General features: G+C 70.5%; 49 protein-coding genes (1 of these 49 running past the window's edge). 6 read left to right on the top strand and 43 right to left on the bottom strand.

The genetic code is table 11. From position 1 onward, the window contains the following. Positions 1-1,979, top strand: partial view of an MMPL family transporter gene (locus ABT004_RS14010; protein WP_351335585.1) — the 3' portion only. The gene continues 217 nt to the left of window position 1, outside the view; the window shows 1,979 of its 2,196 coding nt (coding positions 218-2,196); the start codon falls outside the window, past its left edge; the stop codon is at positions 1,977-1,979. A 56-nt stretch (positions 1,980-2,035) separates the two neighbouring features. Here the strand turns inward: ABT004_RS14010 and ABT004_RS14005 are convergent, their stop codons facing one another. Together ABT004_RS14005 and fmt are read right to left on the bottom strand one after the other, a co-directional pair. Beyond that, entirely contained in the window at positions 2,036-3,466 is a 1,431-nt protein-coding gene (locus tag ABT004_RS14005) for an RsmB/NOP family class I SAM-dependent RNA methyltransferase (RefSeq protein WP_351335582.1), read from the bottom strand. Positions 3,467-3,638: 172 nt separating this feature from the next. After that, on the bottom strand, positions 3,639-4,568 hold the full coding sequence (gene fmt, locus ABT004_RS14000; RefSeq protein WP_351335580.1) for a methionyl-tRNA formyltransferase: 930 nt from the start codon (positions 4,566-4,568) through the stop codon (positions 3,639-3,641). 496 nt (positions 4,569-5,064) lie between these two features. On the opposite strand from fmt, the gene ABT004_RS13995 reads away from it, so the two are divergent. Beyond that, positions 5,065-5,640, top strand: a complete 576-nt coding sequence (locus ABT004_RS13995) for a hypothetical protein (RefSeq protein ID WP_351335579.1) — start codon at positions 5,065-5,067, stop codon at positions 5,638-5,640. 265 nt (positions 5,641-5,905) lie between these two features. Here the strand turns inward: ABT004_RS13995 and ABT004_RS13990 are convergent, their stop codons facing one another. The 14 genes from ABT004_RS13990 to pyrR all read right to left on the bottom strand — a co-directional run bounded on the left by ABT004_RS13990 (position 5,906) and on the right by pyrR (position 22,567). Next, a complete protein-coding gene (locus ABT004_RS13990; RefSeq protein ID WP_351335576.1) occupies positions 5,906-8,047 on the bottom strand; it encodes a primosomal protein N' in 2,142 nt (713 codons plus the stop codon). A gap of 121 nt (positions 8,048-8,168) precedes the next feature. Then, complete coding sequence (metK, locus tag ABT004_RS13985; RefSeq protein WP_351335574.1) at positions 8,169-9,377, bottom strand: methionine adenosyltransferase; 1,209 nt, start codon at positions 9,375-9,377, stop codon at positions 8,169-8,171. Positions 9,378-9,667: 290 nt separating this feature from the next. Continuing rightward, a complete protein-coding gene (gene coaBC / locus ABT004_RS13980; RefSeq protein ID WP_351335571.1) occupies positions 9,668-10,888 on the bottom strand; it encodes a bifunctional phosphopantothenoylcysteine decarboxylase/phosphopantothenate--cysteine ligase CoaBC in 1,221 nt (406 codons plus the stop codon). A 118-nt stretch (positions 10,889-11,006) separates the two neighbouring features. Beyond that, positions 11,007-11,279, bottom strand: coding sequence for a DNA-directed RNA polymerase subunit omega (gene rpoZ / locus ABT004_RS13975; RefSeq protein WP_326014223.1), 273 nt, complete (start codon positions 11,277-11,279; stop codon positions 11,007-11,009). A 26-nt stretch (positions 11,280-11,305) separates the two neighbouring features. Continuing rightward, the gene (gene gmk, locus ABT004_RS13970) at positions 11,306-11,863 is read right to left on the bottom strand and encodes a guanylate kinase (protein ID WP_351335567.1); all 558 of its coding nucleotides are present in this window, start codon (positions 11,861-11,863) and stop codon (positions 11,306-11,308) included. A 72-nt stretch (positions 11,864-11,935) separates the two neighbouring features. Further along, positions 11,936-12,259, bottom strand: a complete 324-nt coding sequence (locus ABT004_RS13965; RefSeq protein WP_026246651.1) for an integration host factor — start codon at positions 12,257-12,259, stop codon at positions 11,936-11,938. A gap of 280 nt (positions 12,260-12,539) precedes the next feature. After that, positions 12,540-13,394 (bottom strand): orotidine-5'-phosphate decarboxylase, encoded by an 855-nt coding sequence (gene pyrF / locus ABT004_RS13960; RefSeq protein ID WP_351335565.1) that lies wholly within the window; start codon positions 13,392-13,394, stop codon positions 12,540-12,542. Next, complete coding sequence (locus ABT004_RS13955; protein WP_351335563.1) at positions 13,391-14,497, bottom strand: quinone-dependent dihydroorotate dehydrogenase; 1,107 nt, start codon at positions 14,495-14,497, stop codon at positions 13,391-13,393. Before ABT004_RS13955 ends, pyrF begins: the two co-directional genes overlap by 4 nt. 88 nt (positions 14,498-14,585) lie before the next feature. After that, positions 14,586-17,894 carry a carbamoyl-phosphate synthase large subunit gene (gene carB / locus ABT004_RS13950; protein ID WP_351335560.1) on the bottom strand — a complete coding sequence of 1,103 codons (3,309 nt, stop codon included), beginning with the start codon at positions 17,892-17,894 and terminating at the stop codon, positions 14,586-14,588. After that, the gene (carA, locus tag ABT004_RS13945) at positions 17,887-19,044 is read right to left on the bottom strand and encodes a glutamine-hydrolyzing carbamoyl-phosphate synthase small subunit (protein ID WP_351335558.1); all 1,158 of its coding nucleotides are present in this window, start codon (positions 19,042-19,044) and stop codon (positions 17,887-17,889) included. The genes carB and carA overlap by 8 nt, the downstream gene beginning before the upstream one ends. Further along, the gene (locus ABT004_RS13940; protein WP_351335555.1) at positions 19,041-19,622 is read right to left on the bottom strand and encodes a PH-like domain-containing protein; all 582 of its coding nucleotides are present in this window, start codon (positions 19,620-19,622) and stop codon (positions 19,041-19,043) included. Before ABT004_RS13940 ends, carA begins: the two co-directional genes overlap by 4 nt. After that, positions 19,619-20,908: a dihydroorotase gene (locus tag ABT004_RS13935; RefSeq protein WP_351335553.1), complete on the bottom strand. Its 1,290-nt coding sequence runs from the start codon at positions 20,906-20,908 to the stop codon at positions 19,619-19,621. The genes ABT004_RS13940 and ABT004_RS13935 overlap by 4 nt, the downstream gene beginning before the upstream one ends. Positions 20,909-20,910: 2 nt before the next feature. Continuing rightward, complete coding sequence (locus ABT004_RS13930; RefSeq protein ID WP_351335550.1) at positions 20,911-21,891, bottom strand: aspartate carbamoyltransferase catalytic subunit; 981 nt, start codon at positions 21,889-21,891, stop codon at positions 20,911-20,913. A gap of 103 nt (positions 21,892-21,994) precedes the next feature. Beyond that, the gene (pyrR, locus tag ABT004_RS13925; RefSeq protein ID WP_351335547.1) at positions 21,995-22,567 is read right to left on the bottom strand and encodes a bifunctional pyr operon transcriptional regulator/uracil phosphoribosyltransferase PyrR; all 573 of its coding nucleotides are present in this window, start codon (positions 22,565-22,567) and stop codon (positions 21,995-21,997) included. A 243-nt stretch (positions 22,568-22,810) separates the two neighbouring features. Between pyrR and bldD the strand changes: the two genes are divergently transcribed. Beyond that, positions 22,811-23,311 carry a transcriptional regulator BldD gene (bldD, locus tag ABT004_RS13920; RefSeq protein ID WP_266721805.1) on the top strand — a complete coding sequence of 167 codons (501 nt, stop codon included), beginning with the start codon at positions 22,811-22,813 and terminating at the stop codon, positions 23,309-23,311. A 302-nt stretch (positions 23,312-23,613) separates the two neighbouring features. Here bldD and ABT004_RS13915 read toward each other — a convergent pair whose 3' ends face one another. The 14 genes from ABT004_RS13915 to ABT004_RS13850 all read right to left on the bottom strand — a co-directional run bounded on the left by ABT004_RS13915 (position 23,614) and on the right by ABT004_RS13850 (position 37,846). After that, complete coding sequence (locus ABT004_RS13915; protein ID WP_351335543.1) at positions 23,614-25,056, bottom strand: pyridoxal phosphate-dependent decarboxylase family protein; 1,443 nt, start codon at positions 25,054-25,056, stop codon at positions 23,614-23,616. Positions 25,057-25,179: 123 nt separating this feature from the next. Beyond that, positions 25,180-25,614 (bottom strand): transcription antitermination factor NusB, encoded by a 435-nt coding sequence (gene nusB, locus ABT004_RS13910; protein WP_351335540.1) that lies wholly within the window; start codon positions 25,612-25,614, stop codon positions 25,180-25,182. A gap of 2 nt (positions 25,615-25,616) precedes the next feature. Next, positions 25,617-26,183 (bottom strand): elongation factor P, encoded by a 567-nt coding sequence (gene efp / locus ABT004_RS13905; protein ID WP_351335537.1) that lies wholly within the window; start codon positions 26,181-26,183, stop codon positions 25,617-25,619. Between the two features lie 61 nt (positions 26,184-26,244). Next, complete coding sequence (locus ABT004_RS13900; protein ID WP_351335535.1) at positions 26,245-27,366, bottom strand: M24 family metallopeptidase; 1,122 nt, start codon at positions 27,364-27,366, stop codon at positions 26,245-26,247. An 80-nt stretch (positions 27,367-27,446) separates the two neighbouring features. Beyond that, positions 27,447-28,241, bottom strand: a complete 795-nt coding sequence (locus ABT004_RS13895; protein ID WP_351335532.1) for an AAA family ATPase — start codon at positions 28,239-28,241, stop codon at positions 27,447-27,449. Positions 28,242-28,375: 134 nt separating this feature from the next. After that, positions 28,376-29,467 (bottom strand): 3-dehydroquinate synthase, encoded by a 1,092-nt coding sequence (gene aroB, locus ABT004_RS13890; protein ID WP_351335529.1) that lies wholly within the window; start codon positions 29,465-29,467, stop codon positions 28,376-28,378. Continuing rightward, on the bottom strand, positions 29,464-29,982 hold the full coding sequence (locus tag ABT004_RS13885) for a shikimate kinase (RefSeq protein WP_351335526.1): 519 nt from the start codon (positions 29,980-29,982) through the stop codon (positions 29,464-29,466). The genes aroB and ABT004_RS13885 overlap by 4 nt, the downstream gene beginning before the upstream one ends. Further along, entirely contained in the window at positions 29,979-31,163 is a 1,185-nt protein-coding gene (aroC, locus tag ABT004_RS13880) for a chorismate synthase (RefSeq protein WP_351335523.1), read from the bottom strand. The genes ABT004_RS13885 and aroC overlap by 4 nt, the downstream gene beginning before the upstream one ends. A 119-nt stretch (positions 31,164-31,282) precedes the next feature. After that, entirely contained in the window at positions 31,283-32,116 is an 834-nt protein-coding gene (locus tag ABT004_RS13875; protein WP_351335520.1) for a shikimate dehydrogenase, read from the bottom strand. Next, the gene (gene mltG, locus ABT004_RS13870) at positions 32,097-33,755 is read right to left on the bottom strand and encodes an endolytic transglycosylase MltG (RefSeq protein WP_351335517.1); all 1,659 of its coding nucleotides are present in this window, start codon (positions 33,753-33,755) and stop codon (positions 32,097-32,099) included. Before mltG ends, ABT004_RS13875 begins: the two co-directional genes overlap by 20 nt. 128 nt (positions 33,756-33,883) lie before the next feature. Next, positions 33,884-34,348, bottom strand: coding sequence for a Holliday junction resolvase RuvX (gene ruvX, locus ABT004_RS13865; RefSeq protein ID WP_351335514.1), 465 nt, complete (start codon positions 34,346-34,348; stop codon positions 33,884-33,886). Further along, on the bottom strand, positions 34,348-37,020 hold the full coding sequence (alaS, locus tag ABT004_RS13860; protein WP_351335512.1) for an alanine--tRNA ligase: 2,673 nt from the start codon (positions 37,018-37,020) through the stop codon (positions 34,348-34,350). The genes ruvX and alaS overlap by 1 nt, the downstream gene beginning before the upstream one ends. After that, positions 37,020-37,391, bottom strand: a complete 372-nt coding sequence (locus tag ABT004_RS13855; protein ID WP_351335509.1) for a DUF6167 family protein — start codon at positions 37,389-37,391, stop codon at positions 37,020-37,022. Before ABT004_RS13855 ends, alaS begins: the two co-directional genes overlap by 1 nt. A gap of 8 nt (positions 37,392-37,399) precedes the next feature. Further along, positions 37,400-37,846 (bottom strand): DUF948 domain-containing protein, encoded by a 447-nt coding sequence (locus ABT004_RS13850; protein WP_351335507.1) that lies wholly within the window; start codon positions 37,844-37,846, stop codon positions 37,400-37,402. 183 nt (positions 37,847-38,029) lie between these two features. Here ABT004_RS13850 and ABT004_RS13845 point away from each other — a divergent pair, with 183 nt between their 5' ends. Beyond that, entirely contained in the window at positions 38,030-40,300 is a 2,271-nt protein-coding gene (locus tag ABT004_RS13845; RefSeq protein WP_351335505.1) for an ATP-binding protein, read from the top strand. Positions 40,301-40,339: 39 nt separating this feature from the next. On the opposite strand, the gene rpsD is transcribed toward ABT004_RS13845, so the two are convergent. From rpsD to ABT004_RS13820, 5 genes are all read right to left on the bottom strand, one after another. Beyond that, entirely contained in the window at positions 40,340-40,954 is a 615-nt protein-coding gene (rpsD, locus tag ABT004_RS13840) for a 30S ribosomal protein S4 (protein WP_351335503.1), read from the bottom strand. A 362-nt stretch (positions 40,955-41,316) separates the two neighbouring features. Next, on the bottom strand, positions 41,317-42,684 hold the full coding sequence (locus ABT004_RS13835; protein ID WP_351335500.1) for a replication-associated recombination protein A: 1,368 nt from the start codon (positions 42,682-42,684) through the stop codon (positions 41,317-41,319). Between the two features lie 60 nt (positions 42,685-42,744). After that, positions 42,745-43,386, bottom strand: coding sequence for a vitamin K epoxide reductase family protein (locus tag ABT004_RS13830; protein WP_351335497.1), 642 nt, complete (start codon positions 43,384-43,386; stop codon positions 42,745-42,747). 174 nt (positions 43,387-43,560) lie between these two features. Beyond that, positions 43,561-44,823 carry a histidine--tRNA ligase gene (gene hisS / locus ABT004_RS13825; RefSeq protein ID WP_351335495.1) on the bottom strand — a complete coding sequence of 421 codons (1,263 nt, stop codon included), beginning with the start codon at positions 44,821-44,823 and terminating at the stop codon, positions 43,561-43,563. Positions 44,824-44,835: 12 nt separating this feature from the next. Continuing rightward, entirely contained in the window at positions 44,836-45,546 is a 711-nt protein-coding gene (locus ABT004_RS13820) for an MBL fold metallo-hydrolase (protein ID WP_351335492.1), read from the bottom strand. Between the two features lie 151 nt (positions 45,547-45,697). Here ABT004_RS13820 and ABT004_RS13815 point away from each other — a divergent pair, with 151 nt between their 5' ends. Further along, a complete protein-coding gene (locus ABT004_RS13815; RefSeq protein ID WP_351335489.1) occupies positions 45,698-46,477 on the top strand; it encodes a peptidylprolyl isomerase in 780 nt (259 codons plus the stop codon). A gap of 202 nt (positions 46,478-46,679) precedes the next feature. After that, positions 46,680-47,912 carry a DUF349 domain-containing protein gene (locus tag ABT004_RS13810; RefSeq protein ID WP_351335486.1) on the top strand — a complete coding sequence of 411 codons (1,233 nt, stop codon included), beginning with the start codon at positions 46,680-46,682 and terminating at the stop codon, positions 47,910-47,912. 155 nt (positions 47,913-48,067) lie between these two features. Here the strand turns inward: ABT004_RS13810 and ABT004_RS13805 are convergent, their stop codons facing one another. From ABT004_RS13805 to ruvC, 8 genes are all read right to left on the bottom strand, one after another. Further along, positions 48,068-50,590: a RelA/SpoT family protein gene (locus ABT004_RS13805; protein ID WP_351335484.1), complete on the bottom strand. Its 2,523-nt coding sequence runs from the start codon at positions 50,588-50,590 to the stop codon at positions 48,068-48,070. A gap of 170 nt (positions 50,591-50,760) precedes the next feature. Further along, positions 50,761-51,300 carry an adenine phosphoribosyltransferase gene (locus ABT004_RS13800; protein ID WP_351335481.1) on the bottom strand — a complete coding sequence of 180 codons (540 nt, stop codon included), beginning with the start codon at positions 51,298-51,300 and terminating at the stop codon, positions 50,761-50,763. 150 nt (positions 51,301-51,450) lie between these two features. Beyond that, complete coding sequence (gene secF, locus ABT004_RS13795; RefSeq protein WP_351335479.1) at positions 51,451-52,581, bottom strand: protein translocase subunit SecF; 1,131 nt, start codon at positions 52,579-52,581, stop codon at positions 51,451-51,453. 1 nt (position 52,582) lies between these two features. After that, the gene (secD, locus tag ABT004_RS13790; RefSeq protein WP_351335476.1) at positions 52,583-54,337 is read right to left on the bottom strand and encodes a protein translocase subunit SecD; all 1,755 of its coding nucleotides are present in this window, start codon (positions 54,335-54,337) and stop codon (positions 52,583-52,585) included. 140 nt (positions 54,338-54,477) lie between these two features. Further along, positions 54,478-54,987, bottom strand: coding sequence for a preprotein translocase subunit YajC (gene yajC / locus ABT004_RS13785; protein WP_351335473.1), 510 nt, complete (start codon positions 54,985-54,987; stop codon positions 54,478-54,480). 163 nt (positions 54,988-55,150) lie between these two features. Continuing rightward, entirely contained in the window at positions 55,151-56,245 is a 1,095-nt protein-coding gene (gene ruvB, locus ABT004_RS13780; RefSeq protein ID WP_351335471.1) for a Holliday junction branch migration DNA helicase RuvB, read from the bottom strand. A 47-nt stretch (positions 56,246-56,292) separates the two neighbouring features. Beyond that, complete coding sequence (gene ruvA / locus ABT004_RS13775; RefSeq protein ID WP_351335469.1) at positions 56,293-56,904, bottom strand: Holliday junction branch migration protein RuvA; 612 nt, start codon at positions 56,902-56,904, stop codon at positions 56,293-56,295. After that, positions 56,901-57,455, bottom strand: coding sequence for a crossover junction endodeoxyribonuclease RuvC (gene ruvC / locus ABT004_RS13770; protein WP_351335466.1), 555 nt, complete (start codon positions 57,453-57,455; stop codon positions 56,901-56,903). The genes ruvA and ruvC overlap by 4 nt, the downstream gene beginning before the upstream one ends. Between the last annotated feature and the right edge of the window lie 216 nt (positions 57,456-57,671).

Raw genomic sequence — 57,671 nt, 5'->3', positions numbered from 1 at the left:
CCCAAGTCCTCGACCTGTCCAAGGACTTCAGGCCGGAGACCATCCCCGCCGTGGTCGTCTACGCGCGCGAGGGCGGGCTCACCGTCGCGGACCGGGCCCGGATCGCCAGGGACGTCGCCCAGATCAAGCAGCTGAGCGCCCACGGGGTGCGCGGCACGGAGACCCGCGGCCCGGTCCTCGACAAGCGGCCGGGCCCCTCGGCGGCCCAGATCTACGTACCGATCACGATGGACGCGAAGGGCTGGGAGCGGATCGCACCCGCAGTGGACTCCATCCGCGACCGGAGCGGCACGTCCGCGGACGGCCTGCAGATCCACATCACCGGCCCCGGCGGCACCTCCGCGGACTTCTCCAAGGCCTTCGAAGGCATCGACTCGACCCTCCTCTTCTCCGCGCTCGGCATCGTGATCGTGATCCTGCTGTTCACGTATCGCAGCCCGTCCCTGCTGCTCGTACCGGTATTGAGCGTGGTGGCAGCCCTGTTCACGGCGCAGGCGCTGATCTATCTCCTCGCCCAGCACGCGGGCCTGACCGTGAACGGGCAGAGCGCGGGCATCCTCACGGTGCTCGTGTTCGGCGCCGGGACGGACTACGCCCTGCTCCTGGTCGCCCGCTACCGCGAGGAGCTGCGTCGACACGAGGACCGGCACGAGTCGATGGCCCTCGCCCTGCACAGGGCGGGCCCCGCGGTGCTCGCGTCGGGCGCGACGGTCGTCCTGAGCATGCTGGTCCTGCTGACGGCCGACATGAACTCGACGCGGGGCCTCGGCCCCGTCGCGGCGATCGGCGTCGCCGTCGCCCTGCTCGCGATGCTGACGCTGTTCCCCGCCCTCCTGGTGATCTTCGGCCGCTGGCTGTTCTGGCCGGTGATCCCGCACGTGGGCTCTCCGGAACCCACCGAGCGGGGCGTGTGGGCGCGCACCGGGCGACGGATCGCGCGCCGTCCGCGCCTGGTCTGGATCGCGACGGCGGCGGCGCTCGCGCTGCTCTCCCTCGGCCTCATCCAGCTGAAGGCGGCGGGCATCAGCAACGCCGACTCGTTCACCGACAAACCCGACTCGATCGTGGGTCAGGAGATCTCGGCGGAGTACTTCCCGGCGGGCACCGGCGACCCGCTGGTCATCGTCGCGAACCAGGCGCAGGGCGAGCAGGTGCGGCGTGCGGTCGCCACGACGAAGGGCGTCGTACGCGGCAGCATCGGCGTGCCCCCGAACACAAAACCCGCGGCGGCCGGCCGGATCCTCTTCGAGGCGACGACGACCGCACCCTCCGACAGTCAAGCCGCCAAGGACACGGTGGACCGGATGCGGGCCGCGGTGCACGACGTGCCCGGCGCGGAGGCGAAGGTGGGCGGCGGCGCGGCGGCGCTGCTCGACATGGACCGGGCCACCACGCACGACAACAAGCTGGTGATCCCGCTGGTCCTGGTGGTCGTCCTGCTGATCCTCGGCCTGCTCCTACGGGCCCTGGTGGCACCGCTGTTGCTGATCGGGACGGTCGTGCTGTCCTTCGCGGCGGCGCTCGGCATCAGCGCGCTGGCCTTCCGCCACCTCTTCGACTACGCGGGCGAGTCGACGGACTTCCCGCTGTTCGTCTTCGTGTTCCTGGTGGCACTCGGCATCGACTACAACATCTTCCTCACGACCCGCATCCGTGAGGAGGCCGCGCGCCAGGGCACACGCCAGGGCGTCGTCACGGGCCTGGCCGCGACCGGCGCGGTGATCACGTCGGCGGGCCTGGTCCTCGCGGGCACCTTCGCGGCCCTCGGCACCCTCCCCATGGTCGCCTTCGCCGAAATCGGCTTCGCGGTGGCGGTGGGCATCCTCCTGGACACGTTCGTGGTGCGTTCGGTCCTGGTGACATCCTTGTTCCTGGACGCAGGCTCCCGGGTCTGGTGGCCGAACACGGTTGATCCCCCATCAAGCCTCGCCGGCAAATCACGCCCGGCCGGGCACGAATCAAGCCCCGCCGGCGATTGAGGCGCGGGGTCCGGGGCAGAGCCCCGATCTTTCACCCCGCCCCACCGCAACATCACCTACGCCGTACGCCTAATCAACGCCAAATACATCGCATCGGTCCCATGCAGATGCGGCCACAACTGCACATCCGGCCCCTCCCCCAACGCCGGCACCCCCTCGAACAACGGCCGCGCATCGACGAGTTCCGCCCCGCCGACCTGCTTCAGCACGTCATCCACGACCGCCCGCGTCTCCGCGAGATGCGGCGAGCACGTCGCGTACCCCACGACGCCCCCCACCCGCACGGAGTCGAGCGCCTTGCGCAGCAGGTCCCGTTGCAGCGGGCCGAAGCCCTGGAGGTCCTCGGGGCGCCGCCGCCACCGCGCCTCCGGACGCCGCCGCAGCGCGCCAAGTCCCGTGCAGGGCACGTCCATCAGGATCCGGTCGAACGTCCCGGGACCCCACGGCGGGCGCGTCCCGTCCGCGGCGATCACCTGATAGGGCCCCGGGTTCCCCGCGAGCGCCTTCGCGACGAGCCCGGCCCGGTGCGGCTGCTTCTCCGACGCGAGCAGCGTCGCCCCGCGCTCGGCGGCGAGCCCGGCGAGCATGGCCGCCTTGCCGCCGGGGCCCGCGCACCCGTCGAGCCACTTCTCGTCGCGTCCCTCGACCGGAGCGTTCGCGAGCGCGATGGCAACCAGCTGGCTTCCCTCGTCCTGCACACCGGCCCGCCCCGACCGGACGACGTCGAAGGACCCCGGCTCACCTCCCTCGGCGAGCCGCACGGCGTACGGCGACCAGCGCCCCGGCAGCCCCGACTCCTCGCCCACCTCGGCGAGTACGGCCTCGGCCGTGGTCCGCCCGGGCCGCGCCACGAGCGTCACCTCGGGCCGCTCGTTGTCGGCCTCCAGCAGATCCTCGATCCCGGCACGCCCGCCGCCCAGCGAGTCCCACAGGGCGGACACGACCCATCGCGGATGCGAATGCACCACGGACAGGTGGTCCTCGGGATCCTCGTCGTACGGCGGCGCGACCTTCTCCACCCACGCGTCGAGCTCGTGCTGCGAGACCTTCCGCAGCACGGCGTTGACGAACTTGGCCCGCCCGTCACCGAGCACGACGCGCGCCAGCTCGACCGACGCGGACACGGCGGCGTGCGTCGGGATCCGCGTACCGAGCAGCTGATGCACGCCGAGGTTGAGCACGTCGAGAACCGGCGGATCGACCTCCCGCAGCGGCCGGTCGATGCACGCCGCCACGATCGCGTCGTACGTCCCCTGCCTGCGCAGCGTCCCGTACACGAGCTCGGTCGCGAGCGCGGCGTCCCGCCCGTCGAAGTCGCCCTTCTCGCGGGCCTTGCGCAGCAGCGGCGGCAGCACGAGGTTCGCGTACGCGTCCCGCTCGTCCACCGCGCGCAACGCCTCGAAGGCGAGGATGCGCACGGGGTCCTTCTTGGGACGACGGTGGGGCTTGCCGGGCTTACGAGGGGGCCGGCCGGGCTGGTCGCTCAAAGGTGCTCCGCTGCTGGGATCGTACGGGCGCTCCGCACGGGGCGTACGCCGGAATCGGCGCCACGCACAGGCAGTACGCCGGGATGAACCCTCCCAGGGTACGTCCCGGCCCCGACAACGGCCCTCGCGGGCCAATCACCCCCGGCGACGCGAACCGGTGCCGGCAGGCCCGTCAGCCCAGGGTCTCCCCCTCGGCGATCCGGGTGCCCCGCGCCCAGTCCGCCGCGGCCATCGGCTTCTTGCCCTGCGCCTGCACCCAGAGCAGCTCGACGGCGCCCGAACCGGTGCCCACGTAGAGGTTCTTCTTGCCTGCGGAGATCTCACCCGGCGCGAGGTCGGTCCGGTCGGGCGCGAGGACGGCCGTGCGCACCTTGAGCCGCTCGCCGCGGAACTCGGTCCAGGCACCCGGCGCGGGCGTGCAGCCACGGACGACCCGGTCGACCCGCAGGGCCGGCGCGCGCCAGTCGATACGGGCGTCGTCCACGGTGATCTTCGGCGCGAGAGTGATGCCGTCGGCGGGCTGCGGCACGGCCTCGATCGTGCCGTCCTCGATCCCGTCCATCGTCGCGGCGAGCAGCCCGGAGCCCGCGAACGCGAGCCGGGTCAGCAGGTCGCCGCTGGTGTCGGTGGCACGGACCGCCTCGGTCACCGTCCCGTAGACGGGTCCGGAGTCGAGCCCCTCCTCGATGAGGAACGTGGACACGCCGGTGATCTCGTCACCCGCCATCACCGCGTGCTGCACGGGCGCGGCGCCGCGCCACGCGGGCAGCAGCGAGAAGTGCAGATTGACCCAGCCGTGGGAGGGCACATCGAGCGCGACCTTGGGGAGCAGCGCCCCGTACGCGACGACCGGGCAGCAGTCGGGGGCGATCTCCCGCAGCCTCGCCAGGAACTCCTCGTCGCGCGGCTTGGCCGGCTTGAGCACCTCGATGCCGGCCTCCTCGGCCCGCTGGGCGACCGGGCTCGCGACCAGGCGACGGCCGCGCCCCGCCGGTGCGTCGGGCCGGGTGACGACCGCGGCGACCTCGTGCCGGTCGGAGGCGATCAGGGCGTCCAGGGCGGGAACGGCGACCTCGGGGGTGCCTGCGAAGACGAGCTTCATCGGTGGCTGGGGCCCTTCTGACGGATCGGGCTGGATGCGGACGACCGCAACAACCGGTGCTGGCGAGCGGGCTCTGGTGCGTGCAGCTGCAAGGCGGAGGAGGGCGACAACGCGGAGCGTTGGCAACCGACGACAACGCCGAGGGGGTCCCCCTGCTCCTTAAGAGCTTGGGGGAGTGCATGCCAGAGCCCGCGACTCTAGCAAGGTCCGTCAGAAGGGCCCCAGCAGCCTCTCGCGGCAGGGTCACGGGCAGCGCACCAGTCTATGGGCGCCGTGCGGTGGGCGCGTACGGGGCGCACGCCGTGACGTGCGCCCCTCGCATATGCGGATGCGCCCGAACAGCGTGACCCCTCACCGGATGGCGCGTTGGTCAAGAAAGAGTTGACCAGTCATGGGCCGCAATCAGTCATCCGTCATCGTTCACCCGCCTTCGTCGGTGTCGCTTGACGTGAGCGTGGCCCGATCCTTTTTCATCGCCGGTTCGAGAGGCTTGTTCATGGCCGACCACGCAACCCACGACGCCCAGGCACGGGCCAGCCTGCATCTTCTTGTGCGGGACATCGAGCGGGTCCGCCGTCAGGTGGATGCGCTGCGCACCCTCACCGCACAGCTGGGCAACGTCTACCGCCCGCGCCGCTCAGGCCCCTCCGCGGGGTTCGTCGTATACGGGAGGGCGCCCGCCCCCACCGTCCGTCTCGCCCAGGAACTGCGCGACAGCGTCGAGACGTTGGTCACCGCAGCCGTGGACTTCGACCGTTCGCTGGGGTTCTCGTGGGACGCGGTGGGCTCCGCGCTCGGCGTCACGAAGCAGGCGGTGCACCGCAGGTACGGGGCGCGCAGGGCGGTCACCCAGGCGGCGGCCGAGGCCGAGCGCGGGGCGGAGGTGCCGGTGTCGCCGACGTCCGCCGTGCCGTCCCCGGCGCAGTCCGTGCGACCTCCCGTGCCCATGGGAGCGGGCCCGCTGTCATCGGTCCCCGCCGCCCGCGCCCTGCCCACCCAGCCGACCGTGGGCACCACGGGCCTGCGCGACGACCCACGCCCCAACGCCTTCCCGGGCCCCCGACACGGCTGACCCCCGCGCCGCCCCACCTTGGGCACCCTGCCGCTTTGAGCACCCTGCCGCTTTGGGCACCCTGCAGCCTCGGGCACCCTGCCGCCTTGCGCACCCTGCAGCCTCGGGCCACCCTGCCGCCTTGGGCAATCTGCCGCCTTGGGCGGCAGGGTGGGCAAGGCGGCACCCCGGTGCGGCGCCCCCTGCGGGTGGCCTCAACCACGGTGCCGCCCGACCCGGCCCCGCCCAGCCCCGCCCCCGCAGCCCGCCGCCGACGGCCCACCGCTCACCCGATGTCGAGCGGATCCACCCGCACCCGTACCGGCTCGCCCGCCCCCCGGGCCATCCGCGCCGCCTGCGCCTGCTTCAAGGCTCGCGCGAGCACCGCCCCACTCCCCGGCGGAACCCGCACAAGCACCCGCTCCCACTCCTCCCCGACCGGCGGCCCCCCGCCCCTCCGCCCCCCACCCGGTATCGCCGAAGGCACCGGCACGGGCCCCAACACCTCCGCGTCCCCCGGAAGTTCCACCGCCCCCATGAACCCGGCGACCGCCTCCGCCGTCCCCGAGACCGCCGCCATCCGCGACACCGGCGGAAACCCGAGCTCGGCCCGCTCATCCAGCTCCCGCACCGCATGCCCCACGGGATCCCACCGCACCAGCGCCTGCACGGGCCGCAACGTGGGCTCGGCGACCACGACCACCGCGCCGCCCACCTCCTGGGGCCGCACCAGCGCGGACGCCGCGATCCACCGCCGCAGCGCCTCCTCGCCCGCCCGCAGATCGGCCCGGCCCAACATCGCCCACCCGTCGAGCAGCAGCGCCGCCGCGTATCCGCCCTCGGCGACCGGCTCGGCCCCGGGCGTACTCACGACGAGCGCGGGCGTCCCCGGAACCGTGTCGAGCACCTGCTCCCGCCCCGACGTCCGCACCGGCACAGCGGAGAACGCCCGGCCCAACTCCTCGGCGGTGCGCCGCGCCCCGACGACCTGCGCCCGCAACCGGGTACCCCCGCACTCGGCACACTGCCAGCGCCCTTCCTCGCGCCCGCACCACCCGCACGCGAGCACGCCGGTCGCCTCCCGCGCCTCCAACGGCCCCGCGCACTGCCGGCACCGGGCGGGCTCACGACACCGCTGACAGGCGAGCCGCGGAACGTACCCCCGCCTCGGCACCTGCACCAGCACAGGCCCCTCGCGCAACGCGGTACGCGCCACCTCCCACGCGAGACTCGGCAACCGAGCGGCCCGCGCGGCCTCGTCCCGCGCCACGTCCCGGTCCCCCACGGTGCGTACGAGCGGAGCGACCCGCCGTACGACGTCCCGCGGCGCGCTCAGGGCGGCGGCCCACCCACTGCGCACCAGCTGGGCCGCCTCGACCGTGCAGCTCCAACTCCCCAGCAGGAAGGCGCACTTGTCGCGCGTGGCCCGCAGCTCCAGGACCTCCCGCACGTGCGGGAAAGGCGCGTGATCATCGCTGTGGTGCTGGTCCCCGTCCTCCCAGAGCACGACCAGGCCCACGTCCCGTACGGGAGCGAACATGGCGGCCCGCGTCCCCACGACAGCCCGCACCGCCCCCCGCCGCACAGCAAGCCACTCGGAGTACCGGCGCTGCTGCCCGGCGTCGGCCGTCAACAGCGCATGCTGCCCCTCCCCCAACTCCTCCCGCAGCGCGGCGTCGACACGCGCCGCGAGCCGCACCGTCGGCACGACGACCAGGGCCCCCCGCCCCGACGCGAGCGTCGCCCGCACGGCCCGAGCGATCTCGCCGGCCCACTCGGGCCCGGGCAGCGCGGTCCACACGGCTCGCGGCGCACCGCCCGCGGCCAGCGACGTCAGGAAGTCGGCCCCCCGCTCGTACCGCGCCCAGGACCCCGCCTCCGGAGCCCCCGGCGGCGCGGGCGGAGCGGCGAACTCCCGCGCCTCGGCCTTGGCATGCCGAGGCGGAATCGCCAGCTGCAGGACATCGGCAAGGCTCCCCGCATAGCGATCGGCGACGGCCCGGGTCAGCCCGAGCAACTCCGCATCGAGCACGGGTTCGGGCGACACGACCTGCGCGAGCGCGGCCAGCGGGCCCTGATACTCGGCCTCGTCCACCCGCTCGATGAGAAACCCGTCAATCAGCCCGCCCCCTTCACGCCGCCCGTCCCGCACGTTCCGGTTCCCCGCCCCGAACCGCACCCGCACCCGCACGCCCGGCTGCGCGACGGCGTCCAGCTCCTTCGGCACGGCGTACTCGAAGTACCGGTCGAGATGCAGCACCCCCTTGTCCACGAGCACTCGCGCCACCGGCGACTCCTCGGCCAGCGGCGCCCCCCGCCACGTCCGCGGCTTCGCCTTCGGCGCTTTGGCGGCCCGCACGCTCTCCCGGATCAACGCAAGCTGCTCCGGCTCCCCGCCCTCGTCGCCCCTGTCGTTCTCGCTGCTCACACGTGCATTCCTACCAGAGCGGACTGACAGTCAGCCTGTCCCGAAGCGGCCCGCGAACGCCGAAGGGCCCGGCCCTCCCGAAGGAGAACCGGGCCCCACGGGCCGTTCAATGACTCAAGGCCTACAGGCCCGCGGCCTTGCGCAGCGCGTCCACGCGGTCCGTCTTCTCCCACGTGAATTCGGGCAGCGCGCGCCCGAAGTGGCCGTACGCGGCCGTCTTGGAGTAGATCGGGCGGAGCAGGTCGAGGTCGCGGATGATCGCGGCCGGGCGGAGGTCGAAGACCTCGGAGATCGCGGCCTCGATCTTGTCCGTGTCGATCGTCGCCGTACCGAAGGTCTCCACGAAGAGACCGACCGGCTCGGCCTTGCCGATCGCGTACGCGACCTGGACCTCGCAGCGCGCGGCGAGACCCGAGGCTACGACGTTCTTGGCGACCCAGCGCATCGCGTACGCGGCCGAGCGGTCGACCTTGGACGGGTCCTTGCCGGAGAAGGCGCCGCCGCCGTGGCGGGCGTAACCGCCGTACGTGTCGATGATGATCTTGCGGCCGGTCAGACCGGCGTCGCCCATCGGGCCGCCGATCTCGAAGCGGCCGGTCGGGTTGACCAGCAGGCGGTAGTTCTCGGTCTCCAGCTTGATGCCGTCGTCGAGCAGCGCCTTCAGCTCCGGCTCCACCACGAACTCGCGGATGTCGGGGGCGAGGAGGGAGTCCAGGTCGATGTCGCTCGCGTGCTGCGAGGAGACCACGACCGTGTCCAGACGGACCGCCTTGTCGCCGTCGTACTCGATGGTGACCTGGGTCTTGCCGTCGGGGCGCAGGTAAGGGATCGTCCCGTTCTTGCGCACCTCGGAGAGGCGCCGCGAGAGGCGGTGCGCGAGGTGGATCGGGAGCGGCATGAGCTCCGGCGTCTCGTCGCACGCGTAGCCGAACATCAGGCCCTGGTCGCCCGCGCCCTGCTTGTCGAGCTCGTCCTCATCGCCCTCGACACGCTTCTCGTACGCGGTGTCGACGCCCTGCGCGATGTCGGGCGACTGCGAACCGATGGAGACCGAGACGCCGCAGGACGCGCCGTCGAAGCCCTTCTTCGACGAGTCGTAGCCGATCTCGAGGATCTTGTCGCGCACGAGCTGCGCGATCGGCGCGTACGCCTTCGTGGTCACCTCGCCGGCCACGTGGACCTGGCCGGTGGTGATCAGCGTCTCGACGGCGACGCGGGACGAGGGGTCCTCGCGGAGCAGCGCGTCGAGAATGGTGTCGCTGATCTGGTCAGCGATCTTGTCGGGGTGACCCTCGGTGACGGACTCCGAGGTGAACAGGCGACGGGACACAACGCTCCCTGTGGTTGCAGCGGCTGCTGGCTGATCATTTGACGGATGGTGCGGGGGGCTGCACCCGACACCGTCCGGGAACAGTTTATCGGTCGTGCTCGGTCGCAGGGTCACGTGTCTCGCCCACTGGGAGCGCTGTGACCTGCGACACCGCATTGTGCGATACGACGATCGGTCTTCGGAAGGGTACCGCCCGCCCGAAATTGGCGTGTTTTCGGGGTTTCCCCGGGTCAGACGGGGTGGATGTGAATTTCACGCACCGATGGGTTCCGCGCGTGTTCGACAAGGATTCAGTCGGCCGTCGCGGGCGCGAGGCGCCGCGCCGCCTCGTCCCAGATGCGGTCGGCGAGCGCTTCCTTCGGGCCGTAGGGGACCGGCGTCTCGTGCCCGTCGGCGCCCAGGATCACGGCCTCGTTCTCCTCGGAGCCGAAGGTCTTGCGCTCCCCCACCTCGTTGACGACGAGCAGGTCACAGCCCTTGCGGGCGAGCTTGGCGCGGCCGTTCGCGAGGACGTCGTCGGTCTCCGCGGCGAAGCCGACGACGACCTGCCCCGGACGGGGCCGGTCGGCGGACAGCTCCGCGAGGATGTCCGGGTTGCGCACGAGGACGATCGGCGCCGGCTCCTCGCCGTCCTTCTTCTTGATCTTCCCGGTGGCGTACGCCTCGGGGCGGAAGTCGGCGACGGCGGCGGCCATGACGACCGCGTCGGCGTCGGCGACCGCCTTGAGGGCCGCCTCGCGCAGCTGAACGGCCGTCCCTACGTGGACGACGTCGACGCCCGCCGGATCGGGAAGGTCCGCGTTCGCGGAGAGCAGCGTGACGCGGGCGCCGCGGGCCGCCGCCGTGCGGGCGAGCGCGTATCCCTGCTTTCCGGAGGAGCGGTTACCGAGGAAACGGACCGGGTCGAGGGGCTCGCGGGTGCCGCCGGCGCTGACGACCACGTGGCGGCCGACGAGGTCCTGCGGGGCGTCGCCGCGCGCGAGCACCCGGCGTGCGTACTCGAAGATCTCCGCCGGGTCGGGGAAGCGGCCCTTGCCGGTGTCGACGCCCGTGAGGCGGCCGACCGCCGGCTCGATGACGAGGGCACCGCGGCGGCGCAGCGTGGCGATGTTCTCCTGGGTGGCCGGGTGCTCCCACATCTCGGTGTGCATGGCGGGGGCGAAGACGACGGGACATCGGGCGGTGAGGAGCGTGTTCGTGAGGAGGTCGTCGGCGAGCCCGTGGGCCGCCTTGGCGAGCATGTCGGCGGTGGCCGGCGCGACGATCACGAGGTCCGCGTGCTGGCCGATGCGCACGTGCGGCACCTCGTGGACCGCGTCCCAGACCTCCGTGGAGACCGGGTTGCCGGAGAGCGCCGACCAGGTCGCGGCGCCGACGAAGTGCAGCGCCGATTCGGTCGGCACGACGCGCACGTCGTGGCCGGACTCCGTCAGTCGACGCAGCAGCTCACACGCCTTGTAGGCGGCGATTCCGCCGCTGACCCCCAGAACGACCTTCGGCTTCGACGACACCGGTTCTCCCCTGACTCGAACACGTACGAACGACAGACGTACGACTCCATGACACACCACAGGCCCGGCAGTCGCGCTGCCGGGCCTGAAGTACCGAAATCTACGAGCTACACGGGTGTTACTGAGCCGGGCCCTCGATGGCCTCGGACGTCAGCAGACCCGCGTTGATCTCGCGAAGAGCGATCGAGAGCGGCTTCTCGTGGACGTGCGTGTCCACCAGCGGGCCGACGTACTCGAGCAGGCCCTCACCGAGCTGCGAGTAGTACGCGTTGATCTGACGCGCGCGCTTGGCGGCGTAGATGACCAGGCTGTACTTCGAGTCGGTGGCCTCGAGGAGCTCATCAATCGGAGGGTTGATGATGCCCTCGGGCGCGGTGATGGTAGAGGACACTCTCTGCCTTCCGATGGGGTTAAAGATCAAAGAACTTTCATCAAGGCTAGCAGCTCAGCGGCCACGCCCTCGACAGAGGTATTGACAAGAGTGGTGTCGAACTCCGATTCGGCGGCGAGCTCCACCTTGGCGGCCCCGAGACGGCGCTCGATGACCTCCGGCGCCTCCGTACCGCGCCCGGTGAGCCGGCGGACCAGCTCGTCCCAGCTCGGCGGGGCCAGGAAGACCAGCTGCGCCTCGGGCATCGACTCCCGGACCAGGCGGGCACCCTGGAGGTCGATCTCGAGCAGCACCGGCTCCCCCGCCTCCAGGCGGTCGAGCACGGCTCTGCGCGGGGTGCCGTAACGGTTCCCCGCGAACTCGGCCCACTCGAGGAGCTCACCGTTGGCGATCAGCTTGTCCATCTCCTCGTCGGTGACGAAGAAGTACTGGACACCGTGCTGCTCGCCGGGGCGCGGCTTACGGGTCGTGGCCGACACCGAGAGCCAGACCTCAGGGTGTTCCTTGCGCATATGGGCGACAACCGTGCTCTTGCCGACCCCCGAGGGGCCGGAGAGCACGGTCAGCCGCGGACGTTCACTCATGCAGCGATTATTCCAGTTGTTCCGGAGTGCCCGGACCAGCCCCGGGGGTCAGCCCGGGACGGCCGCGGCCACTCAGGCTCCGGTGCTGCCGAACTCGCGCTCCAAAGAGGCGATCTGGTTGGAACCGAGACCGCGCACCCGGCGGGATTCGGAGATCCCGAGCCGCTCCATGATCTGCTTGGCACGGACCTTTCCCACGCCCGGCAGGGACTCGAGAAGGGCGGAGACCTTCATCTTGCCGATGACGTCGTTCTCCTGGCCCTGCTTGATGACCTCGTGGAGGGAGGCGCCGGAGTGCTTGAGTCGATTCTTGACCTCGGCCCGCTCCCGGCGAGCCGCGGCGGCCTTTTCGAGCGCGGCTGCGCGCTGTTCAGGGGTAAGGGGCGGAAGAGCCACGCCTACGTCACCTCGGATGTCGAACTGTCGGATACGGACCGGTGAGGAACCTAGTCGCCCCACACCTGGGGAGCAACGAACAACCCGCTGGCGTGCAGCTTGGCCGTTGACTCTCGACGGAGACTAGCGGGCATGGCCGCCAGAGTCAGCGAGAACAGACGAAAAGTCCTGGTCAGCCTCTGTCGAGCCGTACATTTTGGACAAATCTCCCTGTAAACAGGACAGGATTCGGACGCAAAACCCAAGGTCGGCACGGAGTGCCACCTCTAAACCTCTCGCGTCAGGCCCCCGCGACGGCCTCGCGCACGTCGTCCGCGAACCGCACGGAGGCGTCCCGCAGGGCCGCGACCGAAGGTCCCGCCTTGAGCACTCCACGGCTCACACTCGGTACGACATTGCGCGCGGCGGAGCCGAACACCGACGGAAGATCGGCCGCCGTGGCACCCTGCGCCCCGATGCCGGGGGCGAGGAGCGGGCCGTTGATGTCGAGTTCGTAGGAGGACAGATCGCCCAGCGTCGCGCCGACCACGGCTCCGAAGGAGCCCATGGGGCGCTCCCCCGCGTTCTCCTGCGCGAGGTGCGCGAGCATCGTCGCGCCTACGTTGCGGCCGGCCGGGTCGTCGGTGCGCACCGCGTGCTGGACCTCGCCGCCCTCGGGGTTCGAGGTGAGCGCCAGCACGAAGAGGCCGGCTCCGGACTCGCGGGCCAGGTCCACGGCGGGCTTCAGGGACCCGTAGCCCAGGTACGGCGAGACGGTCAGGGCGTCCGAGAACAGCGGGGAGTCCTTGTGCAGGAAGGTCTCCGCGTACGCGGCCATGGTGGAGCCGATGTCGCCGCGCTTGGCGTCCATGACGACGAGGGTCCCGGCGGCGCGCAGGTCCGCCACGGCCCGCTCCAGGACCGCGACACCCCGCGAGCCGAACCGTTCGAAGAACGCCGACTGGGGCTTGACCACGGCCACCGTGTCGGCCAGCGCCTCTACGCACGCGTGCGTGAAGGTCTCCAGGCCCTTGATGTCGTCGTTCAGCCCCCAGGAGGACAGCAGGGCGGCGTGCGGGTCGATGCCGACGCAGAGCGGCCCGCGCTCATCCATGACGCGGCGCAGGCGCGCGCCGAAGGGTTCCAGCACAGTCATGCGGAAGCCTGCTTCCTCACATCGGCGCCGATCGCGTCGGCGAGCGTGTCGTACGGGGAGTCGTTCAGGCGGGCGGCGAGGCCCTTGTGGATCGCGCGGGCGTAGCAGGGGCCTTCGTAGATGAAGGCCGAGTAGCCCTGGATGAGCGTGGCACCGGCGAGGATGCGCTGCCAGGCGTCCTCGGCGTTCTCGATGCCGCCGACGCCCATGAGCGTGATCCGGTCGCCCACGCGCGCGTAGAGGCGCCTCAGGACCTCCAGGGAGCGCTCCTTGAGGGGCGCGCCGGACAGGCCGCCGGTCTCGCTCACGACGTCGCCCTTGGTGGCGAGGCCCTCGCGGGAGATCGTCGTGTTGGTGGCGATGATGCCGTCGAGGCCGAGTTCCACGGCCAGGTCGGCGACCGCGTCGACGTCCTCGTCGGCGAGGTCGGGCGCGATCTTGACGAGGAGCGGGACGCGACGGCTCTTCACCGTGCGGTCCGCGGCCTCGCGCACGGCGCTCAGGAGCGGCCGCAGCGCCTCGGTGGCCTGGAGGTTGCGCAGGCCCGGCGTGTTCGGCGAGGACACGTTCACGACGAGGTAGTCGGCGAACGCGGCGAGCCGCTCGGTGGACTTCACGTAGTCGCCGACGGCCTCGGCCTCCGGCACGACCTTGGTCTTGCCGATGTTCACGCCGACCGTGGTCCTGAAGACCGGGTTGCGGGAGGCCAGGCGGGCCGCCACGGCCAGCGAACCCTCGTTGTTGAAGCCCATGCGGTTGATGAGCGCGCGGTCCTGCACGAGGCGGAACAGGCGCTTCTTGGGGTTGCCGGGCTGGGCCTCGCCCGTCACGGTGCCGATCTCGACGTGGTCGAAGCCCAGCATCGACATGCCGTCGATCGCGACGGCGTTCTTGTCGAAGCCTGCGGCAAGGCCGAAGGGGCCGTGCATACGCAAGCCCAGGGCTTCCGTACGCAACTCCTTGTAGCGCGGCGCGAGATACGCGGCTACGAAGGTGCGCAGAACGGGCGTGCGGGCCGCGAGGCGGATCCAGCGGAAGGCCAGGTAGTGGGCCTTCTCCGGGTCCAGGTGCTTGAAGACGAGGTTGAAGAACAGCTTGTACATGCTGGAAGTCCTATAGGTCCTCATGAGGCGGCGGCCTCATGAAGAGGGGGACACCGTTGTGGTGTCCCCCTCTTGGGCTGCTGGATCCTTAGTCGCGGGCCGCCGTCAGGCGTTCCGCGTGTTCCTGCAGTGAGCGCACGCCCACGTCGCCGTGGCCGAGCGCCTCGATGCCCTGGACGGCCGCGGCGAGCGCCTGGACCGTGGTCAGGCACGGCACGGAGCGGGAGACCGCCGCCGTCCGGATGTCGTAGCCGTCGAGGCGGCCACCGGTGCCGTACGGGGTGTTGACGATCAGGTCGACGTCGCCGTCGTGGATCAGCTGGACGATCGTCTTCTCGCCGTTCGGGCCCTCGCCCTCGGACTGCTTGCGCACGACCGTGGCGTTGATGCCGTTGCGCTTGAGGACCTCGGCGGTGCCGGAGGTGGCGAGCAGCTCGAAGCCGTGGGCGACCAGCTCGCGCGCCGGGAAGATCATCGAGCGCTTGTCGCGGTTGGCGACGGAGATGAACGCCCGGCCCTTCGTCGGCAGCGGACCGTAGGCGCCCGCCTGCGACTTGGCGTACGCCGTGCCGAAGACGGAGTCGATGCCCATGACCTCGCCGGTGGAGCGCATCTCCGGGCCGAGGACCGTGTCGACGCCGCGGCCGTGGATGTCGCGGAAGCGCGACCACGGCATGACGGCCTCCTTGACGGAGATCGGCGCGTCCATCGGCAGCGTGCCGCCGTCGCCGGTCTTCGGGAGCAGGCCCTCGGCGCGCAGCTCGGCGACGGTGGCGCCCAGCGAGATGCGGGCGGCGGCCTTCGCGAGCGGCACCGCGGTCGCCTTCGAGGTGAAGGGGACCGTGCGCGAGGCGCGCGGGTTGGCCTCCAGGACGTAGAGGATGTCCCCGGCCAGGGCGAACTGGATGTTGATGAGTCCGCGCACGCCGACGCCCTTGGCGATGCCCTCCGTGGAGGCGCGCAGGCGCTTGATGTCGTAGCCGCCGAGCGTGATCGGGGGCAGCGCGCACGCCGAGTCGCCGGAGTGGATGCCGGCCTCCTCGATGTGCTCCATGACGCCGCCGAGGTAGAGCTCCTCGCCGTCGTAGAGCGCGTCGACGTCGATCTCGATGGCGTCGTCGAGGAAGCGGTCGACGAGGACCGGCCGCGAGGGGCTGATCTCCGTCGACTCCTCGATGTACGAGGAGAGGCGCTCCTCGTCGTAGACGATCTCCATGCCGCGGCCGCCGAGCACGTACGACGGGCGGACGAGGACCGGGTAGCCGATCTCGTCGGCGATCGTCTTCGCCTCCGCGAACGTCGTGGCGGTGCCGTGCTTCGGGGCGGGCAGTCCCGCCTCGGCGAGCACGCGGCCGAAGGCGCCGCGGTCCTCGGCGGCGTGGATCGCCTCCGGGGGCGTGCCGACGACGGGCACGCCGTTGTCCTTGAGCGCCTGCGCGAGGCCCAGCGGGGTCTGGCCGCCGAGCTGCACGATGACGCCCGCGATCGGGCCCGCGAGCGACTCCGCGTGGACGATCTCCAGGACGTCCTCGAGGGTCAGCGGCTCGAAGTAGAGGCGGTCGGACGTGTCGTAGTCCGTGGAGACCGTCTCCGGGTTGCAGTTGACCATCACGGTCTCGTAGCCCGCGTCGCTGAGCGCGAAGGAGGCGTGGACGCAGGAGTAGTCGAACTCGATGCCCTGGCCGATGCGGTTCGGGCCCGAGCCGAGGATGATCACGGCGGGCTTCTCGCGCGGCGCGACCTCGCTCTCCTCGTCGTACGAGGAGTAGAAGTACGGCGTCTTGGCGGCGAACTCGGCGGCGCAGGTGTCGACCGTCTTGTAGACCGGACGGACGCCGAGCGCGTGCCTGACCTCGCGGACGACGTCCTGGCGCAGACCGCGGATCTCGGCGATCTGCTGGTCGGAGAAGCCGTGCCGCTTGGCATCGGCGATCAGCTCACGGGTCAGCTCGGGGGCGGCCGCCAGCTCGTCGGCGACCTCCTTGATGAGGAAGAGCTGGTCCACGAACCACGGGTCGATCTTCGTGTAGTCGAAGACCTCCTGGGGCGTGGCGCCGGCGCGGATCGCCGCCATGACGGTGTTGATGCGCCCGTCGGTCGGGCGCACCGCCTCTTCGAGGAGAGCCGTCTTGTCGCCGGTCTCGCCGACGAACGTGAACTGCGAGCCCGCCTTCTCCAGGGAGCGCAGCGCCTTCTGGAACGCCTCGGTGAAGTTGCGGCCGATGGCCATGGCCTCGCCGACCGACTTCATGGTCGTGGTCAGCGTGGAGTCGGCGCTGGGGAACTTCTCGAAAGCGAAGCGCGGCGCCTTCACGACTACGTAGTCGAGCGTCGGCTCGAAGGAGGCCGGCGTCTTCTCGGTGATGTCGTTCGGGATCTCGTCCAGCGTGTAGCCGACGGCCAGCTTCGCGGCGATCTTCGCGATCGGGAAGCCGGTGGCCTTCGAAGCGAGGGCGGACGAACGCGAGACGCGCGGGTTCATCTCGATGACGATGACGCGGCCGTCTTCGGGGTTGATCGCGAACTGGATGTTGCAGCCGCCGGTGTCGACGCCGACCTCGCGGATGATCGCGATGCCGACGTCACGCAGTCGCTGGTACTCGCGGTCGGTCAGCGTCATCGACGGGGCGACGGTGATCGAGTCACCGGTGTGCACGCCCATCGGGTCGAAGTTCTCGATGGAGCAGACGACCACGACGTTGTCGTTCTTGTCGCGCATCAGCTCCAGCTCGTACTCCTTCCAGCCGAGGATGGACTCCTCCAGGAGCACCTCGGTGGTCGGCGAGAGCGTGAGGCCCTGCCCGGCGATGCGGCGCAGCTCCTCCTCGTCGTGCGCGAAGCCGGAGCCCGCGCCGCCCATGGTGAAGGAGGGGCGGACGACGACCGGGTAGCCGCCGAGCTCGTCGACACCCTTCAGGACGTCGTCCATGGAGTGGCAGATGTACGAGCGGGCGGACTCGCCGTACCCGATCTTCCGCTTGACCTCCTCCACGACGCCCTTGAAGAGGTCGCGGTCCTCGCCCTTGTTGATCGCCTCGACGTTGGCGCCGATCAGCTCGACGCCGTACTTCTCGAGGACACCCTGGTCGTGCATGGAGATCGCGGTGTTGAGCGCGGTCTGGCCACCGAGGGTGGGCAGGAGCGCGTCGGGGCGCTCCTTGGCGATGATCTTCTCGACGAACTCGGGGGTGATCGGCTCGACGTACGTGGCGTCGGCGATCTCCGGGTCGGTCATGATCGTCGCCGGGTTGGAGTTGACCAGGATGACCCGCAGGCCCTCCTGCTTCAGCACCCGGCAGGCCTGGGTGCCGGAGTAGTCGAACTCCGCGGCCTGGCCGATGACGATCGGGCCCGAGCCGATGACGAGTACGGACTTCAGGTCGTTGCGCTTAGGCACGGGCGGACTCCATCAGGGCTGTGCTCATCAAAGACACGAAGCGGTCGAAGAGGTACGCGGCGTCGTGCGGACCGGCCGCCGCTTCGGGGTGGTACTGGACGCTGAACGCGGGCTGGTCGAGGAGCTGGAGCCCCTCCACGACGTTGTCGTTGAGGCACACGTGGGAGACCTCGGCGCGGCCGAAGGGGGTCTCGCTCACCTTGTCCAGCGGCGCGTCCACGGCGAAGCCGTGGTTGTGCGCGGTGACCTCGACCTTGCCGGTGGTGCGGTCCTGCACCGGCTGGTTGATGCCGCGGTGGCCGTACTTCAGCTTGAACGTGCCGAAGCCGAGGGCGCGCCCGAGGATCTGGTTGCCGAAGCAGATGCCGAACAGCGGCGTCTTCCGCTCCAGGACGGCGGTCATCAGCGCGACCGGGCCGTCGGCGGTGGCCGGGTCACCCGGGCCGTTGGAGAAGAACACGCCGTCGGGGTTCACGGCGTACACGTCGTCGGCGCTCGCGGTCGCGGGCAGCACGTGCACCTCGATGCCGCGCTCGGCCATCCGGTGCGGGGTCATGCCCTTGATGCCGAGGTCGATCGCGGCGACGGTGAACTTCTTCTCACCGATCGCCGGGACGACGTACGCCTCCTTGGTGGCGACCTCCTCGTACAGGCTCAGGCCCTTCATGGCGGGCTGCGCCTGTACGCGGGAGACGAGCTCGGCGTCGGCCGGGAGCGTCTCGCCGGAGAAGATGCCGGAGCGCATGGAGCCGCTCTCGCGCAGGTGGCGGGTGAGGGCGCGGGTGTCGATGCCGGAGATGCCGACGATGCCCTGCGCGACCAGCTCGTCGTCCAGGCTGCGCTCGGCACGCCAGTTGGACGGCACGCGCGCGGGGTCGCGCACGACGTACCCGGAGACCCAGATGCGCTTCGACTCGTCGTCCTCGTCGTTCCAGCCCGTGTTGCCGATCTGCGGGGCGGTCGCGACCACGATCTGGTGGGCGTACGACGGGTCGGTGAGGGTCTCCTGGTAGCCGGTCATGCCGGTGGAGAACACGGCCTCGCCGAAGGTCTCCCCCACGGCCCCGTAGGCGCGGCCGCGGAACACCCGGCCGTCCTCCAGGACGAGAACGGCAGGAGCCTTCGCGGCTCCCCTGGTGGAGGTGGTCATCGTGCGGTGCCTTCCGTCGTGATCTTCGTGTCGATCATGTTGTTGATGGTGCTGACCCACTCCGCCTGCTCGGCGGCGTGGTCGGAGCGGAATCCGGAGTCGATCAGCTTGTCGCCGTGCGCCCAGGTGACGATCAGCATGCCGCCCTCCGTGAGGACCTTGCCCGCGATGCCCTTGTCGAGCCGGGCCTCGCGCAGCGCCTCCACCGGGACGAAGAAGTCGCTCGCTCCGGGGCGTACGGCGTTCAACCCCGCGTCGGTGAGCGTCAGCTCGACGCGGCTGCGGGTGCCGAGTCCGTGCGCCACGATCCGGTCGAGCCACTGTCCGGCGGTGGTCGAGCCGTGGTAGCGGCCGCTCAGCTCCAGTTTCACCGGGCCCTGCTCGGTCGGCGCGTCGGGCAGCGGCGGCAGGTCGCCCTGAAGGGTGCCGCGCCACTTCCAGCCCTGACGCATCAGCCAGTAGACGAGCGCGATGAACAGCAGCAGACCGACGATCCAGCCGATTCGGTTCGGCCAGTCCGTCACGTCCGCCGACTTCTGTTCGGCAGCGAGGACAGCGAGTGATTGCAGAGGTGTCACGCGAGCTTCCCGTCGGCGAGGGTGGCCTTGCCCCGCAGCCAGGTGTGGGTGACGCGCCCCGGCAGCTCACGGCCCTCGTAGGGGGTGTTGCGGCTGCGGGAGGCGAAGCCCGCGGGGTCCACGTCACCACGGTAGTCGGCGTCGACGAGAACCAGGTTCGCGGGCTCACCTGCCGAGACGGGACGTCCATGCCCGCGGGCCTGTCCGATCTCGGCGGGCTTCACGGACATCCGCTCGGCGACCCCGGCCCAGCTCAGCAGGCCCGTCTCCACCATCGTCTGCTGCACCACGCTGAGCGCGGTCTCCAGGCCCACCATGCCCATGGCGGCGGCGGCCCACTCGCAGTCCTTGTCCTCGTGCGGGTGCGGGGCGTGGTCGGTGGCGACGATGTCGATCGTGCCGTCGGCCAGCGCCTCGCGCAGCGCCATGACGTCCTTCTCGGTTCGCAGCGGCGGGTTGACCTTGTAGACCGGGTTGTACGAGCGCACCATCTCGTCGGTCAGGAGCAGGTGGTGCGGGGTGACCTCGGCGGTGACGTCGATGCCGCGGGACTTGGCCCAGCGGATGATCTCGACGGAACCGGCGGTCGACAGGTGGCAGATGTGCACGCGGGAGCCGACGTGCTCGGCGAGCAGCACGTCGCGGGCGATGATCGACTCCTCGGCGACGGCGGGCCAGCCGCCGAGGCCCAGCTCGGCGGAGACGGTGCCCTCGTTCATCTGTGCGCCCTCGGTGAGGCGGGGCTCCTGCGCGTGCTGCGCGACGACGCCGCCGAAGGCCTTCACGTACTCCAGGGCGCGGCGCATGATCACGGCGTCGTGGACGCACTTGCCGTCGTCGGAGAAGACGGTGACGCCGGCGGCGGACTCGTGCATGGCGCCGAGCTCGGCGAGCTTGACGCCCTCCAGGCCGACGGTGACGGCGCCGATGGGCTGCACGTCGCAGTAGCCGTGTTCCTGGCCGAGCCGGTAGACCTGCTCGACGACGCCGGCGGTGTCGGCCACCGGGAACGTGTTGGCCATGGCGAACACGTTCGTGTAGCCACCGGAGGCGGCGGCGCGGGTGCCGGTGAGGACCGTCTCGGAGTCCTCGCGGCCGGGCTCGCGCAGGTGGGTGTGGAGGTCGACGAGGCCCGGGAGGAGGACCTTGCCCTCGGCCTCGACGACGTTCTCGACGCCATCGGCGGACAGTCCGCTGCCGACCTCGGCGATCACGCCGCCGTCGATCAGGACATCCTGCGGCTCGCCGCCGAGCACCTTCGCACCACGGATAAGGGTCTTGCTCATGATTACTTCGTCTCCTCGGTACGAGAGTGGGACACGGCGGGCTCGTTGCCGCCGAGAAGCAGGTACAGGACGGCCATCCGCGTGTGCACGCCGTTGGCGACCTGCTCGATGACCGTGCAGCGGTCGGAGTCGGCGACCTCGGCGGTGATCTCCATGCCGCGGACCATCGGTCCCGGGTGCATCACGATGGAGTGCTCCGGCATCCGCGCCATGCGGTCGCCGTCGAGCCCGTAGCGGCGCGAGTACTCACGCTCGGTGGGGAAGAACGCGGCGTTCATCCGCTCCCGCTGCACGCGCAGCATCATCACCGCGTCGGACTTGGAGAGGGTCGAATCGAGGTCGTAGGAGACCTCGCAGGGCCAGCTCTCGACGCCGACCGGCACCAGGGTGGGCGGCGCGACGACGGTGACCTCGGCACCGAGCGTGTGCAGCAGGTCGACGTTCGAGCGGGCGACGCGGCTGTGCAGCACGTCGCCGACGATCGTGACGCGCTTGCCGTCGAGGCCCTTGCCGATCCCGGCGTCGGGGCCGACGAGCCGGCGGCGCATCGTGAAGGCGTCGAGCAGCGCCTGCGTGGGGTGCTGGTGGGTGCCGTCACCGGCGTTGATGACGGGCGCGTCGATCCAGCCGGAGGTCGCGAGCCGGTACGGGGCGCCGGACGCGCCGTGCCGGATGACGACGGCGTCGACGCCCATGGCCTCGAGGGTCTGGGCGGTGTCCTTGAGGGACTCGCCCTTGGAGACGCTCGACCCCTTGGCGGCGAAGTTGATGACGTCGGCGGACAGGCGCTTCTCGGCGGCCTCGAACGAGATCCGCGTACGCGTCGAGTCCTCGAAGAACAGGTTGCAGATGGTCCTGCCACGCAGCGCGGGCAGCTTCTTGATGGGCCGGTCGGCGACGCGGGCCATCTCCTCGGCGGTGTCGAGGATGAGGACGGCGTCGTCGCGGGAGAGGTCGGCGGCCGAGATGAGGTGTCGCATCATCTGGGGTGCTCCGTAAGGCAGTTCAGGAGATTCAGGACATACGGGCGCGCGAGGGCACACCTTTCGGGCCGTACGCGGGCGCGCGCACAGCGGAGAAGGGGTGCTACTGCTCGGCCGCCTGGGCGTCCGGCTTGGCACCGAGCAGCACGGCGTCGCGGCCGTCCTCCTCGGCGAGCTGGACCTTGACCGTCTCCCGCAGCGACGTGGGGAGGTTCTTGCCGACGTAGTCGGCACGGATGGGGAGTTCGCGGTGGCCGCGGTCGACGAGGACGGCGAGCTGCACGGCACGCGGGCGCCCGATGTCGTTCAGGGCGTCGAGGGCGGCGCGGATGGTGCGGCCGGAGAAGAGCACGTCGTCGACGAGGACGACGAGTCGGCCGTCGATGCCGCCACCCGGGATCTCGGTGCGGGCGAGCGCGCGCGGCGGGTGCATGCGCAGGTCGTCGCGGTACATCGTGATGTCGAGCGAGCCGACGGGGATGGCGCGGCCGGTGATCTCTTCGAGCTTCTCGGCCAGCCTGCGGGCGAGGAAGACGCCTCGCGTGGGAATGCCCAGGAGGACCACGTCCTCGGCGCCCTTGGCGCGCTCGACGATCTCGTGGGCGATGCGGGTCAGTACCCGCGCGATGTCAGGGCCTTCGAGTACGGGCCGGGCATCGGACTGCTGCGTGTCCATAAGAAACGGACCCCCTTCTCCGCCTCACGGGACGGACCTTAAAGGACGTCGGATTTGCGTCGTCAACAATACCAGCCTCCACAACATCCCTGATCACCCGCTTGGAGGTGCGGGACGGCCGAATTCACGAGAAGGTCGGTACGGACCATTCGGCTTGACGCGGCCAAGTAACGCTGCGTAACCTCACAGTGAGTTACAGCCACGCGGCGCAGCCGCTTAGTGATGCAGTGTCCGGGGAGCTATATGTCCAGCGAATACGCCAAACAGCTCGGGGCCAAACTCCGCGCGATCCGTACCCAGCAGGGCCTTTCCCTCCACGGTGTCGAGGAGAAGTCCCAGGGACGCTGGAAGGCGGTCGTGGTGGGGTCGTACGAGCGCGGCGACCGTGCCGTGACCGTGCAGCGCCTCGCCGAACTGGCGGACTTCTACGGCGTGCCGGTGCAGGAGCTGCTGCCGGGTACCACCCCCGGTGGCGCCGCCGAGCCGCCGCCCAAGCTGCGCCTCGACCTGGAGCGCCTTGCCCACGTGCCGCCGGAGAAGGCCGGTCCGCTGCAGCGTTACGCCGCCACGATCCAGTCGCAGCGCGGTGACTACAACGGCAAGGTGCTCTCCATCCGCCAGGACGACCTGCGCACCCTCGCCGTCATCTACGACCAGTCGCCCTCGGTCCTGACCGAGCAGCTGATCAGCTGGGGCGTGCTCGACGCGGACGCGCGCCGCGCGGTGGCGCACGACGACGTCTGACCCGGCCCGCACGCCGCAGAAACGTCACAGCCCTGAGGGGGCGGAGCGATTGGGCTCCGCCCCCTCAGGGGTTTCCGGGGTCGGCCCGCGCCCTCGGTGTTCCGGCCCCACGCCCTCGGATCCGGGACACCGGCGCACGGCCACGGGGCTCCGCCCCGGACCCCGCGCCTCAAACGCCGGCGGGGCTGAAAATGCCCGGGCAGCCGGGCCGGGCCGCTGGCTTTCGTCCAGGAGCGGGGCTCAAGATGCCCGGGCAGCCGGGCCCCGCTGACTCTCGTCCAAGAGGGGGCTGAAAACGCCCCTCACGTCCGGTACAGGCGTCCGATCACCTCGGGCAGCAGGCGGGCGCTCAAGCGTGGCGGGAGTGCCTGGAGGACCGCGAGGACGGGGGCCATCCGCTCCGGCAGCCGGCCGCCCTCCCCCACCCCGGCGAGGGCGAGCGCGATCTCGACCTCCTGCGAGGTCAGCGTGTCCGGATCCAGCGTTGCCGCCGCCTCGACGACCTCCGGATCCACCCGAACGGGCCCCAGCTCACGAGCCCGTCCCACCGCCTTCTCCAGCTCGGCGAGCAGAATCCGCACGGTCTCCGGTTGCGCGACCGCCGCGGTCACCGTCAGATGCAGCGTGGCCGGTGAGCTCCCGAACGCCGGCTGCGGCTGCAGGTACCAGCCGCTCCCCCGCAGCTCGTCCGCCACCACGAAGACATCGACGTCCGGGTCGTCGGACGCCACGGCGATCAGGGACGCCTCGGGCCGCGCGGCGAGCCGCAGACCGCCGATCCGTTCGACACCGTCGGCGAGCGCGCGGGTCGTCCGGTGTACGCGCGTCGACAGCACCGCGTAACCTTCGGCCCCGACGCGCTCCGTCACCGCCCAGGCCGCCGCGAGGGGCCCGGCCGACTTGGTGCCCTGGAGCGTGGAGTTGACCACGGGGTAGCCGGGCCAGGCGGCGTGCGCGAACCAGCCGTGGCGGCGCAGCTCCGCCTCGCGGAACAGGAGCAGCGAGGCGCCCTTCGCCGTGTACGCGTATTTGTGCAGGTCGACGGAGAGCGACGTCACCCCGGGGACGGACAGGTCGAACTCCGGGACGCCCGCGACGTCCTGCCCCTGCCGCCCCGCGTGCCGCAGGTGCCCGAGGTACCACCCGCCGATGCACGCGTCGACGTGGCACAGCGCCCCGCGCCGCTCCGCCTCCCGCGCCACCTCCACAACCGGGTCGATGACTCCGTGTGCGTACGAGGGGGCGGAGACCACGACCAGGGCGGTGCGCTCGGAGAGCGCCGCGGCCACGTCGGCCGGGCGCACCTTGAAGGTGTCCGGGTCCACGGGGACGCTCACCACGTTCAGGCCGAAGAGTTCGGCGGCCTTGTGGAAGGCGGCGTGCGCGGTCTCGGGCAGCACGAGTTCGGGCTCGGTCACCCCGCGTTCCTTGCGGGCGTACTGACGCGCGGTCAGGACGGCGAGCAGACAGCTCTCGGTGCCGCCGCTGGTGAACGTGCCCGCGCTGCCGCCGAGCAGCGCGGTGGCCCGCCGCACCAGGTCGTTCTCCAGCTCCACGACGCTCGGGAACGCCGTCATGTCCAGCCCGTTGACCCCCGCGAACGCGGCCTGCGCCGCGTTCGCGAGTTCGTCGAGGCCTTCGAGTCCGGAGTCGTAGACGTACGCCATGGTGCGCCCGCCGTGTACCGGAAGGTCGCCCGCGCGCAGCGCGGTCAGCCGCGCCAGGATCGGGTCTTCGGTCGTCATGCGGACTCCGGTGACATGACCAGAACTTAGCGAGGGTCCCCGGAAACGCACCAGGCCCGGAGCAGAACATTGTTCATGTTCTGCTCCGGGCCCACGGAACGATGGTGCGCGCGGCGGCGGGGCTCAGGCCTCGTCGCGGCGCAGGGACGACTTCAGGTCCTTGAAGCGACCCAACAGTCCGTTGATGAACGCCGGGGACTCGTCGGTGGAGAACTCCTTGGCCAGCGAAACGGCCTCGTCGAGCACCACGGCGTCCGGGGTCCCGTCGACCCAGACCAGCTCATAGGCGCCGAGCCGCACGATGTTGCGGTCGACGACCGGCATCCGGTCGAGGGTCCACCCGACGGCGTACTGCGAGATGAGCTCGTCGATCCGGGACGCCTGCTTGGCGTACCCCTCGACCAGCTCCATCGTGTACTCGCTGACCGGTGGCTGCCGCGTGTCGCTGCGGGAGTGCCGGATCCAGTCCGCGAGGACCGTCAGGGGATCGGCGCCGCGCTGGTCTGCCTCGAAGAGGATCTGGAAGGCGCGCTTGCGGGCCGTATTACGGGCAGCCACGGTTAGCTGTTCACCCGGCCGAGGTAGTCGCTCGTGCGGGTGTCGACCTTGATCTTCTCGCCCTGCGTGATGAAGAGCGGGACGCCGATCTGGTGGCCGGTCTCCAGGATGGCGGGCTTGGTGCCGCCGGTGGAGCGGTCGCCCTGGACGCCCGGCTCGGTCTCCTTGATGACGAGCTCGACGGCGGCCGGCAGCTCGACGAAGAGCACCTCGCCCTCGTGCTGCGCGACGGAGGCGGTGAAGCCCTCGATCAGGAAGTTTGCGGCGTCACCGACGGCCTTGCGGTCGACGTGCAGCTGGTCGTACGTCTGCATGTCCATGAACACGAAGTAGTCCCCGTCCATGTACGAGAACTGCATGTCGCGCTTGTCAATGGTGGCCGTCTCGACCTTGACGCCGGCGTTGAACGTCTTGTCGACGACCTTGCCGGAGAGCACGTTCTTGAGCTTGGTGCGCACGAAGGCAGGGCCCTTGCCGGGCTTGACGTGCTGGAACTCGACGACGGACCAGAGCTGGCCCCCGTCGAGCTTGAGCACCAGGCCGTTCTTGAGGTCGTTCGTGGAAGCCACGGTTGCGGAATCTCCTGGACTGACGTGGACGACCCAGGGGCACGCGAGCAGCCTTTGCGGGCTAGAGCGCGAGCAGCTCCTTGGTCGTAATGGTGAGTAGCTCGGGTCCGCCGTCCGCCTCGGGGCGGACGACGAGCGTGTCATCGATCCGGACGCCGCCCCGACCCGGGAGGTGGACCCCCGGCTCGACGGTGACCGGCACACAAGTGTCCAGTTTACCCATGGCTGCAGGGGCCAACTGCGGGTCCTCGTCGATTTCGAGTCCCACACCGTGTCCCGTGAGCGGCGCGAGCCCGTCACCATACCCTGCCGCGTCCAGGACGTGACGGGCGGCCCTGTCCACTTCGCGGCACTCGACGCCGGGCGCCAGACTCTCCCGACCGGCCCGCTGAGCGGCGAATACGAGGTCGTACAGCTCGATCTGCCAGTCCGCGGGCGAGGTTCCGATGACGAACGTACGGCCGATCTCGCAGCGGTAGCCGCGGTACGTCGCGCCCAGGCACACGGAGAGGAAATCCCCCTCTTCGACCCGGCGGTCGGTGGGCCGGTGGGCCACGCGTCCCGAGTTCGGGCCCGTGCCCACGGAGGTGGGGAAGGCGGCGCCGTCGGCGCCGTGGTCGACAAGTCGACGTTCCAGTTCGAGGGCGAGGTGACGCTCCGTGCGGCCGACGAGGATGGACTCGAGCAGTTCGCCGAGTGCCTGGTCGGCGATCTCGGCCGCGATCCGCAGGCAGGAGATCTCCTCCTCGTCCTTGACGAGGCGCAGCTGCTCGACCGCGCTGTTGAGGTCCAGCAGCCGGAGTCGGGGCGCCACCGAGCCGACCGCGCGGTGCCGGGCCACCGTCAGGTGGTGCTCCTCGACGACGAGCGAATCGGCTCCGCGGGCCGCGGCCACGTCCGCGGCGGCGACGGCCGGGTCACCCCCGGGTACGTCCAGGACCTGGACCCGCAGCGCCTCGTCGAGCCTGCCGTCGGCGGGTTCCTCGCTCGGCGCCCGCGCGCACAGCAGGAGGTCGTCACCGCCGCCGAGGTCCCGGCCCAGCAGGAGGACGGCGCCGTTCGGTGCCGTTCCCGCCAGGTAGCGGACGTTGGCGGGCAGCGAGACGAGGGCGGCCGCGCCGCCGCCAGCCGTCGCGCGCTCTCTGAGCCGGTCCCGTCGGGCCGCGTACAACACCTCTGCCATGACGCCGAGCGTACGAGCGGGTGGGCGGGGCGGCCGTATCAGCGCGTCCGGACGGGTCCCTGCGGGGGTCTACGCGTGGGCTACCACTGCGGTGGGCTGGTGATGGCGCGGGCCAGCACCTCGTCCAGGACCTGGGCCGTTCCGGGGACGTCCAGTTGGGAGTTGTCGATGATCGGGAGGCCCGAGCCGTACCAGCCGGCCATCCGCCCGTGGATGCGGGCGACCTCCTCGTCGGTGAGGCGGCGGTTGCCGCTGCGCCGAGAGTTGCGCTCCAGGACGATCTCCAGGCCGGGCAGGAGGACGACGGGCAGCAGGCCGGGGCCGACGTGCCGCTTCCAGCCGCCCAGGCCGACCACCGGCCGGTCCGGGAACACCGCATCGTCGAGGATGCAGGAGATTCCATTCGCCAGAAAGTTGCGCGCCGCGAAACCGCAGGTGCGGCGGGCCAGCCGGTACTGCGCCTCGCTGTTGTCGTTCCACCCCGACTGCGGGTCGGCGAAGCCGGAGCGCACCCATTCCCGTACGTCGTCGAGGCTGATGTGGGCCGTCGGGACGCGTCGGCTCTCCGCCCAGTACTTGGCGACGCTGGTCTTGCCGGCGCCCGCGGGGCCTATGAGCAGTACGGCGAGCGTGGTGGACGTCGAGTCGGCGGGTGCCTGCGCGGGCGGCGGGCTCGGCACGGCGACGGGGGCGCCGGCCGGGAGCTGCACATGGCCGGTGGTCTCGCGCGGCGGCTGCGGCGGTGGCGGGGCGACGGCCGGGGCCTGCGGCGCTTGGATGTGCGGGGGCTGGGCGGGCGGATGGTGCGGCGGCGCTCCGCTGAAGCCCGGCATGCCGGGCGGTGGCGGCAGCGGAGACCCCCCTGCTTGCTGCATCCGGTGCCACTCCATCTCGTACGACGGTCACTTGGGCGCCGGCGAACGGGGCGCTACCGAACGGTACCGTCCCCGGCCGCCGTTGTGTGAACGGCCGGGGAGGTCGCGACGTGCCCGAACGTGAACGGACCGCCCTATTCCGCCACTTCGCCGTACGCGGCGAGCAGTACGGCGGGGTCGGGTCCCTCCAGGACGGTGGGCCTGCCGAGGCCGTCGAGGACGATGAAGCGCAGCAGATCGCCGCGGGACTTCTTGTCGACCTTCATCGTCTCGAGCAGCTTGGGCCACTGGTCGTAGCGGTAGGACAGCGGCAGCCCCACCGACTTCAGGACCGTGCGGTGGCGGTCGGCGGTCGCGTCGTCCAACCGGCCCGCCAGGCGGCCGAGTTCGGCGGCGAAGAGCATGCCGATGGAGACGGCCGCGCCGTGCCGCCACTTGTAGCGCTCGTTCTTCTCGATGGCGTGCGCGAGCGTGTGCCCGTAGTTGAGGATCTCGCGCAGGCCCGCCTCCTTGAGGTCGGACGAGACGACCTCGGCCTTGACCCGGATGGCGCGCTCGATCAGCTCGGCGGTGTGCTCACCCGTGGGCGTACGGGCCGACTCCGGGTCCTCCTCGATGAGTTCGAGGATCCGCTCGTCGGCGATGAACCCGGCCTTGATGACCTCGGCGAGACCGGACACGAAGTCGTGCACCGGCAGCGAGTCGAGGGCGGCCAGGTCGCACAGGACTCCGGCCGGCGGGTGGAAGGAGCCCACCAGGTTCTTGCCCTCGGCGGTGTTGATGCCGGTCTTGCCGCCGACCGCCGCGTCGACCATGGCGAGCACGGTCGTCGGGATGGCGATCCAGCGCACGCCGCGCAGCCAGGTCGCGGCCACGAACCCGGCGAGGTCCGTCGTCGCGCCGCCGCCGACGCCGACGACGACGTCGGAGCGCGTGAAGTTGGACTGCCCGAGGGCCTTCCAGCAGTACGCGGCGACCTCGGCGGTCTTCGCCTCCTCGGCGTTCGGCACCTGGATGGCGATCGCCTCGAAGCCCTGGCCCGCCAGGTCGTCGCGGAGCGCCTCGCCGGTCTCGGCGAGCGCCTCCGGGTGCACGATGGCGACACGCTTGACCTTGTCGCCGATCAACGAGCCCAGCTCACCCAGGAGTTGGCGCCCCACCAGGACCTCGTACGGGTCCGTGCCGGCGGTGCCGCCGACGTGGATACGGGTCACTTCCTCGCTCATGCCTGCTTCAACTCCAGTGCGTCGAGGACCGCTTCGGCGACCTCTTCGGGGGTGCGGCCGTCGGTGGCCACGACCACCCGGGCGACCTCGGTGTACAGATGCCGGCGCGCCTCCATCAACTCCCGCCACTGCTTGCGGGGGTTGACGGCGAGCAGCGGCCGGGCCGTGTTCAGACCGGTGCGCTTGACCGCCTCTTCCACATCCATCGACAAATAGACGATGGTCGGCTGCGCGGCGAGCAGCGCGCGGGTGTCGGCATCGAGGATCGCGCCGCCGCCGAGCGAGAGAACGCCCTCGTGGCCGGCGAGCGCGGTCGCCACGGAGGCCTTCTCCAGCTCCCGGAAGCGCGCCTCGCCCTCGTCGACGAAGATCTCCGCGATGGCGCGGCCCTGTGCGGTGACGATGTCGTCGTCGGTGTCCCGGTAGGCGCAGCCGAGCCGCTCGGCGAGCAGCGCGCCCACCGTCGACTTGCCGACGCCCATCGGTCCTACGAGGACGATCTGCGGGCCGCTCACCGGATCTGGAGGTTGTCGAGGTACGAGGTGACGTTGCGCCGGGTCTCCGGCACGCTGTCGCCGCCGAACTTCTCGGCGACCGCGTCCGCGAGGACGAGCGCGACCATCGCCTCGGCGACGATGCCGGCGGCCGGCACGGCGGAGACGTCGGAGCGCTGGTGGTGGGCCTGCGTGGCCTCGCCGGTGGCGACGTCCACGGTCTGCAGCGCGCGCGGCACGGTCGCGATCGGCTTCATCGCGGCGCGTACCCGCAGCAGCTCACCGGTGGTCAGGCCGCCCTCGGTGCCACCCGCGTGGCCCGTGGTGCGGCGGATGCCGTCGGCCGTCTTCACGATCTCGTCGTGCGCCTGCGAGCCGGGCACGCGCGCCAGCTCGAAGCCGTCGCCGATCTCGACGCCCTTGATGGCCTGGATGCCCATGAGCGCACCGGCCAGGCGCGCGTCGAGCTTGCGGTCCCAGTGCACGTGCGAGCCGAGGCCCACCGGCACGTCGTAGGCGAGGACCTCGACGACGCCGCCGAGCGTGTCGCCGTCCTTGTGGGCCTGGTCGACCTCGGCCACCATCTGCTTCGACGCATCCGCGTCCAGGCAGCGCAGCGGGTCCGCGTCCAGCTTCTCGACATCGGCGGGGGTCGGGTAGACGCCCTGCGGCGCCTTCACCGAGCACAGCTCGACGACGTGGCTGACGATCTCGATGCCGACCGTCTCCTTGAGGTACGACCGGGCGACCGCGCCGAGCGCCACGCGGGCGGCCGTCTCGCGGGCGGAGGCACGCTCCAGAATCGGGCGGGCCTCGTCGAAGCCGTACTTCTGCATGCCCGCGAGGTCGGCGTGGCCGGGCCGGGGGCGGGTCAGCGGCGCGTTGCGCGCCATGTCCTTGAGGATCTCCGGGTCGACCGGGTCACCGGACATGACCTTGTCCCACTTGGGCCACTCGGTGTTGCCGACCATGATCGCGACCGGGGAGCCCATGGTCAGGCCGTGCCGGACGCCGCCCAGGAACGTGACCTCGTCCTGCTCGAATTTCATCCGGGCCCCGCGGCCATAGCCGAGGCGCCTCCGTGCCAGGTGGTCCGCCACCATCTCCGTGGTGATCGGAACGCCGGCGGGAAGACCCTCCAGCGTCGCGACGAGTGCGGGGCCGTGCGACTCCCCCGCGGTCAGCCAGCGCAACCTGCTCAACGGTGCTCCTCATGCTCGCGCTCTGTGTATGGGAACGATCCTCCCATGCCCGCGGAGCCCGGTGTTTCCGGTGTCCGGGGTGCGGACGCCACATGAGACGCGAGCCACACGCGCAAGCGTCAGCCGAGCGCCTTCACGCCCGCCGCGCGCATGGCGGCGAGCACCGGGCGGGTGTCGCCGGTGAACTGCTCGAACTGGAAGACGGCCTGGTGCACGAGCAGGTCGAGCCCGCTGAGCACCGCCCCGCCGCGCCGCTCCCAGGCGGCCGCCAGTGGCGTGGGCCACGGGTCGTAGAGGACGTCGAAGAGCGTGCCGACGCTCTCCGGCACCGCCTCGACCAGGTGGTCCGACCCGCCCTTCGGCGTCGTGGCGATCACCAGCGGGGCCTCGAAGGCCCGCGCCGCGTCGTTCCAGTCCGCCGTGCGGACCTGCACCCCGAGCCGCTCGCCCCAGCCGCGCATCTCGTCGGCGCGCTGCTCGCTGCGTACGTAGGTGACGACCTCGCCGGTGCAGATCCGGGAAAGCGCCGCGAGTGCGGAGGACGCGGTGGCGCCCGCGCCGAGGATCGCCGCCGACTCGACCTTCTCCACGCCGCGCTCGTGCAGCGCCGCGATCAGCCCCGGGATGTCGGTGTTGTCGCCGACCTTCCGCCCGTCCTCCTTGAGGACAACCGTGTTCACGGCCTCCACGGAGCGCGCGGCCTCGGTGATCTCGTCGAGCAGCGGGATCACCGCACGCTTCAGCGGCATCGTCAGCGAGAGGCCGGCCCACTCGGGCCCGAGCCCGGCGAGGAAGGCGGGCAGCGCCGCCTCGTCGGTCTCGAACCGGTCGTACCGCCACTCGTCGAGACCCAGCTCCGCGAACGCCGCGTTGTGCAGCTGCGGCGAGAGCGAGTGGGCGATGGGCGAACCCAGAACCGCCGCCCTGCGCACGTCAGTTGGCCTGGCTGGCATTGAACTTTTCCCTCAGCTTCTCGAACTCGGCGCGGGTCTTGGCGAACTCGGTCTTGTGCATGCCGTCCGTGGCCACGAAGTAGATCCAGCCGCTGTCCGTCGGGGTGATCGTCGCGGCGAGGGCCACGTCGCCGGGGTTGCCGATCGGGCCCGGTGGCAGCCCCTTGCGCGTGTAGGTGTTGTACGGGTCCTTATTGCTGTTGATCTCGGACTCGCCGATGTTGATGTTGCTCTGATTCTTGAGGTAGTTGAAGGTCGAGTCGAACTGCAGGAGCTGGTTGGTCTCCGTGTTCGAGGTCTTGAGGCGGTTGTAGACGACCTCGGCCATCTTCCGGAAGTCGTCGTGCGTCTTGCCCTCGGCCTGGACGAGGCTCGCGACGGTGAGCACCTGCCACGGGCTGTCGAGGTGCAGCTTCTTGGCCTCGCCCTCGAGGTCGAGGCGCTCGTACTTGTCGTTGGCCCGCGAGACCATGTCCTTCAGGACCTCCTCGGGCTTCATGCCCTTGGCGGCCGCGTAGCTCGACGGGTAGAGGAAGCCCTCCAGCGGGTCCTTCACCGTGCGGTGGTCCAGCGCCCAGTCGGGCAGGCCGAAGTCCTTGTAGTCCTTCTTCGCGACCTTGGCCGTGGTGCCCTTGGAGACCTTGAGCTTCTTGTCGATCAGCTCGTAGACCTTGGCGTTGCGCCAGCCCTCGGGGATCGTCAGGTTGGCGTGGCTCTCCGGGCTGAGCAGCAGGTCGACGGCGCTCGACGCGGACATCCGCCGCTCCATGACGTACGCGCCGTCCTGGATCGACTTGCCCTTCGGGTCCGCCGACTGGGCGGCGACGAACGCGTCGACGCTCTGTACGACGCCGGCGTCCTTGAGCTTCTGCCCGATGGTGTAGCCGCCGGAGCCCTTCGGGATGACGACGGTGACCTGCTCGCCGTTGCCCTCGCCCGCGTAGTCCGGCGCCGCGCCGAAACGATCCTGGTAGAACTGGTAGCCGAAGTAGCCGACGCCGCCGACAGCGGTCGCGAAGATCGCCGTGAGGACCAGGCACGCGCAGCCGCTGCGCCGCTTCTTCGGCTTCTTGCCGCCGCGGCCCCGGCGACCGGCGCGGCCCTCGTCGTAGTCGTCCTCGTCGTCACCGCCGCCGTTGAAGAACGCTTCCTCGCCCTGGTCGGGGCCGGCGTCCCAGCCGGTCCCCGGGTCCTGCGGGCGGCGGTGGCCGGGCGGCTCCGGCGGCGGGTAGGCGCCGGGGGTGTTGTAGTAGTCCGGCTCCTCGCCGTTGTACGCGGCGTGCTGACCGGTGCCGTAGGGGTCCGCGGGGTCCACGCCGTAGGGCGGCTGCCCCTGCGAGCCGGTGTCCCAGTCCCAGCCACCGTTCTGGCCCTGCTGGCCGCCGTACGACTGCTGACCGTAGCCGGGGTGCTGCCCGTATCCGGGGTCCTGGCCGTAACCGGGGTCCTGCCCGTAGCCGTAGCCCTGCTGACCGTTGGTGTCCCAGTCACCGCCGTAGGCCTGCTGCGGGTCGTAACCACCCTGGCCGCCGTAGGCAGCCTGGCCGTGCCCGGCCTGCTGCCCCCATCCCTGGTCCCCGTACAGCGGGTCCGCGGGATGCCACGGTTCGGAGCCTTGGCCCCGGCCATACTCAGTCATCGGTCCCCTACAAGCCGCGAGGCGGGATGGGCCGCTGTCCGATCTGGAAGGTCACCCGTTCCGCCTCTTGATGCTGTGCGGCGGCTATTCGAACACCGCCGATCGCGCGGAACGTTACCGTATCGCGATCAGACAACCACTTCGACGCCCTCGCCAGGGGGGTTTCCTGACGCCCGTTCGGACTCCAGAGCCTGCTGGAGGATGATGACGGCGGCCGCCTGGTCGATGACAGAGCGGCCCTTTTTGGACTTAACACCGCTGGCCCGCAGGCCCTGACTCGCCGTCACTGTGGTCATCCTCTCGTCGAGAAGTCTCACTGGAACGGGTGCCACGCCCCGGGCGAGTTCCTGGGCGAAGCCGCGGACCTTGGCTGCCGCCGGGCCCTCGCCGCCCTTGAGGGAGCGAGGGAGTCCGACGACGATCTCGATCGGCTCGTACTCCTCGGCGATCTGGCGCAGCCGCCGGTGGGCGGCCGGGACGTCGCGTCCCGGCACGGTCTCCACCGGCGTCGCGAGGATTCCGTCGGGGTCGCAGGACGCGACCCCGATCCGGGCGTCCCCGACGTCGATCGACAGGCGGCGGCCTCGGCGCATCAGTTCGCGGTCTCCGCGACGAGGCGCTCGACGGCTTCGACGGCCTCGCCGATCGCGGCCGGGTTCTGGCCGCCACCCTGCGCGACGTCCGGCTTGCCGCCGCCACCGCCGCCGAGGGTCTTCGCGGCCGTACGGACCAGGTCGCCGGCCTTGAGGCCCCGGTCGCGCGCGGCGTCGTTGGTGGCGATGACCGTGAGCGGCTTGCCGTTCGCCGTGGTGAAGAGGGCGACGACCGCGGGGCGGCCGCCCTGGATACGGCCGCGCACGTCGAGGACCAGCTTGCGCAGGTCGTCGGCGGATGTGCCGTCCGGGACCTGGCCGGTGACCACGGCGACGCCGCGGACGTCCTTGGCGGAGTCGGCGAGACCGGCGGCGGCCTGGAGGACCTTCTCCGCGCGGAACTTCTCGATCTCCTTCTCGGCGTCCTTGAGCTTGCCGAGCATCGCGGAGACCTTGTCGGGCAGCTCCTCGGAGCGGCCCTTGATCAGCTCCTGGAGCTGGGCGACGACCGTGTGCTCCTTGGCGAGGAAGCTGTACGCGTCGACGCCGACGAGGGCCTCGATGCGGCGCACGCCGGAGCCGATGGAGGACTCGCCGAGCAGCTTCACCAGACCCAGCTGGGCGGTGTTGTGCACGTGCGTGCCGCCGCACAGTTCCTTGGAGAAGTCGCCGATGGTGACGACGCGGACCCGCTCGCCGTACTTCTCGCCGAACTCGGCGATGGCGCCCTGCTTCTTGGCCTCGTCGATCGACATGACCTCGGCCTGCACGTCGAGCTCGTGCGCGAGGACTTCGTTGATCTTCTGCTCGACGTCCGTCATCACGGCCGTGGGCACGGCGGACGGCGAACCGAAGTCGAAGCGGAAGCGGCCCGGCTGGTTCTCCGAACCGGCCTGCGCGGCCGTCGGGCCGAGCGCGTCGCGCAGCGCCTGGTGCGTGAGGTGCGTCGCGGAGTGGGCGCGGGCGATGGCGCGGCGGCGGGCCACGTCGATGATCGCCTGCGCCGGGGCGCCGACGGTCACCTCGCCGACCTGCACGACGCCCTTGTGGACGTACACGCCGGGGACCGGCTTCTGGCAGTCGCGGATCTCGATGACCGCGCCGTTGTCCAGCTTGATGCGGCCGGTGTCGCCGATCTGGCCACCGCCCTCGGCGTAGAACGGGGTGCGGTCGAGCACGACCTCCACCTCGTCGCCCTCGGTGGCGGCCGGCGAGGAGACGCCGTTCACCAGCAGGCCGACGACGCGGGACTCGCCCTCGGTCGACGCGTAGCCGATGAAGTCCGTGGCACCCGCGGCGTCGGCGATCTCGCGGTACGCGCCGACGTTGACGTGGCCCGTCTTCTTGGCCTGAGCGTCCGCCTTGGCGCGCTCCCGCTGCTCCTTCATCAGGCGCCGGAAGCCGTCCTCGTCCACGGACAGGCCCTGCTCGGCGGCCATCTCCAGGGTGAGGTCGATCGGGAAGCCCCACGTGTCGTGGAGCAGGAACGCCTTGTCGCCGGCGAGGACCGACTTGCCCGCGGCCTTCGTCTCGGTGACGGCGGTGTCCAGGATGTTCGTGCCGCCCTTGAGGGCCTTGAGGAACGCGGCCTCCTCGGCGAGCGCGACCGTCTCGATGCGCTTGCGGTCGGAGATCAGCTCCGGGTACTGCTGCCCCATCGTGTCGACCACGATGTCGACGAGGTCCTGGACGACCGGGCCGGTGGCGCCCATGAGGCGCATGTTGCGGATGGCGCGGCGCATGATGCGGCGCAGCACGTAGCCGCGGCCCTCGTTGCCGGGGGTGACGCCGTCACCGATGAGCATCACGGAGGTGCGCATGTGGTCGGCGACCACACGCATCGAGACGTCGGTGTCGTGCTTGTGGCCGTACTGGACACCGGTGAGTTCGGTGGCCTTGTCCATGACGACGCGCAGGGTGTCGGTCTCGTACATGTTCTGTACGCCCTGCAGGATCATCGCGAGGCGTTCGAGGCCGAGACCCGTGTCGATGTTCTGCGACGGCAGGTCGCCGAGGATCTCGAAGTCGTCCTTGCCGGTGCCCGGACCGCGCTCGTACTGCATGAAGACCAGGTTCCAGATCTCCACGTAACGCTCGTCGTTGACCGCCGGGCCGCCCTCTTCGCCGAACTCGGGGCCGCGGTCGTAATTGATCTCGGAGCACGGGCCGCAGGGGCCGGGGACGCCCATGGACCAGTAGTTGTCGGCCTTGCCCAGGCGCTGGATGCGCTCCTTCGGTACGCCGACGACCTCGTGCCAGATGCGCTCGGCCTCGTCGTCGTCGAGGTAGACGGTGACCCAGAGCTTCTCCGGCTCCAGGCCGTAACCACCGTCCGCCACGGAGCTGGTGAGCAGCTCCCAGGCGTACTTGATGGCGCCTTCCTTGAAGTAGTCGCCGAAGGAGAAATTGCCGCACATCTGGAAGAACGTGCCGTGCCGCGTGGTCTTGCCGACCTCTTCGATGTCCGGCGTGCGCACGCACTTCTGGACGGAGGTGGCGCGCGGCGCTGGCGGCTTGACCTCACCCAGGAAGTAGGGCTTGAACGGGACCATGCCCGCGGGAACGAGCAGCAGAGTCGGGTCGTCCGCGATGAGCGACGCCGAGGGCACGACCTTGTGGCCACGCTCCTCGAAGAAGCTCAGCCAGCGGCGACGGATTTCAGCCGACTCCATCAGTGGTCCTCATTCCGATTGTTGATCGAGTACCTGGTGTTCTCGAGGTACTTGGGTTGCTTGGTGTTCGTGTTCAACGTCTTCTGGCTGAACGGGTTCTGGATGACCGCGAAGCGGCGCTGCGGCAGCTCCGCGGGATCCGGCTGCTCGTTGATGCCGAGGGCGTCGCCCAGTTCGGCCTCGCGTTCGGCCATGTTGTCGCGGACGTCGAGAGCGAAGTCCTTGAGCTTGTGGCCCGCTTCGACCGCCTTGTTGGCCGCCTGGGCCGCGAGGCTCTCCGGCGTCAGCTGCTTGATCTTGCGGTTGACCTTGGTGGTGGCCCATACGCCGGCGGCTGCGCCCGCGGTGAACCAGAACGTACGGCGGAACATGTCTTCGGTCAGTCCCTCTTGTTCCGGTTGGCCCGCTTGGCCCGCCGCGCCTCGGGGAACGAACGCCCCACGATCACGGTACGGCGCGGCTCCTTGGCGGGCGCGTCCTTGCCCCGGCCACCGATGGCCCGGCGCACTCCGTAGCCGAACGCGGCCACCTTGACCAGCGGGCCGCCGAAGGTGGAGGCCACGGTGGAGGAGAGCGCCGACGCGTTCGACGTGACTTCCTGGACGTCCGAGGCGATCGAGTCGACACGGTCGATCTGGGTCTGCGCGGAGCGCACCGCGGAGGAGGCGTCGGCGAGCAGCGGGACGGCCTGTTCGGTCACGTCCGCGACCAGCTTGGTGGTGGCCCTGAGCGTCTGGGCCAGCCTCACGAGCGCCACCGCGAGGAAGGAGACCAGGATCGCCCAGAAGACAGCCACCAGAATCCCGGCAACCTCTCCACCGGACACGTGGCACCGCTCCCTAGCTCGGTACGAAAGCTGTATGAACGCACAGCCGCTGAACATCAAAAAGTCGTCCCCCGAGCCTATCGCGCCCGACCCCGCGCTCCGTACCGCATTCGCGTCCCGAGCGGTGGACATTCGGGAGAGTGATTGTACGGACCGCGCACGCCTGAGTACGCTCTGTGCCCCATGCGACGCACTTCGCGCCCCACAGATGTCCCCGCCGGTCCCCCACAACCCGGCAACCTCCCCCACGAACTCAATCGTTTCATCGGCCGCGCCGCCGAACTCGCGGCGCTGACAGCGGCCCTGGAGTCGGGCCGCCTGGTCACGGTCACCGGGGTCGGCGGTGTCGGCAAGTCCCGCTTCGCCGCCCACGGCGCCGCTCGGGTCCCGCGGTCCCTGCGCCCCGACGGGGTGTGGCGGGTGGAGCTGGCGACCGTGCGGCTGCCGGAGCTCGTCGAGTACACGCTCGCCGAGGCCCTCGGCCTCACCGACCACACCACCCGCGCTCCCCGCCAGGTCCTGGTGGACCACCTCGCCGAGCGTCGGCTGGTGCTCGTGCTCGACGGGTTCGAACACCTCGTCGACGCGTGCGCCTCCCTCATACGCGACCTGCTGCGCGCCGCACCGGGCCTTCGGGTGATCGCGGTGGGCCGCAGGCCGCTCGCCATCGACGGGGAGCGGGTGTTCCCCCTGGCGCCACTGACACCGACGGACGCGGCGGAGCTGTTCGAGGACCGGGCCGGGTCGCTGCTGCCCGGGTTCCGGCTCGACGGGCGCACGATGATCGACGTACTGGAGGTGTGCCGGCACCTCGACTGTCTGCCGCTCGCGGTGGAACTCGCGGCCGGGCGGCTGCGGGTGCTGTCGCCTGCGCAGCTGATGGAGCGGCTCGACGACCGGTTCCGGCTGCTCAGGGGCGGCGGCAGGGATGCGCTGCCGCGCCATCAGACGCTGCGCACCACGATCGGCTGGAGCCATGAACTGTGCGCGCCCCAGGAGCGGTTGCTGTGGGCGCGCCTTTCGGTGTTCTCAGGCTCGTTCGACCTGGAGGCGGCGGAGTACGTCTGTGGCGGCGCGGGCCTGCCCGCGGACGACATCGTCGACGTCCTCGACGAGCTGCTCGCGCAGTCCGTGGTCGTCCGCGAGGAGGCACGGGGCGAGGCCCGCTACCGGATGCTCGACACGGTGCGCGCGTACGGGGCCGAGTGGCTGGACAGCCTGGGCGACGGCCGCCGGATGCGGCGCATGCACCGCGACTGGTACATGGGCCTGGCCACCTGGTGCGAGCTGGACTGGTTCTCGCCGCGGCAGGGCGAGTTGGCGGCCCGGATCGAGACGGAGCTGCCGAATCTGCGGGCGGCCCTCGAACACTGCCTGACCGAACCGGGCGAGACGCACCTGGGCCAGTACCTGGCGGGCACGCTCTGGTTCTACTGGGCGGGCTGCGGGCGGCTCGCCGAGGGACGGCACTGGCTGGACCGCAGCGTCGGCCTGGACGTCGAGTTCGACGACGGTGACGTCCCCCCCGGCCTCGTCGAAGAGGACTTGGAGCACGGGGAACACAGGGAGCACGGGGAGTACAAGGCCTCGCGCCTCAAGGCGCTGTGGGTGCTCGGCTACGTGGCGATCCTGCAAGGTGACACGGTGCCCGCGCTCGCCGCGCTGCAGGAGTGCCGCGAGGAGGCGGAGCGCTCCGGCGACGCGACGGCGCTCGCGTACGCGCTGCACCGCACCGGTTGCCTGGGCCTGGTCACCGACGACTTGCCGCGCGCCGAGGACCTGCTGCGCACCGCGCTGGCCGGCTACCGGGAGCTCGGCGAGCTCAACAGCAACGTACTGATGGGCCAGGTCGAGTTGGCGATGGCGCTCGCCTTCCAGGGCGATCTGACGGAGGCCGTCGCGCTGTGCGCGGATGTCCAGCAGGTGTGCGAGGACCACGGGGAGCGCTGGACCCTCGCGTACGCGCTCTATGTGCTGGCATACGCGCGGTGGGCGGAGGCCGATTACGCGCAGGCCCGGCACATGCTCGACGCGTGCCTGGCGATCGGGCACGAGTTCCACGATCTGCTGGGCACGGTGCTGTCGATGGAGCTGCTGGCCCTGGTCACGGTCGAGGAGGGGGACGCCGTCGAGGCCGCGGTGCTGCAGGGGGCGGCTGCCCGGATGTGGTCCTCAGTGGGGCTGCCGCTGTTCGGCTCGGTGCACTACAACAGGCCGCACGAGCTGTGCGAGGCGCGGGCGCGGCAGGTGCTCGGCGACGCCCGATTCGCCGAACTCCTGCGCTCGGGCGAGCAGTTGGAGCACGACGAGGCGGTGACGCGCGCGCTGAGCCGCGGCCGGGGCCAGCGCCCGGCGCCAGCGGTGCCGCATCCGGCGCGCCCTGCGGAACCGGCCCGGGACACACGCGAACCCGCCGCCTCGCACACCTGGAAGGGCGGCGAGACGGCGGGCTGAAACGCAGGTGGGACTACGTCCGCTCTCCGGTGAGGGAGATCAGCGGGCGTAGTACTCGACGACGAGCTGCTCGTCGCAGATCACGGGGATCTCCTTGCGGTTCGGGTCACGGTCCAGGCGGAAGGCCAGAGCCTTCAGGTTCACCTGGAGGTAACGCGGGGTCTCGCCGTCGGGGGCGAAGCCACCCTCACGCGCGACCTGGAACAGCGGCTTGTTGCGGCTGCGCTCGCGGACCATCACGACGTCGTCGGGACGGACACGGAACGACGGCTTGTCGACCTTCTGGCCGTTGACCTCGATGTGGCCGTGGCCGACCATCTGACGGGCCTGGTAGATCGTGCGGGCGATGCCCGAACGCAGAACCAGGGCGTCGAGACGACGCTCGAGCTCGATGACCAGGGCCTCGCCGGTCTTGCCTTCGGCCTTCTTGGCGCGGTCGTAGGCGCGCGCCATCTGCTTCTCGCTCAGGTCGTACTGCGCGCGCAGACGCTGCTTCTCGAGCAGACGGACCTTGTAGTCCGAGTTCTGCTTGCGGCCACGGCCGTGCTCGCCCGGCGGGTAGGGGCGGGCCTCGAAGTACTTGACAGCCTTCGGGGTGAGCGCGATGCCGAGGGCACGCGACTTCTTGACCTTGGGGCGGGACTGGTTCGGCATGAACCAAACACCTCGTGTTTCTGATGCGAATACGGCTTCACCAGGGGTCGGGGAGGTCGCAATCCGCAGCCCGGGAAACCCACCGCTGTCCTTGCGGACGGTCGGCAGGCAGCCGCTCCCAGGTCTGGGCACATACGTGCAGCACGCGAGTGGCCCACCGACCGGGCCCCGGGCCCTTGCGGGCCGGGCTGGTGGTGGGCTGCCCGCGACACCTTCGACGGTGCGCGACGCTCCTGGATCTCCTGTGCCGTGCGGAGACCGCACGGTTCGGGGGATCCGGCTTGATGTCCCGCTCTGGTGGTGCCGGTCTCCCTTTCGGGATGCCGGACACGGGACACAGCACTTCGGGGCAGTCTACCGGATCAGTCGGACCCCTCGCCGCCAGGGCCCCCGAGCCGCTCGCGGACCCGCTCCACCACGTCCGCGTACCGGGCCTCCGCCCCGTAGCGCGTCGGCTGGTAGTAGCGGCGGCCCGCTATCGCGTCCGGCGCGTACTGCTGGGCGGCGATCCCGCCGGGCACATCGTGCGGGTACACATAGCCCTGCGCGTGGCCCAGCTTGGCGGCGCCCTTGTAGTGCCCGTCGCGCAGGTGCGGCGGCACGGGTCCTGCCAGGCCCTTGCGTACGTCCTCCATGGCGGCACCGATCGCCGTCGTCGCCGCGTTCGACTTCGGGGCCAGGGCGAGGGCGATGGTCGCGTGGCTCAGGGTGAGCGCCGCCTCCGGGAAGCCGATCATCGCGACGGCCTGGGCGGCGGCGACGGCGGTCGGCAGGGCCGTCGGATCGGCGAGGCCGATGTCCTCGCTCGCGGAGATCATCAGGCGGCGGGCGATGAAGCGGGGGTCCTCGCCGGCCTCGATCATGCGGGCCAGGTAGTGCAGCGCCGCGTCCACGTCCGAACCGCGGATGGACTTGATGAGGGCGCTCGCCACGTCGTAGTGCTGGTCCCCGTCCCGGTCGTAGGTCACCGCCGCGCGGTTGACCGACTCCTCGACGCTTTCGAGGGTGATGGTCTCCTCGCCCTTGGCGATGGCCGCTCCGGCCGCCGCCTCCAGGGCGGTGAGCGCGCGCCGGGCGTCGCCGCCGGCCACCCGCAGGATGTGCCCCTCCGCGTCCTCGGCGAGCGTCACCGCGCCGGCGAGGCCGCGCTCCTCGGTGAGCGCCCGCGCGAGCAGTCCGCGCAGGTCGTCATCGGTGAGCGATTCGAGGGTGAGCAGGAGGGATCGGGACAGCAGCGGGGAGATCACCGAGAAGTACGGGTTCTCCGTGGTCGCCGCGATCAGCGTCACCCAGCGGTTCTCGACGGCGGGCAGCAGGGAGTCCTGCTGGGCCTTGCTGAAGCGGTGGATCTCGTCGAGGAAGAGGACGGTCTCCTTGCCGTGCCCGCCCATCGCGCGCCGGGCGCCCTCGATGACGGCGCGCACTTCCTTGACGCCCGAGGTGATCGCGGACAGCTCCACGAACCGCTTGTTCGTCGCCTTGGACACCACGTACGCGAGCGTCGTCTTGCCGATGCCCGGCGGGCCCCAGAGGATCACCGAGGAGGCGCCCGCGGGGCCGGATCCGCCCTCCCCGACGAGACGGCGCAGCGGCGAGCCCTGCTTGAGCAGGTGCTGCTGCCCGACGACCTCGTCGAGGGTGCGCGGGCGCATCCGGACGGCCAGGGGGCTCGCGGTCGGGTCCTTCTCCTGGCGGTCTTCGGCTGCGGCGGTGAACAGATCGGGTTCCACGATCAGAACCCTAAGTCACGCCACTGACAACGCCGCGGGCGCCGGTCGGTGCCGGGCCGCTCAGGCCCAGAGGCTGGAGCCCCAGCGCGTGAAGATCAGTACGACGAGGATGCCGATGTGCAGCACCGGCAGGGCCCAGGTGAAGTCCTCGAAGAACGTCTTGACCGGGCGTGGCGCCGGCAGGAAGCCGTTGCGGAAGTTGAACGACGTGACGTACCAGAACATCAGGATCGTGGCGACCCAGGCGAGGCTGCACCACAGGCACAGCGCGTTGATCCGGTACAGGGACTGGAACTGCAGCCAGGTCACGAATCCGACGCCGAAGAGGCAGCCGAAGTTGAAGGTCAGCCAGTACCAGCGCGGGAACCGCGCGCGGGCCAGCAGGCTCATGCCGACGCCGATCACGATGGCGTAGGTGACGAGGCCGAGCCACGGGTTCGGGAAGCCGAAGGCCGTCGCCTGCTCGCTCTTCATGATGTTGCCGCAGGAGATGACCGGGTTCAGGGAGCAGCCCGGCGTGAAGTTCGGGTCCTCGGCCAGCTTGAGCTTGTCGAGCGTGATGATCCACGCGGCGAGCAGTCCGGCCGCCCCCGTGATCACCAGAAGCAGCCCGAAAGCCCGGCTGCCGCCGACGGATCGCGGTGCGGGGTCGCCACCGACGTCACGGGAGACGGTGTCGCTTACTGTCGTCGTCTTGCTCATCACGCCGATCCGTAGGTGAGTACGCGAGTGGGTGCTGCGGTCGTGCTCATTCTGCCGCACCGGCCCCTGAGTCCACCGTTCGTTGGGCATAAGCATGTACGCCTCAGGGGGCCAAATTGTTCGAGCCCCCGGAAACCTGTTCCGGGGGCTCGAACATCAACTGTGTAAATCGGCCTACTTCAGCTTCGCGGTGAGCACGTTCACGATCTCGTCGACCGCGACGGCGTCCTGCTCGCCCGACTCCATGTCCTTGAGCTGCACGACGCCCTCGGCCAGATCCCGCTCACCGGCGACGAGCGTGAACCGCGCGCCCGACCGATTGGCGTTCTTCATGGCGCCCTTGAGGCCCTTGCCGCCGAAGGAGAAGTCCGCCGAGACCCCGGCCTTGCGCAACTCGGTCACCTTGGCGAACAGCACGCGCCGCGCCTCGTCGCCGAGCGGCACCGCGAACACGCTGGTGGTGGCGGGCAGTTCGAGCGCGACGCCCTCCGCCTCGAGGGCCAGGACCGTACGGTCCACACCCAGCGCCCAGCCGACCGACGGGAGCGAGGGGCCGCCGATCATCTCGGACAGGCCGTCGTAGCGGCCGCCGCCGCCGACCGCGGACTGCGAGCCGAGTCCGTCGTGGACGAACTCGAAGGTCGTACGCGTGTAGTAGTCCAGACCGCGGACCAGCTTCTCGTCGTCCTCGAAGGCGACGCCCTCGGCGGTCAGCAGCTCGCGCACCTGCGCGTGGTACGCCTTGCACGCGTCGCACAGGTAGTCGCGCAGCAGCGGCGCGTCCGTGAGCTGCTTCTGCACGTCGGGCCGCTTGTCGTCGAGGACGCGCAGCGGGTTGATGTCGGCGCGGCGCAGCGTGTCCTCGTCGAGGTCGAGGCCGCGCAGGAAGTCCTGGAGCGCAGTCCGGTAGACGGGACGGCACTCCTTGTCACCGAGCGAGTTGAGCAGGACGCGGAAGTCGCGCAGGCCGAGCGAGCGGTACGCCTGGTCGGCCAGGATGATCAACTCGGCGTCCAGGGCCGGGTCCTCGACGCCGATCGCCTCCGCGCCCACCTGGGAGAAGTGCCGGTAACGGCCCTTCTGGGGGCGCTCGTAGCGGTAGTACGAGCCCGAGTACCAGAGCTTGACCGGGAGGTTGCCCGCCTTGTGGAGGTTGGCCTCCAGCGCGGCACGCAGCACGGACGCGGTGCCCTCGGGGCGCAGCGCGAGCCTGTCGCCGCCCTTGGTCTCGAAGGCGTACATCTCCTTGGTGACGATGTCCGTGGATTCGCCGACACCGCGCGCGAAGAGCTCGACGTTCTCAAAGCCGGGCGTCTCGATGTAGCCGTAGCCGGAGTTCCGCAGCGGGGCGGAGATCGCCTCGCGGACCGCGAGATACGTCGCGGAGTCCGGCGGAAGCAGGTCGTAGGTGCCCTTGGGGGCCTGGAAGGTACTCACGGGAGGTTCTCGTCACATTCCTCGTCGGGGAGCCTCGGTGGAGGATCCCTGGCCGGCGGCCACCTGCCGCAGATACGGGTTGGTGGCGCGCTCCTGGCCGATGGTCGTCTGGGAGCCGTGTCCTGACAGCACCACGGTCGAGTCGTCGAGCGGCAGGCACACACGGCCCAGCGATTCGAGCATGTCGTCCATGGAGCCACCGGGCATGTCGGTGCGTCCGATGGAGCCGGCGAAGAGCAGATCGCCCGAGAAGAAGACGGACGGGATGTCCGCCGCCTCGGGCATCTGAAAGGTCACCGACCCCTTGGTATGGCCCGGCGCGTGCGCGACGCCGAAGTCGAGCCCGGCGAGCTTCAACTGTGCGCCGTCGGACAGCTCCCGCACGTCGTCCGGCTCCCCCACGGTCAGCTCGCCCATCAGCGGCATGCCGATGGAGCGGCCGATGCCCTTCTCCGGGTCGCTCATCATGTAGCGGTCGTCGGGGTGGATCCAGGCCGGGACGTCGTGCGCCCCGCAGACCGGGACGACCGAGGCGACATGGTCGATGTGCCCGTGCGTGAGGACGACCGCCACCGGCTTGAGGCGGTGCTTCTTGAGCGCTTCCTCGACTCCCTGGGCGGCCTGGTGGCCGGGGTCGATGATCACGCACTCCTCACCCGCGGCGGGGGCAACCAGATAACAGTTGGTGCCCCAGGCTCCTGCGGGGAACCCGGCAATCAGCACAATCGTCCTTCGTATGTCGTGGAAAGTCGTCCAAACAGAATGCGGCGGATCAGAGCCTACCGGCGCGGCCGAATCCACAGCGAACCCATATACGGTACGGGGCACTATCAGGGGCCCCTGAAGGTCACGAGACGTACGAGGAGAAGACCCGGTGGTCAGCAAGGATCAGCGGCAGCGTCAGCTCGCCCGGGAGAAGTTCCTGCGCCAGCAGCAGCGGCGCGAGTCCGCTCGACGCAAGGCGCGCACCCGCAACACCGTGATCGCCGCCGTGCTCGCGGTGGCCGTCCTCGGCACGGGCGGCGCGTACGCCGCCGGGGCCTTCAGCGGTGACGGCAAGAAGGACACCTCGGACGCGGCGACCAGCCCGTCGCCCTCCGCGAGCAAGAAGGCGTCGGAGCCCAAGATGGCGATCGACAAGAAGGCCGCGTACGACATGGCCTTCAAGACGAGCGCCGGCGACATCACGGTCGCCATGGACGCGGCGAAGACCCCGCACACCGTGAACTCGTTCAAGCACCTCGCGGACAAGGGCTTCTTCGACGGGACGAAGTGCCACCGCCTCACCACCAAGGGCATCTACGTCCTGCAGTGCGGCGACCCCGAGGGCACCGGTGCGGGCGGCCCCGGCTACACGGTCCCCGACGAGAACCTGGACGGGCTCGGCAAGCCCGCCAAGGACGGCTCGGTGACCTACAAGGCGGGCACGGTCGCGATGGCGAACACCGGGCAGCCCGACTCCGGCGGCAGCCAGTTCTTCCTCGTCTACAAGGACAGCAAGCTGACGCCTACGTACACGCCCGTCGGCACGATGGACGCGAAGGGCCTCAAGGTCGTCAAGGACGTCGCCGCGAAGGGCGTCACCGGCGGCTCGGAGGACGGGGCGCCGAAGAAGGCCGTCAAGATCAGCAAGGCCACGGTCACCAAGGAGTGAGGCCACAGGGCCGCCCCACGCGCGCGTAGGCACGGAATTGAGCCGCGCTGAGTGCGGACAGTGGGGTGGCCGGTCGCCTAGATTGGCTTCGAGCGGCGCGGATTCGAGCCGCGTTGTGGAGGGCGGGCCGGGCCCGCCAGGAAACTGTGGACGATGCCCAGGGGTGCTGAGCCCCGCGCAGGCATCATGTGGAGGAGGCGCTGTGAGCAGCGACCCGTGGGGCCGCGTCGACGAGACGGGGACCGTGTACGTGCGTACGGCCGACGGCGGCGAGCGAGAGGTCGGTTCGTGGAAGGCGGGGTCTCCCGACGAGGCTCTGGCCTACTTCAAGCGCAAGTACGACGGCCTGGTCGTCGAGATCGGGCTCCTCGAACGCCGGGTGAAGACGACCGACCTGTCGGCCAAGGACGCCATGACGGCGATCGAGCATCTGCGCGCGCAGGTCACGGACGCCCACGCGATCGGCGACCTGGAAGCGCTCGGCAAGCGGCTCGACAAGCTGGTGGAGAGCGTCGAGGCGCGCCGCGAGGAGCGCAAGGTCCAGAAGGCCAAGCAGTCCGACGAGGCGCGGCACTCCAAGGAGGCGCTGGTCGTCGAGGCGGAGGAGCTGGCCCAGTCCGAGCAGTGGCGGGCGGCCGGCGAGCGGCTGCGCGCGCTTGTGGACACCTGGAAGGGTCTGCCGCGCCTGGACCGCAAGTCGGACGACGAGCTGTGGCACCGCTTCTCGCACGCCCGCTCGGCGTTCTCCAAGCGCCGCAAGGCCCACTTCGCGTCCCTTGACGCGCAGCGCGAGGAGGCCCGCAAGACCAAGGAGAAGCTGGTCACGGAGGCCGAGTCGCTGTCGAACTCGACGGACTGGGGCGCCACGGCGGCCCGTTACCGCGACCTGATGACGGACTGGAAGGCCGCGGGCCGCGCGCAGCGTGAGCACGAGGACGACCTGTGGAACCGCTTCCGCGGCGCCCAGGATGTCTTCTTCGCGGCCCGCAGTGCGGTGTTCGCCGAGCGCGACGCCGAGCAGGGCGAGAACCTCAAGCTCAAGGAGGTGCTCGCCGACGAGGCCGAGAAGCTGCTGCCGATCGAGGATCTGAAGTCGGCACGTGCCGCGTTCCGCTCGATCAACGAGCGGTGGGAGGCCATCGGTCACGTCCCGCGGGACGCCCGCCCGAAGGTCGAGGGCCGGATGCACACCGTGGAGCGGGCCCTCCAGGAGTCCGAGGAAGCGGAGTGGCGTCGCACGAACCCTGAGGCACGCGCGCGTGCGGAGGGCCTCACCGGCCAGTTGCAGGCGGCGGTCGACAAGCTGAGCGGTCAGGTTGAGCAGGCCCGTGCACAGGGGAACAGCTCCAAGGCGGACAAGCTTCAGCGGGAACTGGACGGTCGTCAGGCGCTTCTTGACCAGGCCGTGAAGGGGTTGCACGAGTTCGGGGGGTAGCCGGGCCCGATGCGGCAACGTGAGAACGGCCCCCGAGTATCGACTCGGGGGCCGTTCTCACGTCTCGGGGCTCCGCCCCGGACCCCGCGGGCTCTCGTCCAAGAGCGGGGCTTGAAATGCCCACCCGCCGCAGGGGCTTGAGCCGTGAGGCTTGATCAGGGCCGGCGCGCCGACGTCACCCGGTACACGTCGTAGACGCCCTCGACGCCCCTGACCGCCTTGAGGACGTGGCCCAGGTGCTTCGGGTCGCCCATCTCGAATGTGAAGCGGGACGTGGCCACCCGGTCGCGGGACGTCTGTACCGCCGCGGACAGGATGTTCACGTGCTGGTCCGACAGGACCCGGGTCACGTCCGACAGCAGCCGCGAGCGGTCGAGGGCCTCGACCTGTATGGCGACCAGGAAGACGGACGACTGCGTGGGCGCCCACTCGACCTCGAGGATGCGCTCAGGCTCGCGGGACAGCGAGTCCACGTTGACGCAGTCGCTGCGGTGAACCGATACGCCGCTGCCGCGCGTGACGAAGCCGATGATCGGGTCGCCGGGCACCGGGGTGCAGCAGCGCGCCAGCTTCACCCAGACGTCGTCGACGCCCTTGACCACCACGCCCGGGTCGGCGTTCGAGCGGCGCTTGGAGCGGCCGCGCGAGGGCGGTGCGCTCTCCGCGATGTCCTCGTTGGCCGCCTCCTCGCCACCGAGCGCCTGCACGAGCTTCTGCACGACGGACTGCGCCGTGACATGCCCCTCGCCGATGGCGGCGTACAGGGACGAGATGTCCGGGTAGCGCATCTCGTGCGCGAGCGTGACGAGCGAGTCCCCGGTGAGGATCCGCTGGATCGGCAGGTTCTGCTTGCGCATGGCGCGGACGATGGCGTCCTTGCCCTGCTCGATCGCCTCGTCGCGGCGCTCCTTGGAGAACCAGGCCCGGATCTTGTTGCGCGCGCGCGGCGACTTGACGAAGCCGAGCCAGTCGCGGGACGGACCCGCGCCCTCGGCCTTGGAGGTGAAGACCTCCACCAAGTCGCCGTTGTCCAGGGTCGATTCGAGGGGCACCAGGCGTCCGTTGACGCGTGCTCCTATGGTGCGGTGGCCGACCTCCGTGTGGACCGCGTACGAGAAGTCCACCGGCGTCGCCCCGGCCGGGAGCGCTATGACGTCGCCCTTCGGCGTGAACACGAAGACCTCGTTGCGCGACAGGTCGAAGCGCAGGGACTCCAGGAACTCGCCCGGGTCCTCGGTCTCCTTCTGCCAGTCGAGCAACTGGCGCAGCCACGCCATGTCGTTGAGGTGGTCGTCCTTGCCCTTGCCGGACGACTTGGGCGCGTCGGTGCGCACCTTGGAGGCTCCGGCGGAGGGCTCCTGCTTGTACTTCCAGTGCGCGGCGATGCCGTACTCGGCGCGGCGGTGCATGTCGAACGTACGGATCTGGAGCTCAACAGGCTTGCCGTTGGGGCCGATCACCGTCGTGTGCAGCGACTGGTACATGTTGAACTTGGGCATCGCGATGTAGTCCTTGAACCGGCCGGGGACCGGGTTCCATCGCGCGTGGACCGTACCGAGAGCGGCGTAACAGTCCCGAACCGTGTCGACAAGGACGCGGATGCCCACCAGGTCGTAGATCTCCGCGAAGTCACGGCCACGGACGATCATCTTCTGGTAGACGCTGTAGTAGTGCTTCGGGCGCCCTGTGACGGTCGCCTTGATGCGGGCAGCGCGCAGGTCGCTCTGCACCTCGTCGGTCACTATGGCCAGGTACTCGTCGCGCTTGGGCGCGCGCTCGGCCACGAGCCGCACGATCTCGTCGTACATCTTGGGGTAGAGGATCGCGAAGGCGAGGTCCTCCAGCTCCCACTTGATGGTGTTCATGCCCAGGCGGTGCGCCAGCGGAGCGTAGATCTCCAGCGTCTCGCGGGCCTTCTTCTCCTGCTTCTCGCGCTTGAGGTAGCGCATGGTGCGCATGTTGTGCAGGCGGTCGGCGAGCTTGATGACCAGGACGCGCGGGTCCTTGGCCATCGCGACGACCATCTTGCGCACCGTCTCGGCCTGCGCGGCCTCGCCGAACTTGACCTTGTCCAGCTTGGTGACGCCGTCGACGAGCAGCGCGACCTGGTCGCCGAAGTCGCGCTTGAGGGTGTCCAGGCCGTACTCGGTGTCCTCGACCGTGTCGTGCAGCAGGCCCGCCATCAGCGTCGCGGGGTCCATGCCCAGCTCGGCGAGGATCGTCGTCACCGCGAGCGGGTGCGTGATGTACGGGTCGCCGCTCTTGCGCTTCTGACCGCGGTGCCAGCGCTCCGCGACCTGGTAGGCGCGCTCGACCTGGCGCAGCGTGGACGTCTCGATCTTCGGGTCGTTGCTGCGCACTATCCGCAGCAGCGGCTCCAGGACCGGGTTGTACGGGTTCGAACGCTGCACGCCGAGGCGGGCCAGGCGGGCGCGGACGCGGTTGGAGGAGCCGGAGCGCGCGGCCGGCTGGTTCGAGGCCGCACGGATCGCCGGCGGGGGTGTGGCGCGCGGCTGGTTGGCGGGGGGCTTGGTGCGTGGCTGCTCGGCCGCCTTGGCGCTCGGCGGCGCGGGCTTCGCCGTCTTCGCGTCCTTCTCGGGCGTGCCGGAAGGAGCCGCGGCGCGCGTGGCCTGTTCGTCATGCGTGGCGGCGGAGAGTGGCTTGGCCTCGTCTGGCAACGGCGCTCCTCGTGCGCGACGGGTCCCCCGTTCAGGTCCCGGAGAGCCCATGGTATCGATCCGGCGCGCTCGGCTCGCCCTGGGCTGCTGGTACGCCTTCGTACTGGTGAAACACCAGAGGCGGGCACCGGATTCCTCCGAGCCCACCTCCAAGGCTGTGGCCTGCGGCTTTACACCACGAGCAGGGCATCGAGGGGCGCACCCTGAAGGGCGGATTCCAGTCGCCCCCGGCCCGGGAGAAAGCCCAGCTCCATGAGGACGGCGCAGCCCGCGACCTCGGCGCCCGCGCGGCGGATCAGATGCACCGCGGCCTCGGCGGTGCCGCCGGTGGCCAGCACGTCGTCGATCACCATGACGCGGTCGTCGGCGCCGAGGTCCTCGGCGTGCACCTCGATCTCGGCGGATCCGTACTCCAGGTCGTACGACTGCGTGAGCGTCGCACCGGGGAGCTTGCCCGCCTTGCGTACGGGGATGAAGCCGAGGCCCGCGCGGATCGCGACGGGGGCGCCCAGGATGAAGCCGCGCGCCTCCAGGCCGACGACCTTCGTGGCGCCGTGGCGGACGCAGAGCTCCGCGAGTGTGTCGGTGAGGGCCGTGAAGGCCGCCGGGTCCGCGAGCAGCGGGGTGATGTCCTTGAACAGGACGCCGGGCTCCGGATAGTCCTGCACATCACGGATGCGGCTGAGGAGCAGCTCCTTGATGTCGGTCATTTCTGCACCTCAGCGTGTGTGTCAGGCGATTTTCAACCCGCCAACCGTAGCAGTCGCCGAAGTCGCGACAGTCTCCGCGGGCGCCGCACGCGAAGGGCGCCAGGGCCTCGACGGCTCCTGGCGCCCTTGTGGCGACGGTGACGGACCGCGTCAGCGGCGCTTGCCCGAGGGGCGGCCGCGGCCGCGGTTACGGGCCGGCTGGTTGCGCGGTCCCGCGCCCGCGGGAGCGGCGTCCGAAGGAACGTCCTCCGCCGGGCCGGCCTGGGTGCCGCCCGCCTGGTGCCCCACGACCGCCGGCTCCTCGGCCTTGGCCGCGGCGGCGGCCCGCTTGGCGAGCACCCGCTTCCTGAGCGCCTTCATCTTCGGCTCGCGCTCCTTGAGGTCGGCGACCAGCGGAGTGGCGATGAAGATCGACGAGTACGCACCGGCGGCGAGGCCCACGAAGAGCGACAGCGAGATGTCGTTCAGCATGCCCGCGCCGAGGAAGCCGCCGCCGATGAACAGCAGGCCGCCGACCGGGAGGAGCGCCACGATCGTGGTGTTGATCGAGCGGACCAGGGTGCTGTTGATCGACCGGTTGGCGACCTCGCTGTACGTGAAGCGGGTCTGCTTCTCCAGGCCCTTCGTCTGTTCCTTGAGCGAGTCGAAGACGACGACCGTGTCGTAGAGCGAATAGCCAAGGATGGTCAACAGACCGATCACCGTGCCCTGCGTGACCTCGAAGCCCACGAGGGCGTAGATCCCGACGGTGATCGTGATGTCGTGGATGAGCGCGACGAGGGCCGCGAGCGCCATGCGCCACTCGAAGGCGATCGCCAGATAGATCACGACGAGGACCATGAAGACGGCCAGGCCCTGCCACGCCTTGTTGGCGATCGAGGCGCCCCAACTGGGGCCCACCAGGTCGGCGTTGATGTCGTCGGCCTTGATGTCCATGTCCTTGGACAGCTCGGCCTTGATCTGGTCCGACTTGCCGGTGTCGACGCCCGCGACCTGAATGCGCAGACCGCCCGAGCCGAGCTCCTGGACGAGCGCCTCGTGGCCGGAGGCCTTCGCCGCGTACTCCTCGGCCTTGTTGGCCGAGACGCTGGTCTTGGGCGTCGTGAAGATCGCGCCGCCCTCGAACTCGATGCCCATGTTCAGGCCGCGCACCCCGAGGCCGACGATGGCCGTGATGGTGATGAGGATCGAGACGCCGTACCAGATCATTCGCTTGCCGATGAAGTCGTAACCGACCTCACCTCGGTACAGCCTGGCGCCGAGATTGCCGAGCTTCGACATCTCACGCCTCCTTCGGGTCGACAGGGCGGGTGGCGCGGCGGGTGCGACGCAGCGGAGGCTGCACGCCGAGGCGCTTCGGGTCGAGGCCGGACCACTTGTGCCCGCCCGTGAAGAACTTGGTGCGGGCCAGGAGCGTCATCAGCGGCTTCGTGAAGAGGAAGACCACGACGACGTCGAGGAGGGTGGTCAGGCCGAGTGTGAACGCGAAGCCCTGCACCTTGCCGACGGTCACGATGTACAGCACCGCGGCCGCGAGGAACGACACGAAGTCGGAGACGAGGATGGTGCGTCGGGCCCGCGGCCAGGCACGCTCCACCGCGGGACGCACGGAGCGCCCCTCTCTGATCTCGTCCCGGATTCGCTCGAAGTACACGATGAACGAGTCCGCGGTGATACCGATGGCCACGATGGCACCACAGACGGCCGGCAGGTTCAGCGCGAAGCCGATGGCCGGGCCGAGCAGCGTCATCAGGGTGTACGTGAGGATGCCGGAGGTGAGCAGCGAGGCGAGGGCGATGACCGACAGGCCCCGGTAGTAGACCACCAGGTAGATGATGACCAGCGCGAGGCCGATGGCGCCCGCGATCAGACCGGCGTCGAGCTGCTCACCGCCGAGCGCGGCGGTCACCGAGGTGACGCTCTGCTCGTGGAAGGTCAGCGGCAGGGCGCCGTAGGACAGCACGTTCGCGAGGTCCTGGGCGGACTCCTGGGTGAAGGAGCCGGAGATCTCGGCGTTCTGGCTCAGGGTCGAGCTGACACTGGGTGCGGAGACCACGTCGCCGTCGAGCACGATGGCGAACTGGTTCATCGGCGACTGCTGGCTCTTGAGCTTGCCCGTCGTCGCGGCGAACTTCTTCGAGCCCGCGCCCGTGAACTCCATGTTCACGACCCACTGGCCGGACTGCTGGTTGATGGTCGCCTGGGACTTCTTGACGTCCTTGCCGCCGACCTCGGACGGGCCGAGAACGTACTTCTGCCACTGCCCCTGGCTCTGACCGCAGGCAATGATCGGGTCGGAGGACTTCGCACCCTCGTTGATCTTGGTGCGGGCCGCCTTGTCGGTGCAGTCGAGCTGCGTGAACTTCTTCTGCAGCGCGGCGGTCGCCGGGTCGGTGCTGGCGCTGGGGGTCGCCTGGGCGTCCTCGCCGGTCTTCGCGGAGGCGCTCGGCGTCGCGTCGGCCTTGAGGCTGTCGGTGACGGGGCGGCCCTGCGTCGTGGCGGTCGGGGACGGCGTGACCGTCGACTTGTCGGTCGCCTTGTCCGAGCCGGTGGTCTTGTCGGACGCCTTGTCGCCGGTCGAGGCGCTCGGGGACGGGGTGGCCGACGTGTCGCCCTTGCCGGTCGGCTGACCGGTGGTCATCGTGAGCACCGGACGGAAGTAGAGCTGCGCGGTCGTGCCGACCTGCTCGCGGGCCTGCTTCTCGTTCGTCCCTCGCGGGATGTTGACGATGATGTTGCTCTTGCCCTGCGTCTGGACCTCGGCCTCGGAGACACCCATGCCGTTGACACGGCGGTTGATGATGTCCGCCGCCGTGTCCATGTTGGTCTTGTTGATCGCGTTGGGCTTGCCCGGCTCGTTCTTGGCCTCCAGCGTGATGCTGGTGCCGCCCGCGAGGTCGATACCAAGGCGCGGGGTGAACGTGCCGGAGGCGAACATCCCCCCGACGAGCGCGACCATGATGATCACGATCAGGCCCAGGGCGCGCCCCGGCTTCGACTGGGCACCTGCCCCTCGGCTCTTGCTAGGTGTGGCCACCTTCTCGTACTCCCTCTCCATCCGCCCTGCATCGGGGTTGGGTGCCCGGGCGGCCATGAAATGGTCGAGAGTCCGCGCGCGTCACGCACGAACAGGAACCGCAGGGCACATCGAGCGGACGCCCCACGGTTCCGGCCGTACTACTTCGCGTCGGACTCGCCGTCGGTCTTCTTCACCTCGACGTCGTCGGCCTTGTCAGCCTTCACGTCCTCGGCCTGGTCGACCTCCACGTCCTCGGCAGGCTCGTCCTTCTTGCCGAGGTCGATGCGCGAGTCGTCAGCGGCGGCGGCCTCATCGGTCTCGGTGAGGGAGGACGCGTCGTCCGGCACGACGGCGCCGTTGGTCAGTTCGTCATCATCAACGACTTCCTCGCCGTGAACGATGCGGTTGTACTCGTCATCGGAGAGCACGGCGCCGATGGCGTTCTTCGCGAACATGAGGTGCACGCCGGGGCCGGCGTCGAGAAGGACCGCGTCATCGTGGACCTCCTTGACCGTGCCGTACATGCCCCCGATCGTGCGGACGCCGGAACCGGGCTGCATCTCATTGCGCATGTCCGCGGCCTGCTTCTGCTTCTTCTTGGCAGACCGGGTCATCAGGAACATGGCCCCGATGAGCACGACGAACGGGAGGAGTGTCACAGGACTCACGGGTAGGAACTTCCTTCATACGACCGCGAAAGGAGGCGGCCTTGTCGATGATGGGGTATACGCCGTCGTATAGGCGACGTCGGCGGAGTCTAAGCGAGTCCGCACTGTGGGAACAACGCTCAGCATGGCACCGGGGTTCCAGCCCCGGCGACCACGCGTGGCGTCATGCCCCGAAGAGGCCCGCTTGTCCGCCCGCCCCAGGTCTGCCTTGGGGTGCGGTCAGTCCCAGGTGGGCCCACGCGGCGGGAGTCGCCACGCGTCCCCTGGGGGTACGCGCCAGGAGTCCCTCTCTGACGAGGAAGGGCTCGGCGACCTCTTCCACCGTCTCACGCTCCTCCCCCACGGCGACGGCGAGTGTCGAAAGCCCCACAGGTCCGCCGCTGAACAGCTTGAGCAGGGCTTCAAGGACGGCGCGGTCCAGGCGGTCGAGGCCGCGGCCGTCCACTTCGTAGACGCTGAGCGCGGCGGACGCGATGTCCCTGGTGATCTGCCCGTCGGCCTTGACCTGCGCGTAGTCGCGGACGCGGCGCAGCAGGCGGTTGGCGATACGGGGCGTGCCGCGGGCGCGTCCGGCGATCTCGGCGGCGCCCGCCGTGTCGATCTCCACGTCGAGGAGGCTCGCCGAGCGGTGGATCACCCGCTCCAGCTCGGCGGGCTCGTAGAACTCCATGTGCGCGGTGAAGCCGAAGCGGTCGCGCAGCGGCGGCGGCAGCAGCCCCGCGCGCGTGGTCGCGCCGACGAGGGTGAAGGGCGGCAGCTCCAGCGGGATGGCGGTGGCGCCCGGGCCCTTGCCGACGATGACGTCGACCCGGAAGTCCTCCATCGCCATGTAGAGCATCTCCTCGGCGGGCCGCGACATCCGGTGGATCTCGTCGAGGAAGAGGACCTCGCCCTCCTGGAGCGAGGAGAGGATCGCCGCGAGGTCGCCCGCGTGCTGGATCGCGGGGCCGCTGGTGATCCGGATCGGGGCGCCCATCTCGGCCGCGATGATCATGGACAGGGTGGTCTTGCCGAGGCCGGGGGCGCCGGAGAGCAGGACGTGGTCGGCCGTGGCGCCACGCGCGCGGGCGGCGCGCAGGACCAGGTCGAGCTGCTCCCTGACCTTCTCCTGGCCGATGAACTCGCCCAGGTCCTTGGGGCGCAGGGCCGCTTCTACGGCCTGGTCCTCACCGTCGGCGACGGAGTCCACAAGACGCTCCGCGGCGGGCCGGTCGGCCTGCGGCGTCGCGGCGTCGTCGGTGGTCTCGTCCCAGTTCATGTGTGGTGCCTCGCGTTACGGGTGGGTGCGGGTGGTGGGCCGGTCGGCTAGCGGGTGCGGTTGAGCGTCTGCAGGGCCGCCTTCAGCAGCTGCCCCACCTGCGGGGTGCCCTCCGCGGCCTCGGCCTGCGGGGCGACCGCGTCGACCGCCTCGTCGGCCTCGCGGGTGGCGTAGCCGAGGCCGATCAGCGCGGCGTGCAGCTGCTCGCGCCAGCCGCCGGCGACGGCTGTACCGATGGCGGGGCCACCTGTGCCGACGGGTGCGCCGAGCCGGTCCTTCAGCTCGAGGAGCAGCTTCTGGGCGCCCTTCTTGCCGATGCCGGGGACGGCCGTGAGCGACTTCTCGTCACCCGTGGAGACGGCTCTGCGCAGCGCGTCCGGGCTGTGCACCGCGAGCATCGCCTGCGCGAGGCGCGGGCCGACGCCGCTCGCCGTCTGCAGCAGCTCGAACGTCTGCTTCTCGTCGTCGTCCGCGAAGCCGTACAGGGTGAGCGAGTCCTCACGCACGACGAGCGAGGTGGAGAGCTTGGCCTGCTGGCCGATCCGCAGCGTGGACAGCGTGTTCGGCGTGCACTGGAGGGCCATGCCGACACCGCCCACCTCGACCACCGCGGCGTCGGGGGCGAGGGCGGCGACGGGGCCGCTGACGAAGGCGATCATGCGGTACGGCCTTTCACGGTGGAGGGGCGGGAGGAGCGGGAGGCGTGCTGTGCCACGGCGTGCTGGAGTCGGTTCTGCGCGGGGGCGCGCCAGATGTGGCAGATGGCGAGGGCGAGCGCGTCGGCGGCGTCGGCCGGCTTGGGCGGTGCGTCGAGCCTCAACAGACGCGTCACCATGGCGCCCACCTGCGCCTTGTCGGCGCGGCCCGTGCCGGTGACGGCGGCCTTGACCTCGCTGGGCGTGTGCAGGGCCACGGGGATGCCGCGGCGCGAGGCGCACAGCATGGCGACGGCGCTGGCCTGGGCGGTGCCCATCACCGTACTCACGTTGTGCTGACTGAACACCCGCTCCACGGCGAGGACTTCAGGCCTGTGCTCGTCGAGCCACTGCTCGATGCCCTGCTCGATGGCGACGAGGCGGTGCCCCAACTCGGCGTCCGCTGGCGTCCGGACGACGCCGACGCCGCACATCGTCAGCGGCCGCCCCGCGATCCCCTCGACCACGCCGACACCGCAGCGGGTGAGCCCTGGGTCGACCCCCAGTACACGCATGCGCGCCCCCTCCCGACTGCGAGTGATCTTCGAACGCCCTCCAGGCTATCCGCTGCCACCGACAACGACGGCGGGCCGGGGGGGCGGGTGTGCCCCGCCCCCCGGGGGTGGCGCGGGGGGGGGGGGGCGTAGGCCAGAGCGCGGGGGGGGGGGGGGTGGTTGGGGGGTGGGGCTCTGTTGTGTAGTTTGGGTTGTTTGCGCCCCTGCCCCCCCCCA

Source organism: Streptomyces sp. NPDC002790 (genome assembly GCF_040295505.1).
In the GTDB taxonomy this organism is placed as follows: domain Bacteria; phylum Actinomycetota; class Actinomycetes; order Streptomycetales; family Streptomycetaceae; genus Streptomyces.
Note: the sequence above shows the minus strand (reverse complement) of the source record. Positions and strands in the feature narration are given on the sequence as shown.

What these genes read in the sequence shown, in the direction of transcription:
- fmt (WP_351335580.1), bottom strand. Translation starts at nt 4,568, where the DNA reads ATGAAGCTCGTCTTCGCAGGCACCCCCGAGGTCGCCGTTCCCGCCCTG.
- ABT004_RS13995 (WP_351335579.1), top strand. Translation starts at nt 5,065, where the DNA reads ATGGCCGACCACGCAACCCACGACGCCCAGGCACGGGCCAGCCTGCAT.
- gmk (WP_351335567.1), bottom strand. Translation starts at nt 11,863, where the DNA reads ATGAGTGAACGTCCGCGGCTGACCGTGCTCTCCGGCCCCTCGGGGGTC.
- pyrF (WP_351335565.1), bottom strand. Translation starts at nt 13,394, where the DNA reads ATGACTGTGCTGGAACCCTTCGGCGCGCGCCTGCGCCGCGTCATGGAT.
- ABT004_RS13955 (WP_351335563.1), bottom strand. Translation starts at nt 14,497, where the DNA reads ATGTACAAGCTGTTCTTCAACCTCGTCTTCAAGCACCTGGACCCGGAG.
- carA (WP_351335558.1), bottom strand. Translation starts at nt 19,044, where the DNA reads ATGACCACCTCCACCAGGGGAGCCGCGAAGGCTCCTGCCGTTCTCGTC.
- ABT004_RS13935 (WP_351335553.1), bottom strand. Translation starts at nt 20,908, where the DNA reads ATGAGCAAGACCCTTATCCGTGGTGCGAAGGTGCTCGGCGGCGAGCCG.
- ABT004_RS13930 (WP_351335550.1), bottom strand. Translation starts at nt 21,891, where the DNA reads ATGATGCGACACCTCATCTCGGCCGCCGACCTCTCCCGCGACGACGCC.
- pyrR (WP_351335547.1), bottom strand. Translation starts at nt 22,567, where the DNA reads ATGGACACGCAGCAGTCCGATGCCCGGCCCGTACTCGAAGGCCCTGAC.
- bldD (WP_266721805.1), top strand. Translation starts at nt 22,811, where the DNA reads ATGTCCAGCGAATACGCCAAACAGCTCGGGGCCAAACTCCGCGCGATC.
- ABT004_RS13915 (WP_351335543.1), bottom strand. Translation starts at nt 25,056, where the DNA reads ATGACGACCGAAGACCCGATCCTGGCGCGGCTGACCGCGCTGCGCGCG.
- ABT004_RS13900 (WP_351335535.1), bottom strand. Translation starts at nt 27,366, where the DNA reads ATGGCAGAGGTGTTGTACGCGGCCCGACGGGACCGGCTCAGAGAGCGC.
- ABT004_RS13895 (WP_351335532.1), bottom strand. Translation starts at nt 28,241, where the DNA reads ATGCAGCAAGCAGGGGGGTCTCCGCTGCCGCCACCGCCCGGCATGCCG.
- aroB (WP_351335529.1), bottom strand. Translation starts at nt 29,467, where the DNA reads ATGAGCGAGGAAGTGACCCGTATCCACGTCGGCGGCACCGCCGGCACG.
- ABT004_RS13875 (WP_351335520.1), bottom strand. Translation starts at nt 32,116, where the DNA reads ATGCCAGCCAGGCCAACTGACGTGCGCAGGGCGGCGGTTCTGGGTTCG.
- mltG (WP_351335517.1), bottom strand. Translation starts at nt 33,755, where the DNA reads ATGACTGAGTATGGCCGGGGCCAAGGCTCCGAACCGTGGCATCCCGCG.
- ruvX (WP_351335514.1), bottom strand. Translation starts at nt 34,348, where the DNA reads ATGCGCCGAGGCCGCCGCCTGTCGATCGACGTCGGGGACGCCCGGATC.
- alaS (WP_351335512.1), bottom strand. Translation starts at nt 37,020, where the DNA reads ATGGAGTCGGCTGAAATCCGTCGCCGCTGGCTGAGCTTCTTCGAGGAG.
- ABT004_RS13855 (WP_351335509.1), bottom strand. Translation starts at nt 37,391, where the DNA reads ATGTTCCGCCGTACGTTCTGGTTCACCGCGGGCGCAGCCGCCGGCGTA.
- ABT004_RS13845 (WP_351335505.1), top strand. Translation starts at nt 38,030, where the DNA reads ATGCGACGCACTTCGCGCCCCACAGATGTCCCCGCCGGTCCCCCACAA.
- rpsD (WP_351335503.1), bottom strand. Translation starts at nt 40,954, where the DNA reads ATGCCGAACCAGTCCCGCCCCAAGGTCAAGAAGTCGCGTGCCCTCGGC.
- ABT004_RS13830 (WP_351335497.1), bottom strand. Translation starts at nt 43,386, where the DNA reads ATGAGCAAGACGACGACAGTAAGCGACACCGTCTCCCGTGACGTCGGT.
- ABT004_RS13800 (WP_351335481.1), bottom strand. Translation starts at nt 51,300, where the DNA reads ATGACCGACATCAAGGAGCTGCTCCTCAGCCGCATCCGTGATGTGCAG.
- secF (WP_351335479.1), bottom strand. Translation starts at nt 52,581, where the DNA reads ATGTCGAAGCTCGGCAATCTCGGCGCCAGGCTGTACCGAGGTGAGGTC.
- ruvB (WP_351335471.1), bottom strand. Translation starts at nt 56,245, where the DNA reads ATGAACTGGGACGAGACCACCGACGACGCCGCGACGCCGCAGGCCGAC.
- ruvA (WP_351335469.1), bottom strand. Translation starts at nt 56,904, where the DNA reads ATGATCGCCTTCGTCAGCGGCCCCGTCGCCGCCCTCGCCCCCGACGCC.
- ruvC (WP_351335466.1), bottom strand. Translation starts at nt 57,455, where the DNA reads ATGCGTGTACTGGGGGTCGACCCAGGGCTCACCCGCTGCGGTGTCGGC.